A 51578-nucleotide genomic window follows, 5' to 3' on the forward strand; every position below is an offset into this window, starting at 1 on the left:
GTCAAGGAGTCCTGCCGGAAGAAATAAGGACAATACGGATTTGTAATCTATGGGCTGAGTTCTATTCATGACGCAAAGATAAACAATAATATTGAATTGTTAAAAACACAACAATATTATTTGATTCCTTAATTCCGCAACACTTTGATTTAACTTTATTTATAAGTTCCTGAGCAACAAAAAGTTGCTCAGGATTTTGCCATGTCAGATTTTTCACTTATCTTAGTGTTGCAAATCAAAACAAGCGTAAATCGTAACAAGACATGGCAAAGGTACAAATAAAATCTGAAAAACTCACACCTTTTGGAGGAATTTTTTCAATCATGGAGCAATTTGACTCCATGCTTTCACCTATTATCGACCAGACACTTGGTCAGAGATGCAGCAGTATCATCGGATATCAGTACAGCGAAATTATTCGTTCTCTGATGAGCGTGTACTTCTGTGGCGGTTCATGCGTGGAGGATGTAACATCGCATCTGATGCGTCATCTCTCGTATCATCCGACCTTGCGCACATGCAGCTCTGATACCATCCTCAGAGCCATCAAGGAACTGACACAGGAAAACATCTCATATACTTCCGATAAGGGCAAGACCTATGATTTCAATACGGCAGACAAGCTCAACGCCTTGCTTATAAAAGCCTTGGTTTCCACTGGTGAACTGAATGAGGTGGAAACCTACGATGTTGATTTCGACCATCAGTTCCTTGAAACAGAGAAGTATGATGCAAAACCGACATACAAGAAGTTCCTCGGCTACAGACCTGGCGTATATGTCATCGGTGACATGATTGTCTATGTCGAGAACAGCGATGGCAACACAAATGTGCGCTTTTATCAGGCTGAGACCCACAAGAGATTCTTTGCCCTACTGGAAGCCAACAGCATCCGTGTGAATCGCTTCAGAGCCGACTGTGGTTCGTGCTCGAAGGAAATTGTCAGTGAGATAGAGAAGCATTGCACGCACTTCTACATCCGCGCCAACAGATGCAGTTCGCTCTACGATGACTTGTTTTCACTGAGGGGATGGAAGACGGAGGAAATCAACGGCATCCAGTTTGAACTCAATTCCATTCTTGTTGAGAAATGGGAAGGCAAGTGCTATCGTCTTGTCATTCAGAGACAAAAGCGCATGGATGGAGAGCTTGACTTGTGGGAAGGTGAATACACCTACAGATGCATTCTTACCAACGATTATGACTCATCAACAAGAGACATCGTCGAATTTTACAACAAGCGTGGGGGCAAAGAGCGTATATTCGATGATATGAACAACGGATTCGGCTGGAACAGGCTCCCCAAGTCGTTCATGTCAGAGAACACCGTATTCCTTCTGCTTACGGCATTGATACACAATTTCTATAAGACCATCATTAGCAAGCTTGACACCAAGGCTTTCGGGCTCAAGGAAACGAGTCGCATAAAGGCTTTTGTCTTCAGCTTCATCTCCGTACCTGCCAAGTGGATCATGACAGCAAGGCAATACGTGCTGAATATCTATACAGAAAACCGGGCTTATGCAAGACCTTTCAAAACAGAATTCGGATAAGAATCCTTTCTTTCCGGTTAGAATCTGCGTATTACCTCAAGTCGCATCGTGGGGTAAGGGGATGGTGGCTACATATTGATGTTGTGCTGTTGCTTTTTACTGAAAGCTGCTACTAACGACTCATAAATCTACCCTTAATCGTGTATTGGATGATAGTTGCGGATTTTAGGTTTATGTGATTATTGTTTTCATTCTTATTCCACTATGCTTTGTGTATTTACTGCAAAATTACGAATTTCATCATATATTACCTACTTTATCCATATTTTTTTGTTACCTTTGCAAAAGATTGTAAAACCTACACCCAAACCTAAAAACTACATAAATGAGACATATAATACTGCTGATTGCTATGCTGATAACGTCGCTTCTTGGCTTTGCCCAAAGCCGTGAAGCGGGCAAATATTTGGCGAGTTACCTCAATATGGCAACCGGTATGCCCAATAACTACGCTGATGACATCTTCAAGGATTCATACGGTTTCGTATGGATAAGCACTCATGGCGGCGGACTGGTGCGCTATGACGGTTATCAGATGACGAGCCTCGGCTATACGGCTTCGCCCATCGCCCTGCGCAGCAACAGCACACGCAATGTATGTGAGGACCGTTTTCGCCGTCTTTGGATAGCTTTTGAGGAAGGTCCGCAGGTGCTCAGCCTTGAGACAATGTGCCCAGTCATTCCCGAATGCGTTGACAAAGAAGTGGAGAAACAGATGGAAAACGTATGGGACGACACTTGCGTCCGCACATATTGCGACGCGAAGGGATGTATATGGATAGCCAGTACGTCCCGAATCATCCGCATAGCCTTCGACAAGAAGGGCCGTGTAATGTCGGTTCAGTCAGCCCCTTCCCCCAACAGTGTGCCCGAATTCGGAATGTGCGACGTATATAAGCGCGGATCCGTGGTGGTGTGCATTAACGGACGCGTCAGCGAATACATCGAGAAGAAAGGACGTCTCGTAGCCAAAGACCTCACCCGTATGTTCGCCCCGATGGGCAACAATTATGCTGCCAGTATAATAAGGTATAACAATAAGATATGGCTTGCCACCAACAACGGACTGTTATGTAGCGACGGACGCGAGTTTCACACTTACGACGCACGCCATACGCTGCAGCATGAAGTGGTTACCTGCCTTGCCGTAGCGCCTGAGAACCGTCTGCTTGTCGGCACATTGTGCGGCGTGGACATCATCGACGACCGTGAGGGATTCGTTGAGCACTGGAACTGCACCAGCCCTATTCATCCCCTTAGCAGTAACTTCGTCAACTCGCTCTTCGTGAATAACGGTCAGGTATGGGTGGGAACCGAAACGGGTGGCATCGTGAAACTCACGCCACGCCAACTGCTTATCACCAATTACGCAAACAATCCCAACGATCCGACATCGCTTTCACGCAACGCCGTCAACTCTATGTATGCCTCATCGGACGGCACGCTGTGGGTGGGCGTGATGGAAGGCGGACTCTGCTGTATGCGTCCCGGCTCCAAAGGGTTCGTGCATTACCGCACCGACAATTCAGCCCTGCCTCACAATTCGGTGTCCGCTATTACGGCAGACGCAAAAGGCAACCTATGGATTGGCACGTGGGGAGGCGGCGTGGCAACAGCTAACGCCAAGCAGCCCAACAATATACAGCCTCTGAACGTGGACGGCGAACACCAGCCGCTGCTTACCTTTATCGGTGTATTGGCTTACGACCGCATTAATGAAGGAATGTGGATAGGTGCCAACGAGGGTCTGTTCTTCTATAATCTGCGCAAGCAACGTCTGGAAGATCCGTTCCCCGGATGCCGCGACATAAAGGGTTGTGTAGGTTCGTTGGTCACCCGCGACGGCACACTCATGGTGGGCAGCATACGCGGAATGGTTAGCGTCAATCTGAAATCGCGTCGAAATGGCAAGCGTTTCTTCACCGCCAAGCACCAGCCTTACAAGCTCGACCGCCCTGAAAGCCGCATCATCGACAAGATTCTGGCGTTCTGTCAGACTCGCGACGGAAAGATTTGGATGGGCAGCAACGGCTACGGCATGTACTGCCAGACACGCGACAAGGACGGAAAGCCGCACATCGAGACCTTCACCACAGCCGACGGACTTGCCAACAACACCGTTACGGGCATCGTGGAGGACAATCATGGACAGCTGTGGATAACCACAAGCCACGGTCTTTCGGTATTCAATCCTAAGACACGCCAGTTCAACAACTACACGGAGGAAGACGGACTGATCAGCTCACAGTTCTTTTATAATGGAGCCATACGCAACAAGAAGGGCACCATATATCTCGGAACGGAGAGCGGATTGATGGTTGTCAACGGCGTAAGCAACACTTACAACGACAAATTCAACCTGCGCTTCACCGAACTGAGCGTCAACAACCAGACCGTGTTCGCCGGAAGCAATCATCTGAAGGAGAACATAACAACTGCCAAAAAGATAAGGCTTCACGAGAGCGACCGTTCGTTCAGCATCAGCTTCTCAGCTCTCAACTATACGGGAGAGAACCAAGGTGTCTACAGTTACCGCATGAAGGGATACGAAAAGGAATGGGTGAAGCTGCAGCCGGGTCAGCACAGCGTGCGCTACTCCACCCTACCCGCCGGCGACTACAAGTTTGAGGTGAAATATTCGCCCAACATCGGAGCCGAGAACGAGCAGACCATATCCATAGACGTAAGCGTCACGCCTTACTTCTATAAGAGCTGGTGGTTCGTGCTTATTATATTAATATGTATAGGCGTAGCCGTTCGCTACATCTTCAAGCGCCGCATGGAGAAGATGCGCGAGCGTGAAGTGAAGTCGCTCTACCAACCCATCGAGGATGCACTCAAGGAGAGTGACGAGCCGGGACAACTGCAGACGCGCATCAAGCAGATTCTGGAAAACCAGCGTCGCTACAAGGAGAGCCAGCAGAAGACCATCGAAGCTGACCGCCAAGAAACCGAGGCTAACGAGCGCCCGTTCATGGAAGTGGTGATGGAGACAATGGAACGAAACTACAGCAACTCTAAGTTCGGAGCGCAGGAGCTGGCTGACGCCATCGGCATCAATCGCGCCGTGCTCAGCAAGAAGCTCAATGCTGAGACCGGACTGCCCACCTCACAGTTCATCCGCAATTACCGTCTGGACATCGCCAAGCGCATGCTGAAAGACAATGTAGCCAACCGCAACATCACGGAGATAGCATACCGCGTAGGCTTTAACGACCCCAAATACTTCACACGCTGCTTCTCCAAACAGTATGGCGTGGCACCTTCTTCGTACCGCGAATAAGGAGCAGAAAGATGTGTTATCAACTGTTAATTTCCAATAGAGCCACTATTACACTCTAAAAGAGCCTCTCTTGCATTATAAAAGAGCCTCTTTTAGAGTGTAATAGTGGCTCTTTTAGAATGTAAGAGAGGCTCTATAAGATTGCTAAAGTGGCTCTTTAAGAAAACACGAGTAAAAGTGAACGTTTTCTACACCCTTTCATTACCATTTTCTTATCCACCCCTTAATATAACTTGTCCACCTACATGATTTATGTCAAATTCACCGTGTAGGTACACAGCTGGTGGATAAAAGCGCAAATAAGGTAAAAACAGCACATTTACAGCGTTTGTCCACCTTTTTTATAGCGTTTGTCCACCCATGCAATAGTGAATAAGTGTAATTTTGCCACTGAAAATTTCACGGGTGCACAAATCATTCATGTTACCAATACATGTAAGGCAGTCGTTCGTTATCACCTTTAACCTAAAGCTAAAAGCTAATGGCGATCTCAAACCTAAGAGAAATAAAAAAATTATAACTAAATAATAATTAAAAACCTAAAATCAGAAACAATGAGGAAAGAAGTATTCTCAATGATGCTATGCCTCGGTGCAGTTGGCGGTGCAACAGTTGTTGCCCCAGTCACAGCCAATGCAGCCATAGCACAAGCCCCCACCATCAAGGTGCAGGGTCAGGTTGTCGACGAGACTGGCGCTCCGCTTATGGGTGCTTCCATCAAGGCTAAGAATTCGAAGACTGGCACAGTCACCGACATAGACGGAAAATTCTCGTTGGATGTCGAATCAAACGCTACGCTTATTGTCAGCTATCTGGGCTATAAGACCAGCGAGGTGGCAGTTCGTGAACGCGCTATTATAGAGAAGATACAGCTCACACCTGACAACAACGTCCTCAATCAGGTCGTAGTAGTAGGTTATGGTACACAGAAGAAGGCTGACCTCACTGGTTCTGTTGCCATCGTTAACGCTGAGGAGATGAAGAAAGTCTCTAACTCCAACATCTCTACAATGCTTGAGGGTAAGGTTGCGGGCGTTCAGATCACATCGGACGGTCAGCCTGGTGCCGACCCGTCAGTACGCATCCGTGGTATCGGTTCGTTCGGCAGCACAGCTCCTCTTTACGTAGTTGACGGTGTGCCTATGGGTACCACCATTCGCGACTTCTCGCCTAACGACATCGAGACCATCCAGATTCTTAAGGACGCTTCGGCAGGTGCCATCTACGGTTCGCGTGCTGCCAACGGTGTGGTTATCATCACAACGAAGAACGGCAAGAAGGACCAGCCTCTGAAGGTCAACTATTCCGGCTACTTCGGAGCTGACGTCATCCCCGGCGACGTTTATGACGTTATGAACGCCGACCAGTACAGCAATTACATAGGTCAGGCTTGCGCCAACTCTGGCACAACGCTCCCCAGCGGTTACAAGATGGGCGAAGACGGACGTTATCACTTCCAGGACAACACCAATACAGACTGGTTCAGCGAGGTGTTCAAGACTGGTATCCGTCAGAACCACAACGTAGCTCTCAGCGGCGGCAGCGCAAAGAGTACATATAATGTATCGCTCGACTACTTCAATCAGAAGGGCACGCTCGAGGGTGCAGGTCCTAACTACGAGCGCTACACAGCCCGCGTGAACAACACGATGGAAACAAAGTTCATCAAGTTCCGCACAAGCATGGTTTACTCTCACTCCAATCAGGACAACATGGGCCTCTCCAACGCCGGCGAGTATGTCCAGGGTCTTTACGGCGACGTCACCAACGTGCTCCGCGGCACTCTGCTCATGCAGCCCACCATCAAGGCATACGACCCGTCAACATGGGTGCTCGACGACAAGGTTGGTGCAGCCAACAACTATCGCTACGACGCTTACGGCTACGGCGTTTACTATGACAACGTACACGGCGACATCTCGGCTTCCAACCCGCTGCTCGTCAACAACATGCTGCAGCGCAACACCATCGTTGACCGCTTCGTAGGCACAGCATCTGCTGACGTCGATCTGTTCAAGATGGTGGGTTTGAAGTTCAAGAACCACGGTCTTCACTACAACATCAACCTCTCTTACAGCAAGACAGAGGCTAAGGACAAGACATGGATTCCGGCATGGATTCAGTCTAACCGTGTTTACCTTGACAAGGCCAACGAACGCCTCACAAAGGGCTCGCGCAACTATTCTGACGCCCTCATCGAGAACACTCTCGTGTATGACGGTCACTTCGGCAAGCACAACATCAACCTTCTCGGCGGTCTGACATACGAGGAAGAGAACACCAACCTGCTCACCGGCTGGGGCATCAAGTTCACAGAACCTTACTACCTCCAGCTCCAGAACGCAGCCAACACTTACTCAGAGTCTTACGAATATCGCCACGCGCTCGCCTCTTACATCGGCCGCTTGACATACAACTATGACGAGAAGTACTTGCTCTCAGCAGTTATCCGTCGCGATGGTAGCTCACGTCTTACCAAGGACATCCGTTGGGGCACATTCCCATCAGTGTCAGTAGGTTGGCGTCTGGACAAGGAGAAGTTCTTCCCCATCAGCAAGAAGATTGTCAACATGGCTAAGATCCGTGCCAGCTATGGTGTGCTCGGTAATGAGAACATCGGCGAGTATATGTACATGGCGACAATGAAGCGTAACAACATGACCTACAGCTTCGGCAACAACGTCGTTACGGGTTCTGCCGTTTCTGAGTTCGTAAACAAGAACATCGCTTGGGAGAAGAAGAAGTCAACCAACATCGGTATCGACCTCGCCATGTTCAACAACCGCTTCGAGTTTACAGCAGAGTGGTATAAGAACCGTTCTGAGGACCTTCTCTACGGAGTTCCGGTTCCTACACAGACCGGTGTGGCAAACGCTACCGTTACGATGAACGCTGCCTCTATGGACAACAGCGGTTTCGAGTTCTCTGCCACATACCGCAACCACGACCATCCGTTCAAGTATGACGTTTCTGCCAACCTCAGCACACTGAAGAACAAGGTTACTTCACTCGGCTTCGGCACCAAGTCGTACATCACTGGAGCTTATGCCACATACGTAGGTCAGGAGATCGGTCAGTTCTACGGTTGGGTTTACGAAGGCATCGCACGCACACAGAGCGACCTTGACAATCACGCCACACAGCAGGGTGCCAACATCGGCGACTGCCTCTACAAGGACATCTCTGGTCCTAACGGCGAGCCTGACGGCGTTATCGACGCTTATGACCAGACAGTTCTCGGCAGCGGTCTGCCAAAGGTGAACTTCGGACTTAGCGCTCACATGGAGTATAAAAACTTCGACCTGAGCATCTCTACATACGGCGTGCTCAACTATCATGTAAGCGACGACATCTACAACAGCCTCAACTCTTGCTATGGCTGGGGCAACAAGGACGTGGCTATGGCTGACGCCAACCGCTTCTCTGAGGACGGTTCTACATACCTTTCTAACGTACCACGCACATACGCAGCCAACAAGGCCACTCTCGCTTGGAACGACCTCTTCAGCTCACGCAAGATTCAGAACGCAGCATACTGGAAGATTGCCAACGTGGAACTGGGATACAACTTCCCTGACCAGTGGTTCAGAGGCTTGGTAAGCGGCGTACGCGTATATGTTTCGGCTCAGAATCTCTACACCTTCACTGGCTACAAGGGATATAACGTCGACTACGCTGGCGGCACATTCACACCGGGCTACAACTTCTGCTCGTTCCCAAGCGCACGCAGCTTCATGGCAGGTCTGCACTTCACATTCTAATAAAAAACCAATAACCGATTAAACGTAAATCCAATTATGAAACTATATAATTATGCACTTGCAGCATTCCTCGGTCTGAGCGCCATGTCGCTGACTTCTTGTGAGGACAAGTTGGAGCTTACCAACCCCAACCAGCAGACCACGGACAAGTTCACCTCCGACGACCTCGAGGAGTGTGTCATCGCTGCTTACAACCACATACGCATTGAAGGCTCTACGGGTCGTGTGGGATACACCATCGACATGACTCGCGGCGACGAGGTATGGAACGCTTCTCAGGTATGGTACCTCGAGTTCGACAACTTCAACGCTCCCATCACCAACGAAATAACAGAATGGCCCTGGCGTGAGGCTTACTACACCATCAACGTCTGCAACTTCATCCTCTCACGCACCGGCAACGACGACACTGCCCTCTCTGAAAGCATGAAGCGCATCAAGGGTCAGGCTCTGTTCCTCCGTGCCTTCTCTTACTATAACCTCGCCGGCTATTACCAGAACGTGCCGCTCATCACCGACTACGACACATACTCAACACTGGACGGTCTGTACGGCAAGAACAACTCATACGATGAGGTGCTCGACCAGGTGGAGGCTGACCTCAAGGAAGCCATCACGCTGCTCCCCTCACGCGAAGAGGGCGGCGAGTGGGCAAAGGGTCGCGCCACAAGCGGTGCCGCTGCCGGCTATTACGCCCGTGCTCTCATGCAGCGCCACAAGTATAGCGAAGCTCTCGCTGTGCTGAAGGACATCATCAACAAGAAGTATGGCAAGTACTCGCTCATGGCCAACTACGGCGACAACTTCCGCGAGGGTGCTGCATACGAGAACAATGCCGAGAGCCTCTTCGAGGTGCAGTATCTCGACTACGGCACACAGGGCACCGACGACGAGTGGACACCGGTGAACACTTCTCCGAACGCCACACAGGGTCACGCCATCGAGTCTAACCTCTGCCCGGGACGCTTCGGCGGTTGGGCTGACCTCTCTGCTTCGCCTTGGCTCTATCAGCTCTTCAAGAGCGAGCGCACAACAGCCGGCAAGCTCGATCCGCGTCTTTACTGGACTCTCTGCACATACGAGAAGGACTGGGAAGGCTTCGAGAACGGCAACGTGGCTTACACACAGAAGCTCACTCCGCAGGACACTCTCGTCACCAACAACCTCAACGGTGGTATTCCTATCGCAAAGTGGACCAACATCCGCACCAACTTGTATAGCACTGTTACCACCGGTCTGCACTGCGGCATCAACCTCCGAATGATGCGTTATTCTGACGTGCTGCTCCGCGCTGCCGAGTGCGAGAACGAGGTGAACGGACCTACACAGCAGGCCATCGACTGGATTAACGAGGTGCGCCAGCGTGCTAACCTCGCCAAGCTCAAGCTTGCCGACTTCGACACAAAGGACAAGCTCTTCGAGCAGATTGCCAACGTGGAGCGTCCGAAGGAGTTCGGTTGTGAGTTCGGTCGCGGTTTCGACCTTCTCCGTTGGGGATTCTTCTATGACGCAGACCGTCTGCAGCAGTTGAAGGAGCACAGCGTTGTGCGTCTCGGCATCAACTTCCTGCCCACTGATCCGGTTTCATACTCTGAGTATGGTAGCGATGACAAGGTAATCAGCCCGGTAGACTACTTCGTTCCCGGTCATGAGTTCCTGCCCATCTCGCAGAACCTTATGAATAACAACCCGAACCTCGTTGGCAACTCAGCCAACAACTCGTCAGACAACACCACCTACTTCAAGGAGAAGGGTTGGACGGTTCACCCGGTTACAAGACTCAGCAAGTAAAAACAACATTATTAAATATTAGCAAATACTATTATGAAACATATAAGCAAATTGGCATCCGTATTCTGCGCCGCCGCTTTGGCGATGACAGCACTGACCGGATGCGAGGGCAGCGACATATTCAACGTTAACGGTCCTGACTGGCTTACAGAACGTGCTGACTCCATCGCCAATGCCAACAAGGGCCAGGCTGCAAAGATTTCGCCGACCACACTCGGAAATACAGACTGCTCATCAGCATGGTGGGAGGCTCACCTCGATCAGGACATCAAGATTGAGAGCAACAAGGTCTACTCCACCACCTTCACCAACTACTCTTCACTTGCAAGCAACTGGAACAACTACGTAGTGGTGCTCCGCAAGGCTGACAAAACAGAGTATTGCTGCCTCCGCTCGGACGACTATGGATGGGGCGACAGCTACGCATCCTGCACTCACAGCAACACAGCTTCAGGCGACTGGGCAAGCTGGCTCGCTCAGATGAACGGCGCAAAGGTTACGGTCACAGTTACCAACTATGGAGACAACACCTGCGACGTTGTGGCTGACGTAGTAGGAACAGAAGGTATGGTTTCGCAGCAGAAGTATACAGGCATCCCCGTTGAATCGGCTGACCTTTACCTCGACTTCACCGTTGACGGATGTTACTACGTCTTCGATAAGGATGAAATGGACGTGACTGACGCTGTTGACCAGCAGCCTGTCTCTATGGAACTTACTGATGTTCCGGCAGAGGTTAACCTCGGTACTGAGCTTTCTGATTTCACATCACAGATTAAGGCTAAGGTTACATACGACGGCGGAACTGTCAAGGAGATTTCGGCAAGCGACCTTACGTTCATGGTAGTGCCCGACTTCAATACTCTCGGCGACAAGTATATCGTTGCTACGCTCAACAAGACTCTCCTCAACAAGCAGGCAGACAAGACCATCAACGCAAGCGCAGCCTTCAAGGTGGTGGACACTCCTGTGAAGGTTGAGGTGGCAAGCAAGCCGAAGCACACCAACTATTACTTCTTCAACTCAAGCGCTATCCTTGGCGTGGAGCGCACATTGGCATTCGACGCTACCGGCTTGGAGGTGAAGGGAACTTATCAGGACGGACGCACAGAGGTGCTCGACAACTCGAAGCTCACCTTCTCAACAGTTCCTGCAAAGGCTGGCGAGCACAAGGTGGTAATCACTGCCAACGGCGGCAAGACTGCTGAGGTGACAGTTAAGGTGAACGAGTCGAAGGTTACTGCTGCCACTCCGGAGCCAACCTCTCTCGGTGCAGCCAACTGCTCTGACGCGTTCTGGTCAGTATTCACAGACGACATCAAGGTTCCGGCTGGCGCAACTCGCGAGTTCAACTTCACCAACTACACATCTGGTGCAGGCAACTGGAACAACTACGTGGTTATTCTCCGCGATGCAGCCAAGACAGCTCCCGAATATGGAGTTGTACGTGCCGACAACTACGGCTGGGGCAACGGCTACGCAGCTTGCACCTCGAAAGGCACTCAGCTCGAATCATACGCAGACTGGGCAGGATGGCTCGCTGCAATGAACGGCGCCAAGGTTAAGCTTTACGTCACAAACTGCAACAACGGCACCGCTGACATCCAGGCCATTGTTACCGGCAATGACGGCACAGAGACCTACCAGTCTTACCTCGGCATCAACACCATCAACCCGAACGACCTCTACGTTTCGTTCACAGTGGACGGCAGCCACCTCGTATTTGGCTCAGCTGCCAAGGCAAGAAGACATAAGTAAAATCAGTTGAGAGTTGAGAGTTGGAAGTTCAACTCTCAACTCTCAATTTAAAAATAGTCCTATGAAAAATCTATTACTTCCCATATTCGCATTCTCCGCTCTCTCTTCCGCAGCGCAGACCACTGTCACCGACGCTGACTTGCAGGGAGCTTACAGCGCTCGTCAGTACGGCAAGCGCGTGGTTTGTCATGACCCGTCCATCGTCATTGACAACATCACAAATCCCGCATCCCCTACATATTATATATATGGATCTCACCTTGGCAGAGGCAAGACCACAGCCGCTGAGAACTATCAGGAGTGGACAGTCTTTAAGGCTGACGAGAGCAACGCCACTGCCACCAACAGCCTCTTCTGCAATCTGAGTGGCAATCTCGTCAACTACTCTGACGCTTACGCCACACACGCCGTGACATCCGTCAAGGACTACACTGGCAAGACCGTTACGTTCGGCAACTTCGACGCTCACGGATGGCAGAAGAAAGGCAATACAGTGAAGGGCATGCAGTGGGCGCCCGACGTCATCTACAACAAGACGATGAAGAAGTGGTGTATGTATATGAGCCTCAACGGCGACAACTGGGCTTCGAGCATCGTCTGCTTCACAAGCGACAACGTAGAAGGTCCGTGGAAATATCAGGGTCCGGTGGTATTCTCCGGCTTCTTGGGTAAGTATGCACACAATGGATATGCGGCTGCCGACGACTGGAAGAACACCGACTTCACCATTGCCACTGGCGAAACCTCCCTGCCCGAGCGATATAATGTAGGCGACAAGTGGGGATCGTTCTGGCCTAACTGCATCGACCCATGCGTATTCTACGACGATCAGGACAATCTGTGGATGAGCTACGGATCATGGTCAGGCGGCATCTTCCTGCTGCGCCTCGACAAGAACAACGGTCTGCGCGACTATACTTACACATATCCTTACGAGGTTAATGGCAAAGCTGCTACATCCGCTGCTGCCAGCGCCAACACCACAAGCGACCCCTACTTCGGCAAGAAGATAGCCGGCGGATATTATGTTTCGGGCGAGGCAAGCTACGTAGAGAAGATTGGTTCACACTATTTCCTCTTCATGAGCTACGGCGGACTCGTCAGCACCGGCGGCTATCAGATGCGCGTGTTCCGTTCGGACAATCCCGAAGGACCTTACGTTGACTGCAACGGCACATCAGCCGTCTTCAACCGCTACCTTATGAACTACAGCGCCACTACTGCCGACAACCGCGGTGTGCTGCTCTTCGGCGGCTATAAGTGGGATCCGATGTCGGGTGCTGAGATTGCACAGGGTCACAATTCTGCCTTCACAGACAAGGAAGGACGCTCGTTCGTGGTCTATCACTCACGCTTCACCAACAAGGGCGAAGGTCATGAGGTTCGCGTTCATCAGCTCTTCCTCAACGATGAGGGTTGGATAATGGCTGCTCCGTTCGAGTTTGACGGCGAGACAATCACCAACAACGACATAGCCACTAAGGCTTCCATCGCAGACACCGAGATAGCCGGCGACTATCAGTTCCTCCGCCATGAATATGGTCAGAACACGGAAGCCAAGGCTTATGAGACTCCCGTCAACATCCGCCTCAATGCCGACGGCACCATCAGCGGTGCAGAGAACGGCACATGGGAGCGCACAGCAGGTACTGACTATATCGCTCTTACATTTGACGACGTGGTTTATCGTGGCGTACTGGTTCGCCAGACCATCGACTATACCAATATCCCCGCCATCGCCATCGCTGCTCTCTCTTCTTCAAGCGGTTCCACCACATTGGGTCAGAAGAGCTACACAAAGCAGCAGGAGGTTTGGGCTGTGAAGGCTGACGCTAAGGCTGCCATCAAGTACACAGCCAACAAGATTAACCTTCCGTTCGACGACGGCACTGTTTTGGAAGAGACTCCGGTTCTGCCCACAGAGGGTAAGCTCGGCACTAACATCTCATGGAAGTCGAGCGACGAGAGCATCCTCACAAGCGACGGAAAGGTAAAGGGCCAGGGTGAAGTGACGATGACAATGATAGTCTCAAAGGACGATTACGTTTACACTAAGGACTACACCATCGTAGTGGAGGCAGAAGCAGAGAAGGACGCTGACGTTTACTTCCCCGAGTCGATGGAGAAGAACACCTCAGCAGCCTGGTGGACCAACTTCTCAAAGGACTATTACACTCTCAAGAAGGGCAGCAAGGCAGAGCTTAAGTTCTATAACTACAGCAACAAGGTGGCAAACTGGAACAACTGGTGCCTCGTGGCTGCCAACGCTGAGCGCGGTGCTGAGGAATATGGCGAACATTTCGTTCTCCGTAACGACAATTACGGATGGTTTACTGTTGCTGGTGGCAATACTAATGACAACTCATCCAACGTTGAGTTTACCCTCCAGAGCGACTACAACTGGGACACATTCCTTGACGATATGGACGGTTCGTTAGTGGATATGAATGTAGAGTTCAACGGCAATGTGGTGAAGATGACATCCACCATCACCACTACCACCAAGAAGGTATACAACTATTCGTTCAGCATGAAGCTTACACAGCCTGAGGACAAGGTGGTATTGTTCTTCGTTAACGAAGGTTCGTACATCGACGGATCAAGCTTAGCCACTGGCATCAACTCTCCGTACGTCATCACCAAGAAGGCTGAGGGCAACGGCAAGTGGTATAATCTGAACGGTCAGCAGGTGGACAGCTCATACAAGGGCATCGTAATTGTGAACGGACGCAAGTTCGTTAATAAGTAAAAACATTCATAAGAGATACTCTATTAAATATGAATCTCAAGAAATACATCTATGGAGCAGTGGTTCTTGCCACTGCCCCATTCTTTAATACGGCTCAGGCAAGCGCCCAGACGGCTCCTCTCGCTGTCGATACGCCAATGGTGCACGACCCCGTGATGGCTTTCGAGGACGGTCAGTATTATCTCTACTGCACCGGACACGGCATCACGCAGATGACATCTTCCAACCGCCGCCACTGGACCATCAAGCCCGAAGGCTTACTGCCCGAAGGTAAGATACCGGCATGGACCCGCGACAGCGTTCCGGGATTTGAGACTCACATTTGGGCTCCCGACGTTATCAAGTATCGCGGCAAGTGGTATATGGCTTACTCTTGCTCCACATTCGGCAAGAATACGTCGGCTATAGGATTGCTTAGCAATACGTCGCTCGCCAATGCGGACGGATGGAAGGACGAAGGATGCATCGTGGCTTCTAAGGGAGACCGCGACAACTGGAACGCCATCGACCCTAACTTCATCGTTGACAAGAAGGGCAACGCTTGGATGACGTGGGGATCGTTCTGGGACGGCATCCAGCTCGTACAGCTCGACCGCTCCTTGCACGTAAAGCGGGGCGCCAAGCCCGTTACCATAGCAAGACGACATGCCGTGGGCGACACCACAGCCGAACCTAATCCTACATCGGAGTTTGCCGGCACCAATGCCATCGAGGCTCCATTCATAATGCAGCACGACGGATATTATTATCTGTTCGTAAGCTGGGACTACTGCTGCCGCGGATCAAAGAGCAACTACCGTGTGGCAGTGGGAAGAAGCAAGAAAGTAGCTGGTCCTTACCTCGACCGCAACGGCAAGGATATGCGTGAGGGTGGCGGCACCATCTTCCTTGAAGGCGACAAGCGTGAGTTTGAGGCAGCAGGACACTGCGCAGCTTACTCGTTCGCAGACGGCGACTGGTTTGTCTGCCACGGCTACAGCATGCAGAAGAACGGTGCCCCGCTGCTCATACAGAAGAAGATAAGTTGGACTGCCGACGGTTGGCCAACTCTTTAACACTCAACCATTCCATAAACAACAAAAGATAAAAGAAAAAAATGAAACCAAATAACATTCTCCTCTCGGCGTTGCTTGCCTCCGCTTTGACAGCAAACGCCCAAGTGAAGATAAACGTTGATGTCGCCAATCCCGGCGTTAAGGTATCGCCTAATCTCTACGGCATCTTCTTCGAGGACATCAATCATGCTGCGGACGGCGGTCTTTACGCTGAACTTATAAGCAACCGCTCGTTCGAGGATAGCGACAACGCCACTCCCACATGGCGCACAAAGGCTGCTGACGGAGCCACCATCTCTACGCAACTCGTCAGCAAGGCTCTGCTCAACAACGCTCAGGGAAAGGCTCTTCAGATAAACGTCGCTGCGCGTCAGAACGCCACTGCCTCTCTCGTCAACGAGGGTTTCTGGGGCATCAATGCCGTGCAAGGCAGAACTTACAAGTTGTCTCTTTGGGCTAAAGGAAGCTACAAGGGCGGCGTTAAGGCTCGCCTCGTCAGCACCGATGGCAAGAGCGTGTATGCCGAGACAGCCGTGGACGCTAAGATGGGAAAGAAGTGGAGCAAGTTCACTGCCTCTCTTACAGCCAACGCCAACGACCCTAAAGCTCAGTTCGAGCTGGTCTTCGACGGCAAAGGCACCATCACATTAGACGTCGTCAGCCTCTTCCCGCCTACATTCATGAATCGCGAGAACGGTCTGCGCCCCGACCTTGCACAGCTTCTCTATAACATCCGTCCCAAGTTCGTGCGCTTCCCCGGTGGTTGCTATGTGGAAGGACAGGAGTCGCCTGAGAACGCTTTCCATTGGGAGAAGACCATCGGTCCCATAGAAGAACGTCCGGGACATAAGAACGTCAACTGGCGTTATCGCACAAGCGACGGCATGGGATTTGACGAATACCTGCAGCTTGCCGAAGACCTTAACGCCAAACCGCTCTACGTGGTGAACGTTGGACTGTGGCACGGTGGCATGACCCCCGTGGACAGCATCCAGCCTTGGATTGACGAATGTATGAACGCTTTGGAGTATGCCAATGGTCCTGTCACAAGCAAGTACGGAGCACTGCGTGCAAAGAACGGTCATCCAGAGCCTTACAACATCGAGTATCTCGAGATTGGCAATGAGAACAACCAGCCCGACCCTGCCCTTCAGAGCGACCATTACTATGAGCGCTTCAAGAAGTTTAAGGATGCGGTCCTCGCCAAATATCCCAACATGCACCTCATCGGCAACGTAGTGGCATGGGGTGATGACAATCCCACATGGGACAGCAACGAAAGCGTAGAACTGCTCGATGAGCATTACTATCGCAATCCGGCTTGGTTTGCCGAGAACTTCCGCAAGTACGACGGTTACGACCGTAAGGGTCCGGAGATTTACGTCGGCGAGTATGCCGTCACACAGGGCTTCGGCAATATGGGATCTCTTGATGCCGCTCTCGGCGAGGCTGTCTATATGATGGGCATCGAGAACAACAGCGACATCGTTACGATGGCATCATACGCTCCTATCTTCGCCAACCTCAACGACCGTATGTGGGCACCTGACATGATTCAGTTTACGTCTGACCGTGTGTTCGGCACACCGTCTTACTACGTTCAGAACCTCATGGCTAACAACGTGGGCACTCGCGTACTCAATGTAAAGCAGGACAATCCTTATTCTTACGGCGAGGTGCAGGTCAAGCCAGCTGTATGCCGCGTGGGTATGGGCACATGGGCTACGCAGGCTTCATTCGAAGACAAGGGCTACACAGATGCTGAGGGCAAGGCTCTGCCTATGACTCTGCAGGAACTTCCCACTGACATTAACGGCGACTGGAAAGTTGACGGTGGCATCATCAAGCAGACGTCCAATGGCGAGAGCTGCATACGTCTCAACCCCGGTGAGATTACTGCTGACGGCTATATATATAAGGTAAGAGCACGCAAGGACTCAGGCAATGAAGGCTTCATGATCATCTTCAATTATGTGGATGACAAGAACTACTGCTGGCTCAACCTTGGCGGATGGAACAACACGCAGCACGGCATCGAGCAGATTGTCGGCGGCGCAAAGGGTCAGGCTGCCACTGTCTCAGGAACCATTGAGACGGGTCGTTGGTACGACATCGAGCTGAAGGTGGTTGGCGACAGCGTCTACGCAAGTCTTGACGGCAAGCAGATATTCGCCACAAAGCTCCGCGCCAACACGCTGCCCGGCGTATTCTCCACAGCCACTCTTGACGAGAAAACCGGCGAAGTGATTCTGAAGGTTGCCAACACCAGCAGCGAGAACACCACTGCCGAAATCTGCTTGCAAGGCAAGACCATCAAGGGCGCCAAGCTAATCCGCCTCACAGCCAAGAACGGTCAGGAAGAAAACACCATCGACAACCCCACAAACGTCCACCCCACCGAGACGTTTGTCACCACTTCTTCTGATGGCGGCGTAGTGGAGATTCCGGCTAACTCGCTGAATATCTTCCGCCTTAAATAAGAATGTAACACGCTATTCTTATAATAAAAAAACACAAACAAGTTACTCCTTAAAAGGCAAAAGCATTAAAACTGTTAATGTTTTTGTCCTTTTAAGGAGTTTTTTTATGATATATCACACTTAAGCCATTAACATAATATAACAATATTACTTTTAAAAAACTACATGCAATAGCGTTGTAATTATTGCATTTTTTATAATTTTGCAGTCAGAATATGTTGGGATTAGGCATTATCCTTCAACGAATTAACATAAATCAAGTCAGGATTACAAACGTTTTTACGGTAAGTGAAATATCTTATAGTGATAATTACAATGATTTCATGCTTCGCTATGGACACGGTAGCTCAGGTTAAGACCACTGACAGCACCTTTGTCCGAAATTCGCGTCCCATCCAATTTATTGTAAACAGAATGAACATCAGCGATCAAGACAGGAAGTGGATAACAGAAGTCCTTATTCCTCAACTTGAAGCGTTGGGCGATAGAGGCATTGTGCTTGGACGTGCCACGGCATCACCTGAAGGTCCATACGACAACAACTGTCGTCTGGCGAAGGGACGTCGTGCCTCTGTGGACCGACTGCTCGGCAGCTACGGCATCAGCAAGGACCGCATACGCTATGATGTCGTGCCTGAAGACTACGCCCTTCTTCATACCCTGATGCGCATCGGCAAGGATAAGAGATTTCATGAGGTAGACTCGCTCATGAACCGTTATGGCGACAACACCGCTCGCCTTAAAGAGGCGATGAAGCGGTATGATGGCGGTAAACTATGGCGCTATGTGCTCAAGGAATATTTTCCCGTATTGCGTGCCGTGCGAATAATGGCGATAGACAAGCGACAGCTTCTTGGTCTGGACGACAACAGTCTGACCTCGCAGCCTTTGGCAGTGATGCCGACAACAGTCCCGAACAACGTGCAACTTAACATTCCCGCTTTCCCTTACAGCGACTATACGGTTCTTCCACGCCGCGAGCTATTGAGCGTTAAGACCAATCTGCTCCTCGACTTCGCTTACATGCCCGGTTACGACCGTTTCTGCCCCATCCCTAATGTGGCGATAGAGTATTATCCGCTTCACGGTCACTTCACGTACGGAGCCAGTTTTGATGGTCCGTGGTGGCAGCACTACGACGACCACAAGTACTTTCAGCTACGCAACTATCAGCTCCACACTCGCTATTATCTGCGAAGCGGCGACATCCGTGAGCGTCCGTTGGGACAAGGAGCTGCTTTCAAGGGACTCTACTTCAGCCTTTACGCGCACGCCTACCTATATAATATATGCTTCGGAGAGAAGCGCGGATGGGAAGGCGAAGGTTGGGGCGCTGGCATGGGCATAGGATATGTGATGCCGTTGGGACGTTCTGAACATTGGCGACTGGAGTTCGGCTTGCAGGCTGGATATCTTCACACGCTCTACGATCCCTATCAATGGAAGTGCCCTGTCGACCCCGACACGGACACAGAGCAATATTACTATAAATGGTACGGCGATGCCAAGGACTTCCGCAAGAGACAGCATCGTTATTCTTGGTTGGGACCCACCCGATTGGAGATAACGCTTAGTTACGACTTGCTCTACAGACGGAACATTAAGAAGAAATAAGGTAATGATGATTAATAGGATAATGGCTACATGCCTCGTCGTTTCGTGTCTCGCAACAACAAGTTGCGAGCGCGAACCGATGCTTCATCTTCATCAAGGCGGAAAAGATATTGATATGCAGATTCCTGCCGTCGACCTCAATCTGAAGGTCGTATGGAACTATCTGTTCAAGTACGATGTCGAATATGACTGGCAGGCGGAATGGACGTATGGTTGGGACGATACCGACATATCGATGTTCGGTCCAATCGGCTATACGGAGCCTCATGCCTTTGAGGTGAGACGCTATTTCACTGGCAGCACGCAGTACGGCACCCACCGCTCTCCTTACAAGCACACCATCAGCGGCAACTCCATCTACGCCAAGTACGACTTCGGCTTTTGGGACATCCTTGCATGGAACTACATCGACACTCCCGACGGCGTGCAGAGTGTGCGCATTGACGAGACGTCAACGTACGACTATGTCACGGCATACACAGGACAGACCATGAATCCGTCTTCGTATAACGCGCCACACTTTACCCACTCGTTCTATCAGCCCGAGGAACTCTTCTCCAGTTACGAAAAGGGCATCGACATCAACAAGAATCTGGAAGGATTCGTCTTCGATGAGGAGCGCAACTGCTGGGTACGTACGCTCGAAACACAACTCCAGCCCCTAACTTATATATATTTAGTGCAAGTGATTCTCCATCATAACAACCGCAACGGCAGGAAGGTTACCTCCATCGACGGCAACGCCAACCTCAGCGGCATGGCTCGCTCCGTCAATGTCAATACTGGCGTGACCGGAACGGACGCCATCACCGTAAACTTCTACATGCGAATGAAGCAGGACGTGACGGACAAGAAGGGCGAGACGGTGGACGTGATAGGCGGCAAGGCGCTGACCTTCGGCATGCCAAAGCTCAATCCCTACAAGCTCGACACACGTTCTTACCTTGAGTCGTTGGAGAAGGTGGCAGAGGCTGACCTCAACAACCGACACTACGTGGACGTGAAGATGCAGTTCTATAACGGTAAGGACTCCACCATCGTCTTCGACGTAACCGACCAAGTGCGTCGGCTCTATCGTGGTGGCGTCATAACCGTGGAGCTTGACATGGACAAAGTACCCATCCCTAACCGATCCGGTGGTTCAGGCTTTGATGCCGTAGTGGAAGACTTCGAGGAGAAACAATGGGAATTTGATATGTAATAACATATATATGTATTCAAGATTTTAATAAACAAAACAATACAAACTATTATTTATTTAAAAGATTATGAACAAGTATTTTCTTTATGCCGCTTCAGTATTGGCGCTCGCCAGCTGCTCAAGCGACGACTTCTTGGGCGAGAACTCAGGAAACGGACAAAATGCTGCTAACTCAGTGATTAACTTCGGAGGAGAGACTGGTAAGATTACACGTGCTGCTGACGGCAAAAGCGTTGGTGCAAAAGCTGCTGATCTCCTTGGTAAAAAGTTCTATGTACTGGGTACAAAGGGTACACTGCAACCTAACAGTCCAACAACTTCTATTGTATTCGACAACTATCAGGTTAACTGGAAAGAAAACAGCGCTGGTACAACTACCGACAACACTAACGATTGGGAATATGTAGGCGTAGCTCCAACTGGTCTTCATGCTGGAACAGCTGCTCCTACAGCACAGTCTATCAAGTACTGGGACTACAGCCAGCCACAGTACGACTTCATCGCTTACTCTGTTGGAAACAATGAGCTTCTTACAACAGGTGATGCTGTTGCAGATAAGATTTTAGGTACTGAAATCAAGACCCCAAAGGTTGCCAACGACCTTTCTTACTCTCTTAAAGGTAAAAGAATCGAAGACCTCAAGGAGTGCTATTACACCGACGTAACAACTGTCAAGAATAACGCAACCAATAAAGAATACAATAAGCCAGTGACATTCACATTCAAGAATCTCACTGCTAAGGTGCGTGTAGCTTTCTACGAGACAATTCCTGGATATACTGTAAGCGACATCCAGTTCTATGAAAACACTACTGACCCTAAAGCAGACCTTACCGACAAAGGCGCAGCTGTCCTCTTTACAACCGATGGCTACAAGTTGTCTACCAATGGTGAAATCAAGGTTACATATCCAAAGGTTGGTAGCGAAAACGCAAGCGATCCTGCATACAATAAAGCTTTTGTCAGCGTAGTAAAAGGCACTGACGACGAGACAACTACACTTGGTCTTGGCAATGTAAACTACGAAAACGGTGTTCTCAACGACAACGCACAGAAGGCTAATATGGCAGGCAACGAGGACAACAGCTACTTCACTCCCGTCCTCCCTGCAGAAGGTCACGCCCTCACTCTTCGCCTTAACTACACCCTTACATCTACCGATGGTTCTAACGAGAAGATAAAGGTATATGGCGCAACTGCTGTTGTTCCTGCTTCTTACACAGCATGGCAGCCTAACTACGCCTATACATACATCTTTAAGATTTCAGACAACACCAATGGTGCAACAAGTAAAGAGGATAAAACTCCCGAGGGTCTCTTCCCAATCACTTTCGATGCTGTCGTAGCTGACGTTGACAATGCAGACTTTAGCCATGAGTCAATCACAACTGTGGCTACACCTTCTGTAACGACTTACGCATTCAATAGCGAAACAAAGAAGGTGATCAAGGCTTATGGTGCAGCAAAAAATGAGTATCCTGCTTCTGATAATACAGAAATCTACTTCAGCGTTAGCGAAGATGGAAAGACTATGAACGACCTTGACTCTAAGGGTAAACTTTACAGTGTAAGCAAAGCTGACGCAACTGAGGCTACTGTTATTGACGCTCTACAGCTCGGAGATTCAAAGGCAACCGGTAGTATTACTGGTCGCAACGGTATTGTCCTGACAGAAGTTGGAACTATATTTGTCAATGCAATTCCTAAAGAAGACGGAAAGACAATTGGGGTTGGTGATAACACTACTGCTATGTTCAAAGCTAACACTGCAGCAACATACGCTTATGTATATCTGAAGAAACCGGGTACACCGTCTGATATCTATACAGCAGTAACTTATGCAGCAGGAAATGAACCAACTGCTGGTGAGAACGAGTATTACTTGGATCCGTCTGGCAATACAGCTGTTGCTAAAGATATTAAGCTTACAGCAGATACAACTTATTACAAGAAGTATACTAACAACAATAACACCTACGGTGTAAAGGTTGTTAAGATATACTAATAATTGAATATACAATAGGCACAAAGCCTTATATCCCTTAATCGCCGAGGGTGCATCAATCCAAGATATTGACGCACCCTCGACATTGCATTTTTAATAACCACAAGAAGTCATGCTTTCATCACGCATTCTTTCTTTGTTGCTTTGCTTTTCATTATGCCTTTGCTTCTCCTGCTCTCCATCGGCGCAGGACGACCCCGTCGTGCCCAATCCTGAGGCGCCAACAACGAGCATTGCCTTTAGCAGCAATAACAGCAAATGGCAGGATGAGCAGACAACACGAGGTGCCGGCAACGGCCTCGAAACACTTTTCACTTCGTTCCGCGTCTGGGGATATAAAACCACATCAGACGTTTCCGCCTTATCGTCGTCACAGATTGTGATGGACGGCTATAAGGTTATTTTCACTCAGGGCAGCGCGGGCAACACCGCCTCCAACACTGCCGACTGGGAATACGTGGGCATCGAAAACCCGATGCTCTCCATACCGCAAACCATAAAATACTGGGACCATTCTGCCACAAGCTATCGCTTCTTCGCTTACAGTCCCTTCCGTTCCGACATCACCGTCACCGCCCCGACTGCCGCTGACCCCAACGTCAGCCTCTCCTTTCCCTTTGAATATTCCGATGCTGCCACAGCCACATCGTCCCCATACACAAGTCGTCTCTGGCTTGCCACCCCATCCTCCAACGGCACATCAGCCTCATCGCCCGCTTACGGATCGTGCGTGACGCTCACCTTCGCCCCCATTATCGCCAAGGTGCGCTTCCGCTTTACTTATCCTAACGGCACGAAGAGCGTCACAATGAGAAACATACAGTTCAGCGACAGCCGCTTCCTTGACGACGCGTCCAAGGCAGACACCCCTCTCCGTGGCACCATCCACGCCACCTATCCCCTCACCGGCATACCGTCGAGCCAGCAGCCCGTCATCACGATGGCGCCCGCATCAACCGATGCCCCTGGTCAGATTCTCCTCCGCGTCCCCTATGAGGAGCCGTCGGACGCTGTCCACATCCTCAAAGACCCCACCCTCTACCAGAAATGGTATTACGTGCCGCCTCTCGCCAACATCCCCTACGAGCAGGGTGCTTACACCATAACCGTCAACATCAGCGGCAAGAAAGTGTCTGCCACAGTTCCAGCGCAGTATATGCAGTGGAAGGCAGGCTACCAATACACATACATCTTCAAGTTGTCTGACGTTGGCGACAACATCACCTTCGCCGACCTGCAAGTGGAGCAATGGCTCCCCGGTGCCGAAATCAAGAACGACGGCAACGGCACGCAGGAATGGTAAGAAACACATATATAATACAAGCATGAAGCATCTAAGTTCCATAGCAGCTATTATCTCCCTCGCAAGTCTCAGTGCTTGCGATTCTTCCGACATGCCCATTCAGCATGCCGACAGCTACGGCTACATCACCTTCTCCGCACAGTCGCAGAAGATTCTCACACGCACCAATCCATACGAAGCATACAGTCCGCAACGCCATCCTGCTACGATGGGTGTTTTCGGCTATCAGGACAACGACGCCGCCAACCCTATCTTCCGCAACGAGACTGCCACGTACAATGCCTCAACGCAGAGTTGGCCTACGGCAACGCCGAAGCGATGGGCTGATTATCCCAACGCCTCATCGTTCAGCTTCTTCGCATACATGCCTTATTCTGAAGCGGCTACGCTGACCAACACCATCTCCGGCATCTACACACTCTCCTTCCCTTTCTCCATGGAGAACGCCACATCGCCCGTCATCTTCGACACGAAGGCAGCGCCCATCATCTGCGCTCTACCCGTCAGCAAGGGAGGAATAACCACGGAGAATGAAGACCGCGTCATCAACCTTAAGTTCGACCAGACCCTTACCGGCTACAGCCTGTCATTCAGACTCGACGCTAAGATGAACGCCATCCGACATTTCCGCATCCATAGCGTTACGCTCTCGGGCACTCTCGCCACATCGTGCACCATCTCACGATCTTATACGTGGAACGACGCCTCTAACAGCTGGAACGCTTCAGACATAGGATGGTCTGACGTCCAACGCGCACCGTTCGTCGATACGCCCATCCCCTACAAGGGCTATGGCAGCAAGACTTACGACGATTCCACGCAGACTGCCATCGTCACCTCTGCCGGCTATACGCAATGGGGCTCTGACTTCTTCACCATTCACGATGACGCCTTCACTCCCAAAATAAAAGTGACGTACGACGTGGAGCTGATAGCCGAGGACGGCAAGACGATGGTGACACGAAAGAACGTCACCTCAGTGATAACCCTTAACAAGGACAACTTCAGCAACCTCACAACGGGCAAGACAGCAATGATAAATCCCATCCGCATCCTCATACAGCCTCGCTATCTGTATGTGCTGGCAGACCAGGATGCCTATACGGGACATCTGCTGATAGACTGATTTAGGACATAGCAAACAGTTAAACTTCAATTTAAAGACTTGAATATGAGCGTATATCCCTCAAACTGCATATATCGTAAACTACTCTTCTTACTCACCCTCCTGCTTGTCAGCGCCCAGATGGTGTTGGCGCAGCAGGACTCCACTGTCGACACCGAACCTAAAGTGTATGGCAACGTGTATGACGGCACGCCCTACTATGCCGAGAGCTATGAGTCAGGCGACGGATCGAAGGACAAGCCGTACCTTATCAGCAACGACATGCAGCTGGCTAAGCTTGCACACGACGTCAACAACGGCGTGTCTTTCTCCGGCAAATACTTCAAGCTTACTAAGGACATCGACCTTAGCAAGGCGTTGTGGACTCCTATCGGCTCATGGAATCCAAAGACACCTAATTTCTTTGCCGGTAAGTTTGACGGCGACGGCCATAAGATAAGCAACATGCACATCTGCTGGACCAATGCAGACGGTCAGGAGGCTTCATGGGGTCTCTTCTCACGTCTGGCAGGATCAGCTGCCAACGAAGCTGGCTTCGCCTGCGTCACCAACCTGGTAATCGAGAAAGCCTGCGTGGAGAAGACAAAGGGTTATCGCCCCGTGGGCAGCGGTACCATAAAGCTTGGCGTCGTAGCCGCCGACCTTACCAAGAACGCTGAGATAAGCAACATCATCATACGCAACTCAAAGGTTACGGACAACGAGGAAGCGTATGACGCTAACGGCGTATACCGTATAGGCGGTATCGTGGGCTACATCAACGGCGGCTATCACCGCGTCTTTAACATCTCTGCCGACGTAAGCATGAATATGCACAAGAACGCCACATGCAAGAAAGCGGTAACCATATCTGGCGGTATTGGTTGTGCCACCAGCTTCTCGACCAACTCTTACACCATTCTCCCCACCAACATCTATGTGCATGGTCCTGGCATCATAACAAACGGCAGCAACATCAAGGGAAGCGTCATTGCTTTCTATGGCAGCTCGTACCAGAAGAATTTTCCAGCATCCAATAAGGCTACATTATATTACTCTAATGCCAATGCCGTATCAGGTTCTACCAACTACAACGACGGAACAGAGCATGAACCCACCGACATCGACCCCTCTACGGGCAAGACGTTCTTCAAGACATTTACCGAAATAGCCAACGCTTACATCAACGACAATAAGCTCGACCGCAAGACTTGGGCTTATTCCGCCACGTCCAACAGCTTCGCATTCAGCTCCATAGCTCTGAAGATGGAGCGTGGCAAGGAGGACGTGCTCACCGTCGTTGACGAAGAAGGCAAAACTATGAATGACGTTTACGACTGGTATGTGTCGCACGGCAATGCTGAGCCGGTGAAGTTAAATACCGACAAGCTCAATCCCTTCACCCTACAACGTCAGACATACGCACAGTCTGTGTATGCCACCGACGGCAACTCCACCACCAATACTCTCATCGTAAACCCCATCACGCTTTCGGCAAGTCTTACGACAAGCGAGCGTGACTTCACCGTCAACGTCACCAACGACTCTGAGGAAGGTCTCTCCAACGACGAGCTTGGTCTCGACATCACCTACGAATGGTATAACGGTACGGAGCGTCTTACCTCCATTCCCACTTCGCAGAACATCGTAACGCGCCCTACGGACAGTTCCAAAGGACGCAAGTATTACTGTAAGGTTACGGTAAAGAGCGGCTCATCGGTATTGCTTGAGAAATACGTGAATGTTTCGGTGGTGGTTTATCTCTGCCCTGCCGGTGTAACCACATCTGACGGCAAGACATACGCCATAGGAGCCGACAATCTTACGGACGACTCATGGGGCTACACTCCCAACAAGCCTATGCTTACATGGAAGGGAGCCTACAGCAAGCTGTCAGCCAAAGGTTCGTGGGACGAGAACACCATCGTCCTTATGGGTACCAGTTCTTCTACTGACACCCAAAACGGTTTCTGCCTAACTAAAAACTATAAAGGCGAGAACCTTCTTACATATGATGACTGGGCAAATGCAAAGCGCGACAATCCCCAGCTCTTCCGCAATACCACCATCACGGGCAAGTGGGACAAGGACTACGAAGGCAAGATAGAGATTATGGGAGCGTCAAGAGGTCTGCCCATCTGGGGAAACACCCGCTTCGAGAACCTTACCTTCGCCATGAACGGCGGCGACAACTATAAAATCATCTACTGCCAGTATAACAACATCCTCATGGATGAGGGCATCCGCATGACGGGATTCAGCCATAACTCACCCGACTACGGCACCATCGACGGCGCCGTGACCAACGCCCTGCACATCTTCGGCGGCATCAACAACGACGGTCGCTTCTATCCGCTCAACAATCCGGACAGCATCGCAGCCTATAACAAGTCGATGCCTCATGGCAAGGAGGGATTCAGCATCAGCGTCAAGTCCGGATTCTATTCCTGTATCAGTGCCGGAGGTCGTCAGTCGGTCACCATAGTAGACAACAAACCTGCCAAGCAGAACGGCATTATGGGTACACCCCAACAACCCATAAAGTGTACCATCGACATTGACATTGACCGTACATGGAACGACCTCCACAACGAGCAACGTATGGTGACGATGAACGACAGCACAAAGAGGCTGAGCACCAACGACTATGACGCCGGCGTCATCCTTGCCGGCAACCACGAGGGTGCCATGTATGCCGACGTCGACATCATCATCAGAAGCGGCAAGGTGGCTCGTGTTGTCAACGGCACATTAGGTGCTCAGACCGAACTGACTCTGCCTTACGATGACAAGACATACAACGTACCTTGCAATACGTTTATGGGAAGAGCCAACATCACGCTCGACCCTTCGTCATCCGAAAACAACAAGGACGAATACACCGACAAGCGTATCATCATAACCGAGCTTTACGGTGGCAGTACCGGTCGTGGACATACGGGCAACGTGGTTGTCAACAATCCCTTCTACGGCATCAGCACCGTCACCATCAACGGCGGCACCTTCCAGATTCTTCCTGAAAACAACGACAAGAAGGACAACATCCTCTGCGGCATCTTCGGAGCCGGTGCGGGCGGTATGAACGGCATCGGATATGGCGACGACACTGCCGACACACACACGCCCGACGATCGCATTCCTTACTGGAACGACCGCCGCGACGTGATGCTCTACGGACCGTACGCCACAGCCAAAGACCGTCTGGTAAGCTATCATTGCTACAATGCTGACACCCAGGACTTCACCGAGGTAAGTCCTACGGACACACGCTCCGAAATTGTCATCAATGGTGGCGAGTTCGGTTACGCTTCCGCTCCCATTGACGGCATATATGGTGGCGGTAGCGGCTTTATGAGCAAGAGTCTGTGGACCAAGAAAGCAGCCACACCGAGCCAGTACGGCGGCAACGTGTATGGCAACGGCAATGAAACGGACGTCGTGACATCTCTGACCATTAATGGCGGCGAGTTTTATTGCCAAAAGGGTGTGTTCGCTGGCGGACGCGGCACCGCCTATTTCTTCTCCACTAACGCGTACGGTGGCAACATCAACTACGGCAACTATAAGTATAAGGAACTGGGCAAGACCTACGGCAACGTGAAGCTGACCATTAACGGCGGCATCTTCCATTGCCCTGTCTTCGGCGGAGGCTACGGCGTGGCAGACGCCCAGCAGCTTGGCAAATCCAACGTGGAGACTCTCTCACGCATGGCTCGCGTATATGGCAAGTCTGACGTCAACATCCAGGGCGGCGTCTTTTTTAATAATGTATACGGTGGCGGCGACATGGCTGTGGTGGAGAACCGCGGCGCCGATGCCACCAACGTCGTTATCGGCAACAATGCTGACATCCGCGGCTCCGTGTTCGCAGGAGGCAACGGTCGTCGCCGTCGTCCTTCCACACAGACATTCGCCGCGAACGACGGCCTGACGCAGCATCCCGACTCGGTGGGCTTGGTCATAGGCAATGCCAACGTCAGCCTCATCGGGTCAGCCGAACAGGCACCTTACGTGTATGGCGACATCTTCGGTGGCGGCAATTTAGCTCAGGTCAGCGCCGACACCTACGTCAGCATCTATGCGGGCAACATGGCTGGTCAGATTTTCGGTGGCGGCAACGGCTACATCAACGGCGACACCATCACCTATGCCGACGTTCTCGGCAACACCAACGTGATGCTGGCGCAGGACGAAGGCAGTATGAGCGGCGAGGGCGGACACAATGAGAATAACGAGTTCTCAATCAATGTGATATGGAACCGCAAGTGGGATGCCACGAATAACCTCTTCTACGTCTGGGACTCTGACATCAAGGACTCCTCTGACGAACCAGCCATTGAGGGAGCAGTGTATAAGAAAGACGAGTTCTTCGCCAATGGCAAGTTCCTCAATCCTCATAACATCTACGGCGGAGGCAATCTTGCCTGCAACGTCGCAGGAAAAGCCACCGTTCTCGTACAGAAGGGAACTACTCCCTACGATCTGCTCACGACAGACGAATGGAAGCAGGCTTATACGGACAACGACAATCCTCACTTCAGTGTATTCGGCGGCGGTTACGGTCAGCTGACGAAGGTCGGAAGCACCGATGTCACCGTCAACGTAGACGGTGATTACGGAAAATACGACACGGAGGTGGACGATAATTATCAAATGGCGCCGCCTAAGATTTCCGAAAGTGGCACTTTCGCCACTCACGCCGAACGAAGCGCAACAACTATATTGCCGGTTTTCGACAACTCTATGGGCATCCCTAACTTTACAGTATGGGGCGTTCTGGGAGGCGGTTATGCAGGTACGGTGGCTGACAGCACCAAGGTGACGGTGGACGGCAAGACCTTCGTCCATCGTGTGTTCGGCGGTGGCTTCGGCGACCCAGCCTCCACCAAGGACAACACCACGGGACAAATTGGCGGCAAGACGGAGGTGTATTTGTGCGGCGCACGCATACACGGCGACGTGTTCGGAGGTGGCGCCGGTCTGAAACCCACGACTCCTTCTTCCGACCACTTCGTCAATGTGGCTCGCGTCGTCGGCACCACCAAGGTGGACATCTCTGACGATGCCAAGATTTACGGCAATGTGTATGGCGGTGGCGACAACGCCAACGTGGGCGAGTATGTCTCTGCCAAGCCCTCCACATATTACTCTACAGACTCGCTTCGCAGCGTCTCAACTCTCAATCAGACCGACGGCACATTCATTAGCTATGAGGCTGTGGGCTATCGTTCGTTCGTCAATATCTCCGGCGGCACTGTCTTCGGTGAGGTGTATGGCGGCGGCAAGGGTCTGACAAAAGCAGAGGCTGACCATTATGAAAACGTAGGACGCATCAACGGCAATACGCTCGTACACATCACCGACAGCAAGCCCGGCAACGATACTGACAAGGACAACATCGTGCCCTACGTATGGAGCAACGTCTACGGCGGCTGTGCCTACGGCACGGTGGACGGCAATACACTCGTACACGTCGAGGGCGGCATGCTCGGCAACAGCGTCTTCGGCGGCGGATATGGCGACGTACTCATTGACAACGAAGAGAATCCTGCGGACGAGGTGCTCGGACGTAAGGACACAGCGAACGAGGGCACCTACGCCAACATCCTCGGCAACACGAAGGTGCAGATGGACGGCGGCACGTGGATATGGAACCGCAAGGCAGACCAGAAAGGCAACATCACCACATGGACCTCGGCAGACGCTGACAGCAAACGCGTATGCAACAACAAAGAAGAGTTTATGCGTCTTGTCTTTACTATGGTTGCTGCCCAATCGCTTGACAGCATCACCGATACTGCAACCAAAGAGGTAATAAACCGAATCAGGAACGACAAGAACACGAGTCTCTTCTTCGATTTGGACAGACGCATGTTCGCCAACAACCATAACATCTTCGGCGGAGGCAACCGTGCCTGCAAGGTGGGCACAACGGGAGACAACAACACGGGCAAGGCTGTGGTCATCGTCAATCATTCGCCCCTTGAAGACCTTAAGGACTCGAAGGGAAAGACCATAAGCTTGTTCGACATCACTTCGCTTCAAGGCATGTGCTGGTACTTATGCTGTTCGGATGCCTCACGCCCGCAGTTCTCTGTGTTCGGTGCAGGATATGGCGCCAATACAGAGGTTGGCAAGACGGAGGTTTATGCACAGCCCGGAACAAAGGTTGACGACAAAGGCGTTCTGACCATAGACGGCATCAAGTATCGCTATCTGAATCAGAACAAGGACTTTCAGACATATCTGAGTCTGGAGTTTTCCATGGTTAACGACTTCCAGAAAGTGTCGAAGGAAGAAAAGATGCTCTATTACGGCAGCTATGACGGCAGCGACGACGACCCTAACACGTTCCGACGTTATCACGCAAGCCGTCTGGCATGGATGACAGGCGCAAGCGGACTGACATTGCTTCAGATAAACGGCGGTGGCTTTGCCGGCTATGTCAGCGGCGATACCTATGTAGAGACCGACTGTCAGCTCACAGCGCATGACATCTACGGAGCTGGATTAGGCGCCCTTCCATACGGCGACTATAAAGACGGCAGCGCCTACGACTTCGGTAAGGTGAAGGGCAAGTCCACGGTTTTCGTCAAGGCTGGCACCATCGAAGGCAACATCTATGGAGGCGGAGCCGGCGTAGAGTCGGCATGGAAGAACGGCGCTTACGTCGACTTCCCCAATATGGCTCGCGTGGAGAATACGGAGGTGCATATTTACGGCAAGATGTTCACTTACAAGAACACGAACAGCCGCATTGACCGTACGTTGGTGCTCGGCAGCGTGTATGGCGGTGGCGACGTGGCTAACGTAGGATCCAAGAAGGCAGCCCCAGCCACGTTCTCACGCGACAACTACGTCAATCCCTCCAACCGCACCACCCTGGTAAACATCCGTGGCGGCTCTATCATGGACGGCGTGTTCGCAGGAGGCAAGGGACGTATCGCCTCGGAGTGTGCAGACTATAAGACATTGGGCGGCATCTACGGCAACACCTGCCTCATCATTGACCGTCCCGTCATACACTATCCTTACTGGGACGACAAGAAGAAGCAATCTCTCTCGCCCTCGGACGACGCCAACATGGCTCATCCTGCGGACGATAACAACAGGGATGTCTATTCCTTTTTCATGGAGCGCATCTACGGTGGCTGTCAGAACGGCACCGTCTATGGCAACACTCTACTGACACTCTACTACGGTTCCATCGGACATGGCATCTATGGAGGCGGCTTAGGCAGCTCCAGCACCGCCGACGTGGAGGGCAAGAGCGTGCTCACCACCACGTCAGCCGACGTAACGGGCAACACCAACGTGTTCATCCTCGGCGGCGAAGCCCTTATCCATTCGTACTGGCGACCACGTACCCGCTCATGGGAACCTGCCAGCATCATCGACGGCGTGACTTACTCTCCGCAGTACGACCACGAGAAGCTGAAGTTTAAGATCAATCATAACATCTACGCCGGCGGCAACGTGGCATGTAAGGTGAACGGCAATACTTACCTTACCATGACGAAGAGTCTGCTCCACGACTACACCGAGCTGGTATCGGGAAGAAACGACAAAAACTTCTTTGAGAGCAACGAGTGGAGAGAGATTTACGAGAAGGTGGGATCGCCCCACTTCTGCGTCTTCGGCGGCGGCTATGGCGACAGTGCCATCGTCGTAGGCGACACTTACGTCAACGTGGATATGGGGAGTCGCGGAAGCAACCACAGCGGCATGGGCTTCGTAGAGGGTGAAGAATACAAGCACTTCCTTAGCGGCTATGCGGTTATGGACATCATGGGTGGCGGCTATTCGGGCAAGGTCTGCGGCGACACGCACATCGTAGGCTCAGGTGGATTGTTCTGCCGTCGTATGTTCGGTGGTGGCTCATACAGCTCCGTGCGCTCCACGGACGTGGAAATCAAGGCTGTGGACTGCCATGACGTCTTCGGCGGCGGATTTATGGGCGACGTGCTTAAGGCCACCACGGTGCGCATAGGCACCAACACACCAGACGCCACGTCTGCGTTAAACAATTCGGACATCTACATCCACGGCAACATATACGGCGGCAACGACGTGTCAGGATACGTGAACGTGGTGCTCAACAAGGACGGCTACTTCAAGGACAACGGTGGCACGGGTGCCAGCATCCAGATTTTCGGAGGCCACATCTATGGCGACGTTTACGGTGCCGGCAACGGCAATTATCTGTATGCCAACGACCGAAACGGCAACAAGAAGGTGACCGTCAACGAATATTATCCGCTCAATCCTGACGACCCCAAGTCGGAGACCGTACCGTTGGTCTATACGGTGCCGATGCGAAGCACCATGCCTTCGCTCAGAGCAGCCACCGACGCGGTGAAGATTGTGAACATCAATTCGTGGCGTCCGCTTACCAATAAGGTGAGCATCCACATCAACGGCACCTCCGCCACGGACACCATCCGCATTGACGGCAACGTGTATGGCGGCGGCAATTCTGCCACCGTGCAGAAGATATTGGCTCCGGACGATGAGCAGCTGGAAGATTCGGACGTGATGGTCGGCGACGTGAATGTCAACATCGGCAGTCATGTCCGCATCGGTGGCGTGTTTATGGGATGCAACGGCGACGATATGTTCGTCACTTCGGAGGACAATGACTTTATGAATATGTTTCAGAAGCTCAACGGCGACGTGGACGACCACTCGAAGGAGCTTGACCTTGCCGACTCCATAGACTGGACCAACGACCCTGCCAACATGGACATCAGCACCGTGTATCTGCCGACGGAGAACAGCAAGCGTCCTCTTGTCTATCCGCACCTCATCGACCTCTACTTCCAACCCGTGGAGACTGACATCCAGGGCAGCCTGACATGGAACGGAAGCGTGGACGGCAAGGGCCTTGAGGACTGCATCATCGGCACGTTCTGCTGCGGCGGCAACCGCGGCAACATGAACGTCAAGCCTATGACAGCGGAGGAGGACGACCGCAAGATAGGCAACGTGGTGGACTATTACTTCCCCGAAGGTCTGACCATCACGGAGAAGATAGTGGGCGGATGTAACAACGCCAACTACGACTATAAGGGCAAGGCGTTCCATGAGGGCGGTTATCTGCTCGGCATCGCACACTCCATCTATCCCTTCATCAACCTCACCATCCGCAACCGCTTCCTGCCTAAGGAGAAAGACGGAGCTTATGTAGGAGGCAGCGTGTATGGCGGTTGCTTCAAGAGCGGCACCATCAGAGGCGACATCACCGTCAATATGCAGAGCGACATGCTGGCTGGCAAGGAGAGGGAGAAGCTGGAGAAGTCGAACGAACTGCTCATAAAGGATTCGGAATATTCTTCGCTCAACGTGTACGGCGCCGGCTATGGCATGGAGAGCTACGTATATGGCAACACGGAAATAGTGTTCGGCGATAACGTGAAATGCTCTGACCCACAGATGGACGGAGGCAAGTTTCTGCCGTGCGGCGTTTCAGCCAACTTCGTATACGGCGGCGGTCAGCAGGGTAATGTCATCGGCGTCACCAATGTGGACATCCTCAACGGCCATGTCTTCCGTGCCGTTACGGGAGGATCGTATTCGGGCTACGTGTTCGGTTCCACTCAGGTGAAGGTGGGCTATCCCACATACTATCATGTCAACTCTGACCACTACGTCAGCGGCAGATACGTGCTCAACCGTACAGACCAGAAGAATCTGCACCTGGAGAACAACAACGGCACGGAGACATCGCCCACCATCAAGCAGAACATCTATCTGCTGACGGACGAACTGGTGTCGCAGGGCACATACGACGACATCGTAGCCATTGACAACGGCAACGGCAAGCGCAAGGAAATAACCGAGGCCAACAAGGACTATTACTTCACGAAAGTCACTCCCAAGGAACCGTCTGTGGGATGGGACAACGTGCATATCAACATTGACGAAGCTGTGTATGGCGGTGGATATTCCATCGCCCAGGGATCGTCTGTCCTTGCCAACAACACCACGGTGCTGAAGTTCACTGACAAGTATAATGCGGACAAAGCCTACACCACCGACGAAGACCTCGAAGAACTGAAGGGGCTGCCGGGAGGTTCGACGGCTGGCTTCGGCGGCAACACGCTCATCGTCATCGGTGACAACAAGGACCATGAGCACATAACTATCTCCCGTCAGGAGATGAAGGCGGTGACATTGCCTGAGGGCACAGACCTCTACGGCTATTACTATAAGCATTACGACAACGACGAGGCAGTGGCTAACGACGTATATACGTATCGCTACATATCGTTGCAGGACAAGTATTTCTATAAAGGTGGCAGTACGCCTCCCGCCGGACTTAACGGCATCCGTGAGAACGTCTTCTACGAGTATGACAGCGAGGGCGGCATCTTCGGCGACGGCCACCTCTCGTATGCGCAGGGATTCCGTAGCGCCGACGTGACGGGATATGGCTTTGCCGAACACACCATCGACAATCCGAAGATTCTGAATACGTTCCAGCGTCTGGACATCATACGCCTGGAGGACAACTGCTTCTCGCTTCTCGGCGCACGCGACTATACCGTCAACGAGATAAACAAGACGCCCTACTCCATCTCTCGTGTGGGCGAGATAAAGATGGTGGCTGACAACATCCGTCTGGACATCAACGGCAACTTGGAGGCTAAGACTGACAACAACAACGCATTCACGTACAGCACCAAGGCTCGCAACTACATGGGATTCTCCAACAACATACATTATGTGGGTGCCGTAACGTCCAACGTCAGCTTCGATAAGGAGAAGTGGCACAACCGCAAGGGAGAGCTTGCCTCTGCCACGAACGCGGACGACAAGGCTTTCGCAGGAATGTCTTATCAGGACGTGAAGCAGAAATACATCGACGACTATCAACAGAACAAGGACAAGCAGGACGCTAACGACCCGTTGGGCGAGTTCCAGAAGCGCAACGACGGTACGGCGAAGAACATGATTGGCATAGCCTCGGGCTACGCCATGAAGATTCAGCTCTGCCAGGACACTTACGACGAGGACTATAAGAAGGTGGTGGAGAAAGAACATTACGGTCCCATCTATGGCGTAGTGGAGATGAATCTGATAAACGTCCGTCAGGATGAGGGTGGCGGCTACGTGTATGCCGACAACAATCACAAGCGTCATGAGGGCGATTCGCACAAGGAGGACTTCCTCGAAACCACGGGCAACTTCGTCTTCCCCTATCATGAGGGACGCTACATCGTGGACGACTGTTTCCCGACGGGCTATTACTCTGCCAAGAATGTGGAGGACGTCAAGGTGCATTACTGGTATGTAACGGGTTTCCACTATTATTATAATGTGAACATCACGGGCTACACTTACCAGTCGTCGAAGGACCATCCGCTCGAGTTCGACAGCGACAACAAGGACGGTCTGACGGTGCTCTCGGGTCTGAAGAGCGGACAGAAGGTGCGCATCCAGACATGGAAGATGCGCAGCGGACACCCGGCGGACAAGGACGAGTACTCGAGCGACCTCGAATATCGTAACTACCTTACGGGCAACGAGAGTAAGTATTACTCAGACAAGGTGACGGACGGCTATCGCCTCTATGTGGGCGGTGCTGCCACCAACTCGTTCAGCGGCGCTCGCACGGAAGATGACAAGGAGAAGGAGACGAAAGGTTTTGCCGCACAGCTCTCAATGAGGGAAAAGGGAAGCAACGAGACCACGCTCTTCAACAATACGCTCCCTGCAGGTCTGAAGGAGGATGCCAAGATAGCGTTCAAATTAGTGGACATGGTGGATAACACCAACTACGTGGAGCATGACTACTTCGACAAGCACCTCTCAAAGAAGAGCTTGGCTACGCTCGTGATAAAGGCTCCTGCCTACGAAGAGTATGTCAGCGACACCAACAACAAGCCCATCTATGCCAACACGGGCAAGCTGTATAAGAAGACAGCGGACGGCTATGTGGAGATAACATCGGGCAAGCTGGACGCTGACAACACCTACTATCAGCCACAGACGGAGGAGTTTGTCAAGATTGACAGCCTCTTCCAGTACGACATCAACAACAAGAAGTACGAGAAGGTTAGCAACATCTCTGACATCATCATAGACGAGAACAATCCTACTGCGTACTACGTTCCGCGCGAATACACCTACACCATCTACCTGACCATCGAGTATGTGCAGGGTCCGACGGTAAGCGGACACATCAACGTGGGCAACTGTGTGCTGCCGGGCGAGATGATACGCGTTACGAAGGACGACCTCGTGGTTAACGCCGACCAGTCGTTCGCGGTAAGCGGCTATTACTGGCGCATCGGCAAGCGTGAGAAAGCTGCGGACGGAACGTGGAGCTTCACCGACACCACGCCGTGGACAAAGGAGAACATAAAGGACGCGGTGGCTAAGGGATACGACACCTTCAACCAGGCTGACGAAAAAGGCAGCGGTCTGTTCACGGGTTGTCATTACGACAAGACAGACGACTATCTGGACATACCGGCATATTACTATATGAACGGTTACGGCATCCAGCTCGGCGTTGCCATCACTGGCGTGAACGACATAATGCAGATAGACATGCAGGAAGACGACCGCCTGACCGTGCACAACTATCATCGCATGGATCCTCACAAGGCTGGCATCAACCTCCACCTTGCCGAAGCCATAAAGCGTGCCAAGGAGGAAGGCAAGGCGTTCGCTGAGCCTCGCATCTACATAGCCGACCAGAGCGACCTTAAGGCGTTTGCCGCCTTCGTCGACTCAATAGGCAATGGAAGTAAAGCTCCGCGCTATGGTGCCAATGCACAGTTTGTGCTGCAAGACAATCTTGACTTGACAGCCACGCCGAAGAACGGCGCTTACATCTCCGAATTTGCCGGCATCCTGCATGGCAACGGCCATATCATCAACGGTGTGGGATCGGACAATGCGCTCTTCGGTAAGGTGACGGGCAACATCTATAACCTCGGTCTTTCCTCGGGAAGACTGTCCGGCACGACAGACGAGAACGTAAAGCCCAACTATCATTGCTGTTTCGAGTATGCTCCAAGCGGCAGCGGCTCAACACCTGTGGTGTATCGTTGGGACGGCAGCGCCTACAAGGGATATACGCGTGACGACTTCCGCCTCGGAAGAGTGGCGTACGACCTCAACGGATATTATCTGCTTAGACGTAACAAGGCTGACAAGGACGTTCTGAAATACGTGGCAGACTATTATGCCAACGGCGATTATCAGTATGCTTGTCGTACGGATGCCATCACTGGCAAGAACACCGGCATAACCTATCTGCGCATCGGTAAGCTCAGCGACATCCCCAACTATGAGCAGGTGGAGACGCGTCATGACAAGACGCACCCCGCAGACGCTCCCCGTCTGGTGACAGAGGACGGAGCTTCGCATTACGTGCCGCTGTTTAACGACAACAAGAACGGAGCCGAACCGATGAACGACTACCTCTTCTGGGGACAGTCCTTGCAGTCGGAACCGGAGATTCTGCCCAGCGAGATAGCCTCTCACCAGCTCTCGTTTATGAGCAACCGCGTGTATCGCACGGCGGCTTACTATGGCAGTACGGCGCTGGACGCATTCCACTATAACGCCTACAGCCAAGGCTCCAGCTCAATGAATACGTACGTGCATGACAGTAAGACAACGGCTATTGACTTCACCTGCAAGGATGACCTGCCTGCAGCAATGGGCATGACAGAGCGCGGCATCTTCTATCCGCCGGTGGATGACAACGCCACTGCCTTCAGCGACTTCCGTGTAAAGGACGGTGCCGGCATTACGCAGAACCTCCTTGTGTATACTGCCGACGACAACACCGATGCAGGCAATGAGGCTTATGACGTCGTGAAGAATACGCTCGGTTATGAAGAGACCACAAGGGAGGCGCTCATAAAGGGTCATCACGTGGTTAAGACTGCGGACGACAGTTACGCAACGTCGCTCCTTCACCTCGTGGAACGCACCTCGGACAACGTGAACAGCGAGGGCGAAGAATGTCTTAACAACGACCTCTGCGTGCCCATCGCCTTCAACGTCACGGACCGTGCATGGTATGTGCGCAAGCCTATGGCGTACGCAGAAGACTATTACGGAGCGTGGGAAGGCATCTGCCTGCCGTTTACGGCTGACAAAACGGTGGCTTCGCTGAACGGCGAGATAACTCACTTCTACGGTTCGCCGTCCGCTGAGGAAGCTGCAGACCCGAAGCAGAACATCCACACGCTGCATCACGAGTACTGGCTCCGAAGCCTTACGTCTGTAGGAAATGAGAACGGCAAGCCGTCGGCTGTGTTCAAGCGACCGGACAACGATGCTGAGAACGGCGTGAACTATACGTTCAGCAATACGTTCTTCATCGACAACTACAGTGGCTGGCTCTACAATAAGGACGCCAACCCGTACTATGCCGAGGAGCACGAATACGCTGAATATCCGCGCCTTGCCGCCGAGAAGCCTTACATCGTGCGCTTCCCCGGCGAACGCTATTACGAGTTCGACCTCTCAAGTGCGTTCTATAACAAGCTGTTGGGCAAGATGGAGGACGCTCAGACCATTGCCTTCAACGCTTACGGCAAGACGCAGAACGGCAACACCTCGTACGGCACGATTACCGTTCCTGTAACCAAGACGATGCAGACCGTCAAGGACGGCTATGCGCACAGCGGAACCTTCGCTGCCGTGGAGGTAAGCAAGGGCAAGGTGTATGGCATCAACAAGGGCGGCACGGCGTTTGACGACGCTTCCGCATTGTCCACCGTCATGCCGTTCCGCACGTATATGTCCGTAGAGACGGCTGGCACAATGACAAGTCCTGCCTACAGCAGTCTGATAAACATATCGGAACTGAAGGGAGGAACCATCAGTCCTGACGCCATGGACGACGAAGACAACGCTCAGAACGACGGCATCATAGTACGTCCCATCGGCGGACAGCGTGTCCGTGTGGAGAGTACAGTCAGAACAAGGATGAACGTGGTGACGGCAGTAGGCCAGCTCTATCGCATCCTTGACGTACAGCCGGGCACCGCCACATACAGCGGATTCCAACCAGGACTCTACATCTTCGGTAAAACAAAGGTTATAGTAAAATAAACATCTCACACAGTATATATATAGTATATATGGTAAAGAACATCTTATCTGCCAGTCACACATTGCGTGCCTTGACGCTGCTGCTTCTCTCCTTCTGTGCCTTTCATGGGGCATGGGCGGAGGACCAGCAGACGCATGATCACGTCGGCAACGTAGTCTTCCACATACCGGAGGGCATGGTGAACGGGGCTTCGGACGACACCAACGGCTCGTACAGCATCACGCCTTCCAAGCAGACAGGCGTGCGCTCCTTCGTCATCCCCACCAACTACACGTTCTTCAGAAACAAGGATAAGGACGGTTATGCCTCAACGCTGCAGTACTGGGTGGAGGAGAACGGCGACACCACCGTGCATTACGTGCCGGGATATAGCTATAAGTTCGCTTCCGAAGGTCAGACGCTGACGCTCGTTCCTGTCTTTAAGGACAATCCTGCTTCGGCACATAACCGCACAAACGTGACGGTGATGCGCTTCGACTTTACGCGTAAGCTGCACGACTATGACGACCCTAACACCAATCAGCGCCGTCAGGTATGTGCCCCGCCAGTTAACTTTGGTAGCGGAGAGAAGCCTTTCTGGACCACGAAGGTGCACGTAAATGTCATCGAGAACGGTGAGGACAAGTCGCATTATCGCGACGTGGCGTTATGGTGCGACACGGGCAAGAAGGGATATATACGCAATACGAAGCTCGAAGAATGGTGCGCATTCGGTCCCGGAACGACGTTCTGGGTGCCGGGAGGTGTGGGTACAACCATATCAATGCTCACCTACTCGAAGATTTCGTCCACCACGTTTGACGGTGTCGTGCCCAAGCTGGACGAGGAACAGACCCTGAAGGAACGTGAGAAAGCCGGACATGACAAGGTGTACGTCTACACCTACACCACCAACAATCCTGACCTGCGTGTGCCTATAGTGATCGGAGAGGACGACTATTCGTACTATCATTGGATAGAGGTGAGAACAGCTCCTGCCAATATGGTGGAGCTGCACGCCGAGGTTCATGACAAGGAGCACGGAGTGATAACAAAGACGGAGTCGGCTTCAGGCAAGTTTGAGATAAAGAAACTGGAGGATGGAGGCTATGCCTTCAAGAAAGGCGACCGCGTCCGCCTCACCCTTAACAGACGATTCGGTTATGAGCTTGACCGCATTGACTATCTTGGCAGCAAAGACAAGAACGGCAAGCCGCTTACAGTACTGAAGATGAAAGATGACGGAACAGTGGACCTGCTCGCCTCTCTCAATGACAACAAGATCACGAACTTCGTAAAGAACGACGACGGATTATGGGGCAACGCCTCCGGCGACAACAAGACGGTGTTTACGCTGAAGGAGACAGCACCTACGGATGAGGAACTGGCAGACAGCCTTTACACTCGTTATGAGGTGGAATTCAACATCACCGACCATCGTTACTTCATGTTTTACTTTAAGGAGAAATCCACTTACTACGTCACATATAGCGGCGGAAAGGAGGCGATGGGTACGCCTCCCGCTGCTGAAATTGTGGAGGAGGGTGACGCCTTTGTAATCCCCACCAACCGCACGCTCTTCTATAAGGGCAACACGCTGGACCATTGGGAGGACGAAGGTGGCACCGTATATAATATCGACAGCACGTATATTGCCACAGCGAGCGACCTGCATCTGTTCCCCGTATTCATGCCTAACAAGTTTAACCGTCTGGACGTAAAGGAGGATGTGACAGCCACATGGGACTTTGCCACCAACGACGGAGCGCCTACCATCGACATAGAAAAGGCGCAGGGCATCCTTGTCACGCAGCTGAAATGGAACAACCAAGCCATAGACGTCAAGATTGACCTGGACGCTACGAAAGGAAAATTCACGAATATGAATGAGGCACATCCTGAACGCATGCAGATTACTGCCGGTGCTGTCATCGGATTCCAAGCCACAGCGGGTTGCCTGGCAAAGCTAACGCTGACGGAGAACATCAAGAAGGGCGACAAGACGGTGAAGATAGAGGGTAAGTCGTTGTCGCTTGTAGGCAACATGGAGCCTCAGACTGTCTGCAAAGCCGACACCGCTAATCTGAAGGTGGAGTTTGTTAGCGGTTCTTACTTCCGCTGTTTCAGCGTGACATACAAGAAGCAGAACGTAACGAAGCCCACCATCAAGACCATCTCCTGCGACGGCAATACGCTCGGCGCAGAGGAGATCCGTAAGCAAATGACGGAGAACGGGTATCTCTCCTTTGCTGTCTCGCCTTGGAAAAACGCAGACGAAGAGATGCCGGAGGTGAAGGGCACAGCCACCGAAGACGGCGTGGTGACTGCCACCAAGGCTGACATCACCACGAAGGAATGTAACGTTACGGTGACGACGCGCAGCGGCATAACAGTGGAGTCGTATCCCGTAAAGTTCGAGTTGACAACGCCAGACACGCCGCCCGTGTTTACGGGAGTTACTGTAGGAGGAAAGTTATACACCGGCACGTCCAACGAAATTTACGACGTTCCGCGAAGCGGGGTCATCAAAGTGGGATTCAATCGCACTATGAAGCAAACCTTGGTGTTCGTGAACGGCACGTTGTATATGCCTGAATCAGGTAAGGAACTGGTGTTCAGGTATTGGGATTCCGCAGCCGGAGGCGTCATTAACATGGCGTTTCCTGGAGGAACATTCAAGGACATATATGGTGCTGCATACCAGCAGGAGCTTTCGCTGACCTTGCATATAACGGAGGAGAAGGAGAAGTATCATCGCCACACCTTCAATTTCGTGGTGGGACGTGACGGCGACATCAATAAAGCCATCAACGCAGCCAACGAACACAACTATTCTGACGGTCACCGCTTTTACATCTTCGTGCCCGACGGAACGCATCATCTTACGGGCAATGCCGAATCAGACATAGCCGGCGTGGGCACCATCAATAACGGTGTGACAAGAATAGACTCGTCTAATGTGTCGCTCATTGGTCAGAGTAAGGAGGGCACTATCCTCTACAACGAGCCGAAGTACGGCGGTAGCGCATGCACAGCCACCATAGCCTTGAACGTAGACGTCAACGACTTCTATGCCGAGGAGCTAACCTTGGACAACCGCTTCGACTATGTGAAGGCAAAGGAGGAGAAGCTAAACACGCAAGCCATTGCGTTCCGTGACCGTGGAGACAGAACGGTGCTGAAGAACGTGGAGCTAAGAAGCTATGAATATACATACAACTCAAACAACCCCGCTACCAGCTCGCGTGGCTACTTCGAGAATTGCGACATCACGGGAGCAGTGGATATGGTCATGGGCGACGGCAATATATGGTTTGAAGGATGTAATCTTGTTCTGCGCGATCGTGCCGCTAACAACATCGCAGCGCCTACCACACAAACCATTCAGGAATGGGGCTACGTCTTTAACAACTGCACCATCAAGCCTGAGACCTCCCAGCCGTCACTGCTGAAGGACGAGAACTGGACGCTTGGACGACCGGGCAACAACTCGCCGGCTTGCACATTCCTCAATACAAGGATGCTCATCGAGCCGCGCCCGTACGGATGGACGAAGAAGAAGACGGGGCTAAAGGTGCGCTTCCATGAAAACAACAGCATGAACGCGGCTGGCAACAAGCTGTCGCTCGGTGCCCGCACCATCGCAGTCTGCGCACCTGCCGCCGGTTCTGACGAGTGTGTGCTTAGCGACGCAGAGGCTGCATCGTACAATGTGCGCAACGTCATCGGTGGCGACGACGGCTTCAAGCCGGACGAACTGTGCTGCCAGATAGACGCAGCTTCGGCTAACGACGAGGACAGGGACGCCAACAGCATTACATGGACGGACAACATCTCCATAGAGGACAACTTACTGACGTGGAACGATGAGGGAAAAGCAATGTGCTACTTTGTCTTTAAACAGAACGAGGAAACGGGCAAGTGGACCTTCGTGGACAACATCACAACCAACTCTTACGACCTCTCAAAGCATGAGACGGGATATTACTGTGTACGTGCTGCCAACATGCGTGGCGGCTTAGGTGCTGCCACAAAGAGCGTATGGTATGAGAAACTCGAACCCTACGTGCTCACCATTCATCAGACCGGCGACGAGACAGTGGACGGCAAGCCGTACGGATGGAGCACCATCTGCCTGCCTTTCAATGCCCGTGTGCCGGAGGAAGTGAAGGTTTATGCAGCCACAGCACACAACAGCCAGAGCGCAGACGACAAGGTTAACGACTACATCATGACGCTCACTCAGGTCATGGTGACTGACAGTCTGAAGGGTTACGTGGTGTACGGACCTGCCGGCGACCACAGCTTCTCCCCCACCTCGCAGACTTCCGGCAAGCCGACCATCCTCGAGGGCAACGCCACGGACTCTCCCCTGTCTGCCCTGAACATCCCCTGCTACGTTCTCTCCAACAAGACATGGGGACTGGGCTTCTATAAGTTCACCGGTTCTTACCTCGCCGCCCACCGAGCATGGCTCCCACAAAGCGTAGTGACAGACCAGGTGAACAGCGGATTGTCTGCAAGCTCGCGAGCCATCCGCTTCGAGATAGACAACGCCACAGCCATCTCGCCCATCCGTTATGACAAACCGGACAACACCGTATACAACTTGTCAGGACAGCGTGTCAACGGAAACACACCAAGAGGAGTATATATTATAGGGAAAAGAAAAGTGGTAATGAACAGATAGACGAATCAGCTGATATCCCCTGAAATTGGGTCTACATAACAGACCTGATTTCAGGGGATACGCTTTTATGTCACATTATTTATTTGTAAATATTTGATTATTCTAATTTATTGCCGTAAAAATGTGTTACACAATATCTACAGCCCGTGCCTGTAAGCCACTGGCGACACCCCCACTTGCTTCTTGAAGAACGTGCCGAAAGCAGAGGCATTGGGGAAGTGGAGGATGTCGGCTATCTCCTTTATGCTCTTGTCCGTAGTGGACACGAGAGAGATGGCACGCTTCGTTATCGCCTTAAACACCAGTTGCTGCACCGTGCTGCCCGACACCGACTTAACCAAGGTCGTGAGGTATTTCGGCGACAGACACAGACGGTCGGCATAGAAGCGGACGCCTCGCTCACGGTCATAATAACGGTCGACGAGTTGCATGAACTGCATGTAGGTCTCGAGCTTGCGCGTCGGAGCATTGTCGTCATGCTTCGAGAGTTCGTGGAAGATGCTGCACAGGCGGTATGTCAGCGAGAGAAGCAGCAGACGGCGCTCATTGGCGGCGAAGACATTGGCATCACTGTTGCCGACAGCTAAGAGTTCGGAATACTTGGTCAGCTCGTCCTCATGCCCCGTGTGCATTACGCGGCAAGCACAAGGATTGAGCAGTTCGACGAACTTCATACCCACCACCGTACTGCCGAGGATGTCGCGAATGGAGTCCACACGATACAATATTATCACCACCGCACAGTCGTCGCTGTGACTGCGGACAGAGAAGTAAGCATCGCGCGAGAGAAACGCCGTCTCGCCCTTCCGCACCTCATACTCCACATCCTCACAGCAAAACGAGAAGCGTCCTGACGTACACACGATGATGCCTACGTCAGCCACGTGGAAGCTTTGGAAGAAGGCTTCCGGAAAAGAAGTTATATTGCCGCACGAACAGCAGATGTCCTCATTATTGGCCATCTGCTCTTCCAGCGTATTTATGCCGTTAATGTTGTCTTTCATTACCTATATAGTTTGTCCAAGGCGAAGTTACTAACTTTTTATCAGAAGCGGAAAGCCATAAAGAGAAAATATGAACAACTTGTGATATTTTATGAATATGCCTACGCCACTATTAATCCGTAACTTTGCAGTCGAAATATTAATAAAGGTATGAAAAGATTATTGTTCACATTTTCCCTGACACTTCTTGCCCATTATTCAATGGCGCAGGAAACATTGTCATTGGGTCAGTGCCTACAGATGGGCATTGAACGAAACCTCAACTTGAAGACTTACGAGGGCAACGTGCTTAAAGGCAAGCACAACATCAGCGAGAACCGTGCACGACTGCTGCCGCAGATAAACATCGGCGCCGTGCTGAACGACAACTTCACGCCTCCCGTATCGGTTACGGACGGATCGGCTTACGGCAAGCCGTACAACGTGACGAAGACGCTGCAGTATAACTCGTCGGCGAGCATCCAGCTACAGATGCCGCTCTACAGTCAGACTGCGCTGACGGCTCTCGACATCTCGAAGACGCTCGACCAGCTCAACTCGCTCTCTTACGCCAAGGCGAAGGAGGACCTTATCATGCAGATAAGCAAGATGTATTATCTGGCGCAGAACACGGAGGAGCAGATTGGCATCATCAAGGACAACATCAAGCGCTTGCAGGAACTGCGCGACATCACGCAGGCTTTCCATGACAACGACATGGCGCTGGGCGTGGACGTGAAGCGCGTGAACGTGAACCTTGAGAACCTCAGCGTGCAGTATGACAATGCCAAGGCTATGCTCACTCAGCAGTATAACATGCTGAAGTACGTCATTGACTATCCCGCTGACCAAGACATCGTAGTGGAGAAAGCTAACGTGGAGACCATCGACTTGGCTGCGCTTACCGGACTGAACGTGAATCAGTACGAGCTGCAACTCCTCCAGACGCAGAAGACATTGGCTGAACAGCAGAAAAAATTAGTGAAGGACGGATATCTACCGACGCTTGCCCTTACCGGCAACTTCACCTACTCTGCCTTCACGGACAAATTCAAGAACTGGTTTCAGTCTGGCGAGTCAAATCATTGGTATAACTCAAACGGCATCGGCATCTCGCTGCGCATCCCCGTATTTGACGGCTTCGAGAAGCGCTCAAAGATAAGAAAGGCCCAGATTGACATCGACAACGCCAAGCTCTCTTACGAGAATGCGCTGAAGGGTATGCAGACACAATATGCCAACGCCGTGAACGACCTCGCCAACAACCAGCGTAACTTCAGCAAGCAGCGCGACAACTACCTGCTCGCGGAGGATATATATAATGTGACAAGCGACCGTTATCGTGAGGGCATCGCCTCGATGACGGAGGTGCTGCAGGACGAAATGAGCATGAGCGACGCACAGAACAATTACCTCACCGCCCACTTCAACTATCAGGTGTCGAACCTGACACTGCTGAAACTAACGGGACAGCTGGAAAAACTCATGAAGTGAGTTTTTCAAATTAGGAGTTTTGAGTTTTTATCGAAAACAATATAATCAGACAAGACAATGGAAACAAATAACAATACAAATACAACCCCCGCAAACGACAACAACAACCAGTCGTCGCACGAAGTAACCGCCAAGCAGCTCAAGCGCCAGCGCATCCGTCAGATAATCGTAAGCCTCATCGGTGTGGCAATCCTCGTATGGGGAATCGTAAAGATTGGCTGTATGTTTATGGACTATAAGAGCAACGAGAAGAGCGACGACGCTCAGGTGGAGCAATACATTTCGCCCGTAAATATGCGCGCATCGGGATACATAAAGAAAATATACTTCAAGGAGCATCAGGACATCAAGAAGGGTGACACGCTCCTCGTGCTCGACGACCGCGAATATCGCATCCGCGTTATGGAGGCAGAGGCAGCGCTGAAGGACGCTATGGCTGGTGCCAACGTCATTGATGCCTCGGTGCAGACCACACAGACCTCAGCCACAGTGTATGAGGCATCCATCGCTGAGATTGAGATTCGCCTCGCCAAGCTGGAGAAAGACCGTCAGCGCTACAAGAACCTGGTGGCTCGCAACGCTGCCACTCCCATACAACTGGAGCAGATCGAGACAGAATATAACGCAACAAAGAAGAAGCTCGACGCCGTTCGCCGTCAGCAGAAGGCTGCTTACTCTGGCGTGAATGAGGTGCAGACACGCAAGAAGAACACAGCAGCTGCCATAGAGCGTGCTCAGGCTGCCCTTGAGATGGCCAAGCTCAACCTCTCTTACTGCGTCGTTACGGCTCCGTGCGACGGCAAGCTCGGCAGACGCACCCTTGAGGAGGGTCAGCTCGTAAATGCCGGACAGACCATCACGTACATCATGCCCGACACTCAGAAATGGGTGATAGCCAACTATAAGGAAACTCAGGTGGAGAAGCTATACGTGGGTCAGAAGGTCATCATGACCGTGGACGCCTTCCAGGGCAAGGAGTTCGAGGGCAAGATAACAGCCATCTCTGGTGCAACGGGTTCAAAATACTCTCTCGTGCCCACAGACAACTCAGCCGGCAACTTCGTGAAGATTCAGCAGCGCGTGCCGGTACGCATTGAGTTTGAGGGAATTTCGAAGGAAGACAACGAGAAGTTGGCTGCCGGAATGATGGTAGTTGTAAAGGCTCAGCTTAATAAATAATGACACAAGCAGAAATATATACGGCGGTGCCCGAACACCTGCCTAAGAATTTTCCGTTCTATAACTGGGTGCCAAAGCCACTTGGCATCGCCTTCCTCGTCATCCTTTTCATACCTATCATGACGGTTAGCGGTGCCTACACCGTGAACAGTAGCGAGATGGTGGGCGGGCTTGGCATCCAGTCGGAACACATCGCCTTCATAAGCTTCGTCACGTCCATAGGCATGGCGGCGTTCTCGCCGTTCTTCTATGCCTTGGTGAGCGTGCGACGCCAGAAGATGATGAGCCTCGTGGGATTCTCCCTCTTGGCTGTGCAGAGCTATATCTGCGCCAACACGGACAGCCTCTTCATACTGGCTCTCAACAGCCTCGTGATGGGATTCGTGAGGCAGACGTTGCTGATGTGTAATCTTTTTACGCTCATCAAGTATGGCTTCGGCATTGAGGCTACGCGAAACGTCACGCCGGGCAACGAGCCGATGGACGAGAAGGGATGGGATGCCCTTGACACTGAGAAGAAGGCAAGCCAACCCATCATCTATTTCTTCTTTATGCTTCTCGGACAGATAGGCACGTGGATAACGGCATGGTTCGCCTACAACTATCATTGGCAGATGGTGTATTACGCCATGCTCGGCTCCATCCTCGTGGCATTGCTCATCACCTTGGTTTGCATGCCTTACAATCCCTACCCCACAAAGCATAGCCCGCTGTCGTTCTCAAAGTTCGGCAATGTGGTGGTGTTCTGCCTGATGTGCTGCTCATTTGTCTACGTGACGGTTTACGGCAAGGTGTACGACTGGTATGACAGTCCGAACATCCGTTGGGCTACAGTGATATGCGTGGTGTCGTCCCTACTGTTCTTCTATCTGGAGAAGACGCGCCGATCGCCTTACTTCATGCTCAAGGCTTTCAAGTCGCGCAGCATCCAGGGTGGTATCCTGCTCTTCATCGGACTGATGATATGCAACTCCAGCTCCATGCTCGTCAACATCTTCGTGGGCGTGGGTATGAAGACGGACCAGATGCAGGTGGCAGTACTCGGCAACTGGGTGTTGCTCGGTTACTTCATCGGACTGGTTACCATCCTGATTCTCAACAGCAAGGGTGTACACTTCAAGTGGTTCTTCGCCCTTGGCTTCCTGCTCATAGGTGCCGCCTCGCTGTTTATGTATTTCGAGGTGCAGACAGACGGTATGCTGGAACGTATGAAATGGCCGGTCGTAATCCGCGCCACGGGAATGATGCTCCTCTATTCGCTCATCGCCGTATACGCCAACCAGCGTATGCCGTACAAACTGCTCTCCACGTGGGTGTGCATCATGCTCACCGTGCGTATGGTGATAGCTCCGGGCATCGGCTCGGCTCTCTATCAGGTGGTGTTCCAGCACCGCCAGCAATACTACATCACCCGCTACGCCCATGACTATGACCGCACCAATACGGAGACTGCCATGACCTACGACATGACTGCCCGCGGTATGCAGTATCAGGGCAAGAGCGAGACGGAAGCGCAGAACATGGCAGCCATGTCAACGAAGGGCAAGGTGCAGATACAGGCCACTCTCTCCGCCATCAAGGAAATGTCAGGATGGACCATCTACGCCTGCATCATCCTCGCCGGACTGATGCTCGTAGTGCCATGGCCAAAGCGCGACATATCGAAGGACACAAAAGAAGGGTTTGTTAATTATTAGTTATTATTTTTTAATTATTAATTGGGCTGCGCCCTTACAAATATAAAAGAGGGTGTGCATTCTTGTTTCTTGCATAGAAACATTGAATGCACATCCTCTTTTATATTAACACATTGAATGATACAGGTTCTTCTCCTGTTCTTGCTTTATATTCTTCATAAAGCATTTCACGCATTCTCTCCACCATATTTTTCTTTTGTTTTTTAGCTGATTCCCATCGTTTTAAAGCTTCTTCTCTTGTTATTTTATCCATCTTTTATTCCTTATTGATTTTACTCAATGCAGATTAAAATTCTTTATTTCGGACAAAGGTATATATAAAAAACGTAACAAACTAATAAAATGAAAGCAAAGCACTTTCTTAACCTTACTATATATTAAACTTTTCGACGCTTCATCCTCAGTATTCCCACAATTATTTACAAATTCTTTTACACAAGGGACTGAGGGTGAAGCTTTTTTTATTAATTTAACCCAAATCATTAGGACTTGGAGTTAAACATGTTTTCGCACTCTTCAGTAGTTCTGCCGAATACAATATTTGCATCTCTAATGCTCAATACTATGAGCTGAGCGCACAACAAAATCTTTGGTGTGAAATTCTTGAGTTTTGAGCGTTTGGAGACAATGTGCTTATACACAGTGTGTTATGCGGTTTTCTGAAGAAATATTATGAAATCAGATTCGCAAAATGACTTAATACAGATTTGCTTTACACGGTTTTAACAATTCAAAAACAGTGTAAGTAATGAAAAAAGAGCGTAGACAACCTCGTCATTTTGACGATCAGTTCCGTTTGAGTGTATTAAAAGATTA

Annotated in this window: 20 protein-coding genes; 18 read left to right on the forward strand and 2 right to left on the reverse strand. The window is 51.6% G+C overall.

The window, feature by feature from the left end; all coding sequences use genetic code 11:
* Positions 1-263 precede the first annotated feature (263 nt).
* The 15 genes from CHL74_RS07935 (at position 264) to CHL74_RS08005 (ending at position 45409) form a co-directional block, all read left to right on the forward strand.
* On the forward strand, positions 264-1553 hold the full coding sequence (locus CHL74_RS07935; RefSeq protein ID WP_005813368.1) for an IS1380-like element IS614 family transposase: 1290 nt from the start codon (positions 264-266) through the stop codon (positions 1551-1553).
* Positions 1554-1878: 325 nt separating this feature from the next.
* Complete coding sequence (locus CHL74_RS07940) at positions 1879-4836, forward strand: two-component regulator propeller domain-containing protein (RefSeq protein ID WP_094880632.1); 2958 nt, start codon at positions 1879-1881, stop codon at positions 4834-4836.
* A 554-nt stretch (positions 4837-5390) separates the two neighbouring features.
* The gene (locus CHL74_RS07945; protein WP_094880633.1) at positions 5391-8597 is read left to right on the forward strand and encodes a SusC/RagA family TonB-linked outer membrane protein; all 3207 of its coding nucleotides are present in this window, start codon (positions 5391-5393) and stop codon (positions 8595-8597) included.
* Between the two features lie 36 nt (positions 8598-8633).
* The gene (locus CHL74_RS07950; protein ID WP_094880634.1) at positions 8634-10388 is read left to right on the forward strand and encodes a RagB/SusD family nutrient uptake outer membrane protein; all 1755 of its coding nucleotides are present in this window, start codon (positions 8634-8636) and stop codon (positions 10386-10388) included.
* A 33-nt stretch (positions 10389-10421) separates the two neighbouring features.
* On the forward strand, positions 10422-12146 hold the full coding sequence (locus CHL74_RS07955) for a bacterial Ig-like domain-containing protein (protein ID WP_094880635.1): 1725 nt from the start codon (positions 10422-10424) through the stop codon (positions 12144-12146).
* Between the two features lie 61 nt (positions 12147-12207).
* Positions 12208-14895 carry a glycoside hydrolase family 43 protein gene (locus CHL74_RS07960; protein ID WP_094880636.1) on the forward strand — a complete coding sequence of 896 codons (2688 nt, stop codon included), beginning with the start codon at positions 12208-12210 and terminating at the stop codon, positions 14893-14895.
* A gap of 137 nt (positions 14896-15032) precedes the next feature.
* On the forward strand, positions 15033-15950 hold the full coding sequence (locus tag CHL74_RS07965) for a family 43 glycosylhydrolase (protein ID WP_254923249.1): 918 nt from the start codon (positions 15033-15035) through the stop codon (positions 15948-15950).
* Between the two features lie 41 nt (positions 15951-15991).
* Entirely contained in the window at positions 15992-18430 is a 2439-nt protein-coding gene (locus CHL74_RS07970) for an alpha-L-arabinofuranosidase C-terminal domain-containing protein (RefSeq protein ID WP_094880638.1), read from the forward strand.
* 315 nt (positions 18431-18745) lie between these two features.
* On the forward strand, positions 18746-20044 hold the full coding sequence (locus CHL74_RS07975) for a DUF3575 domain-containing protein (protein ID WP_094880639.1): 1299 nt from the start codon (positions 18746-18748) through the stop codon (positions 20042-20044).
* A gap of 4 nt (positions 20045-20048) precedes the next feature.
* Complete coding sequence (locus tag CHL74_RS07980; protein WP_141241270.1) at positions 20049-21245, forward strand: DUF5119 domain-containing protein; 1197 nt, start codon at positions 20049-20051, stop codon at positions 21243-21245.
* Between the two features lie 67 nt (positions 21246-21312).
* Positions 21313-23250 carry a hypothetical protein gene (locus CHL74_RS07985; RefSeq protein WP_094880641.1) on the forward strand — a complete coding sequence of 646 codons (1938 nt, stop codon included), beginning with the start codon at positions 21313-21315 and terminating at the stop codon, positions 23248-23250.
* A 112-nt stretch (positions 23251-23362) separates the two neighbouring features.
* Positions 23363-24553, forward strand: a complete 1191-nt coding sequence (locus CHL74_RS07990; RefSeq protein WP_094880642.1) for a fimbrillin family protein — start codon at positions 23363-23365, stop codon at positions 24551-24553.
* Between the two features lie 22 nt (positions 24554-24575).
* The gene (locus CHL74_RS07995; RefSeq protein ID WP_094880643.1) at positions 24576-25679 is read left to right on the forward strand and encodes a hypothetical protein; all 1104 of its coding nucleotides are present in this window, start codon (positions 24576-24578) and stop codon (positions 25677-25679) included.
* A 45-nt stretch (positions 25680-25724) separates the two neighbouring features.
* On the forward strand, positions 25725-40739 hold the full coding sequence (locus tag CHL74_RS08000; protein WP_141241271.1) for a hypothetical protein: 15015 nt from the start codon (positions 25725-25727) through the stop codon (positions 40737-40739).
* Between the two features lie 29 nt (positions 40740-40768).
* Positions 40769-45409 (forward strand): pectinesterase family protein, encoded by a 4641-nt coding sequence (locus tag CHL74_RS08005; RefSeq protein WP_094880645.1) that lies wholly within the window; start codon positions 40769-40771, stop codon positions 45407-45409.
* A gap of 137 nt (positions 45410-45546) precedes the next feature.
* On the opposite strand, the gene CHL74_RS08010 is transcribed toward CHL74_RS08005, so the two are convergent.
* The gene (locus tag CHL74_RS08010; RefSeq protein ID WP_094880646.1) at positions 45547-46413 is read right to left on the reverse strand and encodes a helix-turn-helix domain-containing protein; all 867 of its coding nucleotides are present in this window, start codon (positions 46411-46413) and stop codon (positions 45547-45549) included.
* A 150-nt stretch (positions 46414-46563) separates the two neighbouring features.
* On the opposite strand from CHL74_RS08010, the gene CHL74_RS08015 reads away from it, so the two are divergent.
* The 3 genes from CHL74_RS08015 to CHL74_RS08025 are packed head-to-tail and all read left to right on the forward strand — an operon-like array spanning position 46564 to position 50762.
* Positions 46564-47886, forward strand: a complete 1323-nt coding sequence (locus tag CHL74_RS08015) for a TolC family protein (protein ID WP_094880647.1) — start codon at positions 46564-46566, stop codon at positions 47884-47886.
* Between the two features lie 57 nt (positions 47887-47943).
* The gene (locus tag CHL74_RS08020; protein ID WP_094880648.1) at positions 47944-49065 is read left to right on the forward strand and encodes an HlyD family secretion protein; all 1122 of its coding nucleotides are present in this window, start codon (positions 47944-47946) and stop codon (positions 49063-49065) included.
* Positions 49065-50762 (forward strand): MFS transporter, encoded by a 1698-nt coding sequence (locus CHL74_RS08025; RefSeq protein WP_094880649.1) that lies wholly within the window; start codon positions 49065-49067, stop codon positions 50760-50762. Before CHL74_RS08020 ends, CHL74_RS08025 begins: the two co-directional genes overlap by 1 nt.
* 100 nt (positions 50763-50862) lie before the next feature.
* On the opposite strand, the gene CHL74_RS08030 is transcribed toward CHL74_RS08025, so the two are convergent.
* A complete protein-coding gene (locus CHL74_RS08030; protein ID WP_094880650.1) occupies positions 50863-51015 on the reverse strand; it encodes a protein tyrosine phosphatase in 153 nt (50 codons plus the stop codon).
* Between the last annotated feature and the right edge of the window lie 563 nt (positions 51016-51578).

Origin of the sequence: Prevotella sp. 885, from assembly GCF_002265625.1 — a bacterium.
GTDB lineage: Bacteria > Bacteroidota > Bacteroidia > Bacteroidales > Bacteroidaceae > Prevotella.

Coding starts and splice junctions, on each gene's coding strand:
- CHL74_RS07955 (WP_094880635.1), top strand. CDS start 10,422: ATGAAACATATAAGCAAATTGGCATCCGTATTCTGCGCCGCCGCTTTG.
- CHL74_RS07985 (WP_094880641.1), top strand. CDS start 21,313: ATGAACAAGTATTTTCTTTATGCCGCTTCAGTATTGGCGCTCGCCAGC.
- CHL74_RS07965 (WP_254923249.1), top strand. CDS start 15,033: ATGGTGCACGACCCCGTGATGGCTTTCGAGGACGGTCAGTATTATCTC.
- CHL74_RS08025 (WP_094880649.1), top strand. CDS start 49,065: ATGACACAAGCAGAAATATATACGGCGGTGCCCGAACACCTGCCTAAG.
- CHL74_RS07945 (WP_094880633.1), top strand. CDS start 5,391: ATGAGGAAAGAAGTATTCTCAATGATGCTATGCCTCGGTGCAGTTGGC.
- CHL74_RS07950 (WP_094880634.1), top strand. CDS start 8,634: ATGAAACTATATAATTATGCACTTGCAGCATTCCTCGGTCTGAGCGCC.
- CHL74_RS07990 (WP_094880642.1), top strand. CDS start 23,363: ATGCTTTCATCACGCATTCTTTCTTTGTTGCTTTGCTTTTCATTATGC.
- CHL74_RS07970 (WP_094880638.1), top strand. CDS start 15,992: ATGAAACCAAATAACATTCTCCTCTCGGCGTTGCTTGCCTCCGCTTTG.
- CHL74_RS07960 (WP_094880636.1), top strand. CDS start 12,208: ATGAAAAATCTATTACTTCCCATATTCGCATTCTCCGCTCTCTCTTCC.
- CHL74_RS07980 (WP_141241270.1), top strand. CDS start 20,049: ATGATGATTAATAGGATAATGGCTACATGCCTCGTCGTTTCGTGTCTC.
- CHL74_RS08020 (WP_094880648.1), top strand. CDS start 47,944: ATGGAAACAAATAACAATACAAATACAACCCCCGCAAACGACAACAAC.
- CHL74_RS07935 (WP_005813368.1), top strand. CDS start 264: ATGGCAAAGGTACAAATAAAATCTGAAAAACTCACACCTTTTGGAGGA.
- CHL74_RS08015 (WP_094880647.1), top strand. CDS start 46,564: ATGAAAAGATTATTGTTCACATTTTCCCTGACACTTCTTGCCCATTAT.
- CHL74_RS08010 (WP_094880646.1), bottom strand. CDS start 46,413: ATGAAAGACAACATTAACGGCATAAATACGCTGGAAGAGCAGATGGCC.
- CHL74_RS07995 (WP_094880643.1), top strand. CDS start 24,576: ATGAAGCATCTAAGTTCCATAGCAGCTATTATCTCCCTCGCAAGTCTC.
- CHL74_RS07975 (WP_094880639.1), top strand. CDS start 18,746: ATGATTTCATGCTTCGCTATGGACACGGTAGCTCAGGTTAAGACCACT.
- CHL74_RS08000 (WP_141241271.1), top strand. CDS start 25,725: ATGAGCGTATATCCCTCAAACTGCATATATCGTAAACTACTCTTCTTA.
- CHL74_RS08005 (WP_094880645.1), top strand. CDS start 40,769: ATGGTAAAGAACATCTTATCTGCCAGTCACACATTGCGTGCCTTGACG.
- CHL74_RS08030 (WP_094880650.1), bottom strand. CDS start 51,015: ATGGATAAAATAACAAGAGAAGAAGCTTTAAAACGATGGGAATCAGCT.
- CHL74_RS07940 (WP_094880632.1), top strand. CDS start 1,879: ATGAGACATATAATACTGCTGATTGCTATGCTGATAACGTCGCTTCTT.